Consider the following 41126-nt stretch of genomic DNA (forward strand, 5'->3'; position numbering starts at 1 on the left):
TTGAAGCTCTGGACACCTCGTATCATACCAGGGGGGCTCTTTTTTGTGCAAACCTCAAATTTCCTTCATTACAGGAATGCTCCTTGTTCAAAATAAAATCATGTTTTCCGCCGATCAATGTTATAATTACCTATTATGAAGCAAACGATTTACGGAGGAGGAAACTGCTGCAATGGATTTAACACCAGGAACCGTTGCCGAACTTACGGTGGTGCGGGAAGCGCCGTTCGGTTATTTTTTATCTAACGGGACAGAAGACGTGCTCCTGCATCACCGGGATATTACGGAACCCTTTGATCCGGAAGCGGTGCAAACCGTCTTTCTATATCAGGACCATCAGGGGAGGTTGGCCGCGACAAACGTGATTCCAGACATCCGGCTGGGGACATCCGGCTGGGCGGAAGTTGCCGGCACCAAAGAAAAACTTGGCGTTTTCGTTTCGATCGGCATTCACAAAGATATGCTTCTTTCTGTTGATGACCTGCCCCCGATCCGCTCGCTCTGGCCGGAAAAAGGCGATCATTTATACATTACCCTTGATCTTGACAAACATGGGCGATTATTCGCAAAATTAGCCGGGGAAAACATAGTCAGGGATTTAGCGAAAAAAGCCGGCAGGGAAATGTGGAACAAAGATGTCACCGGGCATGTGTTCCGGCTGGCAAAAGCGGGTTCGACCATCATCACAGATGACGGCTATATCGGTTTTATCCATGAATCGCAGCGCGACGACGAACCGCGCCTCGGGCAGAAAGTGGAAGGCCGCGTCATTGATGTAAAAGAGGACGGGACGCTGAATATCTCGCTTTTAGGGCGCGCTTATGAAGTATTGGATAAAGATGCGGAAAATATCCTTGCCTATATGGATTCGCGCGGCGGAAAAATGCCGTATTGGGATAAAAGCATGCCGGAAGAGATTCAGGAGCGGTTTGGCATCAGCAAAGCGGCGTTTAAACGTGCGCTCGGCCGTTTGATGAAAAACGGCACCGTCTACCAGCAAGAAGGCTGGACATACCGGAAGGAGGGGAAATAATGGCAGTTCCAAGGTTGAAACGCATTCACCATATTGCCATCATTTGTTCCGATTATGCAAAATCAAAGCATTTTTATGTGGATTGCCTCGGTTTGGAGCCGGTGCGGGAAGTATACAGGAAAGAACGTGATTCCTACAAACTGGATCTTTCGGTCGGCAGCGTATATCAGATCGAACTGTTTTCCTTTCCGGATCCGCCCGCGCGCCCGACATTCCCGGAAGCTGCGGGCTTGCGGCATCTTGCATTTGAAACGGACGATGTAGAAGCGGATAAAAAGCGGCTTGAAGAAATGGGCATTCAAGTAGAAGAAATCCGCATTGACCCGCTTACAGAGAAAAAATTCACCTTTTTCCAGGATCCCGACGGCCTTCCGATCGAATTGTATGAAATCTGACGGCGCGGCTGCAGGAGCGGTATGCTATAATGAAAAGGACTGAAAATGCTTTGTTCATATTTGAGCAAAGGATTGCCTTTCAAGGAGGAAAATTTGTATGACCGAGCCTTTATTTCTTGAACCGGTTTTTAAAGAAAGAATTTGGGGAGGCACCGCGCTGAGGGACCGGTTCGGTTACCGCATCCCGTCTGACCATACAGGGGAGTGCTGGGCCATTTCCGGCCATCCGAACGGCCCGTCAACTGTAAAAAACGGCGAATTTGCCGGCAAAACGCTGATGGAACTGTGGGAAGAAAGGCGTGACGTATTCGGCGGAATGTCTGGAAAAGGATTCCCGCTCCTGACAAAAATCCTCGATGCAAATGCAGATTTATCGGTCCAGGTTCATCCGGACGATGCATACGCCAATGAACACGAAAATGGAGAACTCGGCAAAACGGAATGCTGGTACATCATTGACTGCAAAAAAGGCGCACAGCTCGTTTACGGGCATCATGCCAAAACGAAAGAAGAATTTGTCCGCCTGGTTGAAGAAGGAAAATGGGACAGCCTGCTGCGCAAAGTGCCGATTCACCCGGGGGACTTTTTCTATGTGCCAAGCGGGACGATTCATGCGCTTTGCGAAGGGACACTTGTGCTCGAAACGCAGCAAAGCAGTGATACAACGTACCGCGTTTATGACTACGACCGGACGGATGCTGCCGGCAACAAACGCGAACTGCATTTGCAAAAAGCGATTGATGTTACGATGATACCGCACCGGGATGCCGCAGTCCGCCCCCGTACGGAAGAAAAACCGGGCGTTACCATCACAACGTTTGCGAAGGAAGCCTTTTTCTCTGTATATAAATGGGATGTAGAAGGGACCGCACTTTTTACGCAAAACGAACCGTTCGAACTGGCCAGTGTGCTTGACGGGGAAGGGGCCATGAAAGCCGGCGGAAAAACTTATCCGCTTGAAAAAGGGATGCATTTTTTGCTTCCGTCCGGATTTGGCAATTTTGAACTGGAAGGCCGTCTGACGCTGATCGTATCCCATCCGTAAAATGTCTGTCTATCAAGAATATTGCAGCAAACGGCAGAAAACCGATATAATGAAAAATACATGACAACTGAGTATGGGGGAGACGTTGAAAATGCCAATCAATATACCGAAAGATTTACCTGCCGGAGAGCTGCTGAGACAAGAGAAAATTTTTGTGATGGATGAGGACAGGGCGAGAACGCAGGATATCCGTCCGCTGAATATATTAATCTTAAATTTAATGCCGGAAAAAGAAAAAACGGAGTTGCAGCTGCTGCGCCTCCTCGGCAATACGCCGTTGCAGGTCAACATCACTTTTCTCCGGACGTCGACTTACCAATCCAAAAACGTCAGCAGCTACCATTTAGAACATTTTTACACGGTTTTTGACGAAGTGAAAGGCCGCCGTTTTGACGGGATGATTATTACCGGCGCCCCAGTTGAAAAAATGGACTTCGAAGCGGTGGATTATTGGGACGAGCTGAAGAAAATCATGGATTGGACCAAAACCAATGTCACGTCGACATTACATATTTGCTGGGGTGCGCAGGCTGCATTGTATTACCATTATGGCATTGAGAAGTACGAACTGCCGGAAAAGTGTTTCGGCATTTTCAAACACCGCTTGTTTTTGCCGATGGTTAAGCTGGTCCGCGGATTTGATGAGGTTTTTAACGCGCCCCATTCCCGTTATACGGATGTTGCGCGCGCAGCCATTGAAAACCATCCGGAACTTCAGCTCGTTTCCATATCGGAAGAGGGCGCGCCGTTCATTGTAATGGATGAAAACGGGAAAAATATTATGATCACCGGCCATTTGGAATATGATGCAACAACCCTCGCTGATGAATATGTGCGCGATCAGCAAAAGGGGCTTGGCACCGCCCTCCCGAAAAATTATTTTCCGAATAACGATGCCAATGAGAGGCCGCTCCATACGTGGCGCTCGCACAGCTATTTGCTGTTTTCCAACTGGCTGAACTATTATGTATATCAGGAAACACCGTATCAATGGTAAACAAAGGGCTGTCCCGCAAACAGGGGCGGCTTTTTTTAAAATCCGCAACTGCCCTGCCGGAATCATCTGAAAAACAAAAAAGAGGCAGCCCCGCGTATCAGGACAGCCCCTTTTTCCCTTCCGCTTTCGGAACCGCGAAAGAGAGAAGAAAACAAACAAGTGAAATTACGGCAAGCAGGATGAAAATCGAATGAATGCCTGAAAAAAGCACATGCCGCAGCCATTCGCGCGCTGCTTCCGAAAATCGGCCCGCGCTTTCCGGATTGATCAGCCTGTTCAGCGAATTCGTCGTAAACCCGCCCGGATTGCCTTTCGCAAGTTCCCCGGCAATCTTTGCATTAAAATACGTACCGAATACAGCGGAACCGGCCGACTGCCCCAGATTCCGGAAAAATGTATTCGATGCCGTCGCCGCCCCGCGCAATGACCAGTCCACCGCCGACTGCACCGAAACGAGCGAGATCGTCATGACAATCCCAAATCCGAATCCGGAAATGGCGGAGAAAACGTAAAAACTCCATTCCTGCGTTCCCAATGAAAACAGGCTGAGCCAGACTGTGCTTCCCAAAATGAAGGCCATTCCCGTTAAAAACGCCAAACGGTCCCCGTATTTGAGCTGAAGCCTTCCGCCGGCAAAAGAGCCGAGCATCCACAGGACGGGGCTCGGTGCCAGCATGAGCCCGGATAGCGTTGCGCCATGCCCTTCAAGCCCTTGGATCCACATCGGAATATAAACGTTAATCCCCATCAGAACGGCACTGCCCAAAAAACAAACCAGATTTGAAACCGAAATGGCCCGGATGTGGAACAACGAAAGCGGCATTAATGGATCCGGATGCCGGTATTCAATCAAAATGAATAAACCAAGGAGAATGACACTGCCTGCTAACAATCCCAAGATCACCGGGTTTCCCCAGTCGTTTGTATCCCCGCCTTTTTGCAGGGCGTAAAGCAATGCGAGCATCCCGGCGGAAAAGGTGGCAGCCCCCCATACATCAATCGCATTTTCCGTTTTTTCCACCCGCTCATGTAAAAACAGGATGACCATCAAAACGGAAATCGAGCCAAACGGGAGATTGATGAAAAAGATCCAGTGCCAGGTGAGCTCGTCGACAAAGAAACCGCCGAAAAGAGGCCCGATGACACCGGCAATGCCCCATGCCGCTCCCATAAACCCGAGCATTTTCGCCCGTTTTTCATGCGGATAAATATCGGCAACGATGGTATTCGTAACCGGCATGATCGCCCCGGCCCCGATTCCCTGAATGGCACGGAACACAATCAGTTGCCCCATCGAACCGGCGAGACCGCACAATGTCGAACCGGCAAGGAAAACAATGGTGCCGGCCGTAAAAATTTTTTTGCGGCCGTACAAATCCGCAAGCTTCCCAAAAATTGGAACCGTTACCGCGGAAGTGAGCAAGTAAATGGCAAATACCCAGTTCATCACGCCGATCCCTTTCAGATCGCTTACAATCCGCGGCATCGCGGTGCTGACAATGGTTCCCTCAATGGCTGTTAAAAAGGTGGCCACAAACAAAGCAATCGTGACCGCCTTGATATTGGTTTGCTTCATAAAAAATCCTCCATGATTTGTTCGTTCTGCACTTTTTCTAGTATATCTCAACTTACCGCGGAAAAATAGATTTACAGACAATCAGGAAAGAACCTGTATAAAAAGAAATCCTTTCTCCATAATAAAGATTGACAACTGAAACACAATAAATGATAATTGGTATAGACAACTATATAAATTTTAAAAAAGAGGTGTTTTCCGTTGGCGGAAAAAGTGCTGATTCACAGCAATCTTTATACAGGAAATGAACATATTGCAGACGGATTTATCCGGTTTACAGATAAAATCATTGAAACCGGCAAAATGGCAGATTACCGGCCGAAAGCAGGAGAAGAAGTGATCGACGGGAAAGGGATGACAGCCATCCCGGGCATGATTGATGTCCATATCCACGGCGGTTATGGCATTGATGCGATGGATGCCGATCCGGAGGCGCTCGTTACATTAAGCCAAAAATTGCGGAAGGAAGGTGTAACTTCCTTTTTCGCAACAACGATGACCCAGGATTACGGAAAAATCGAAGCCGCCTTGCGTGCCGTGAAAGCGGCAAAAGAAAAAGGGGGCACAACGATCGAAGGGATTCATCTCGAAGGGCCGTTTGTTTCAAAAAAAAGAGCGGGGGCCCAGCCGCTTGAATATATCAAGGCGCCGGATACGGAACTGTTTTTAAGATGGGTTGAAGCTTCCGGGAATCTTATTAAGCTCGTCACCTACGCCCCAGAAAATGAAGGTGCACGGGAATTTGAAAATGTGATGATTGAACGCGGCATCGTGCCTTCCATGGGCCATTCAGATGCCGTCCGTGCTGAACTGTTACAAAGCAAGGCAACCCATGCGACCCATCTTTATAATGCCATGCGCGGCCTGCACCACCGCGAGCCCGGCGTTGCAGGGCATGCGTTGCTGTCACCTTATGTACAAGTGGAACTGATTGCTGACGGCCTCCATGTGCACCCGGATATGGTGAAGTTCACGTATGAAATAAAGGGGCCGGAAAAAATCTCCGTCATTACCGATGCGATGCGGGCGAAAGGATTGCCGGACGGGGAGTCGGAGCTCGGCGGCCAGAAAGTGCTGGTGAAAAACGGGGAAGCCCGGCTTGAAAATGGTGCGCTTGCCGGCAGCATCTTAAAGATGGACGATGCGTTCCGCAACATCATGAAATTTACCGGCTGCTCCATTTCGGAAGCGGTACAGATGACTTCCGTGAACCAGGCGCGCGAGTTCGGCCTCACGCAAAAAGGAAGCCTGGCAGCTGGTAAAGATGCCGATTTCGTACTGCTGGATGAACAATGGCAAGTCAAAACAACATACCATCTTGGAGAGCAGGGATAACGCGCATAAACTGTTGCCAACCACAGGCGTGCGGGTTCGGTCCCGGCTAAAACTGGAAAGATGCCGATTTTGTCCCGCTGGATGCACCATGGCACGTTAAACTAACGTATCATTTTGGAAAGCGGGATAACACGCAACCTGCTGTGGACCATGCGTGTAAGAAATGTGTCTGATGGCCAGGAAAGACAGATTAAAAAACGATGATCTTGGAAAGCGGGGATAAAAATGAACGTGGAAATTTTTAAAACAAGCGATGAAGCAGCAAAATACGCCTATGAACTGATCGAAAAAGGGATCCGGGAAGGGCAAATCCGCACGCTCGGGCTTGCGACAGGGGGCACGCCGCTGAAACTGTATGCGTACATGCGGAATGCCGGACTGGACGTTTCAAATGTCACCACCGTCAATCTTGATGAATATGTGGGCCTCAAAGATACAGATGAACACAGCTACCACTATTACATGGAAAAAGAACTGTTTTCGCATATGAATTTTAAACAATCGTATCTGCCTGATGGAACGGCAGAAGACCTCGAAGAAGAATGCGCGCGGTATGAAAGAATTTTAAAATTGCATCCGGTCGACCTGCAAGTGCTCGGCATCGGTAAAAATGGGCACATCGGCTTTAATGAACCGGGCACTTCCTTCCATTCCAGAACGCATATTGTCGAACTGACCGAATCGACGCGGGAAGCAAACCGGCGCTTTTTCGAAAGAGAAGAAGATGTGCCGGACCGCGCCCTTTCGATGGGGATTGCTTCGATTATGGACGCGAAAAAAATCGTTCTGCTGGCATTCGGCAAAAGCAAAGCTGAAGCAGTCCGCAGCATGATCAAAGGGCCGGTGGACGAAGCCTGCCCGGCATCCGTTCTGCAAATGCATCCGGATGTCGTTGTCGTTGCTGATGCAGATGCCGCTTCTTTGCTGGAGGATGCCGGAAAGCGCCATGATTGACAAAACCTCCCCGATCCCGATTTACTTTCAAATTCAGGAAGAAATCCGGAAGAAAATTAGGGAGAGGGAATGGAAAACAGGTGAAGCCATTCCGTCTGAACGGGTACTAAGCGAACTTTTTGAAGTGAGCAGAATGACAGTCCGCCAGGCGGTACAAGGTTTGGTGGATGAAGGCATTTTAATGAGAAAACGGGGAAGCGGCACGTTTGTCAGCGAACATAAGGTGGAGCAGCCTTTGGAAGGGCGGATGAGTTTTACGCGGCTGATGGAAGAGCGCGGGATGAAAGCTTCGAATAAAATCGTGGCGTTTCTGGAAAGGGAAGCCTCCGTGCAGGAAATGGAGGCACTCGCGCTGGAAGAGCCGGAACACGTTCTCCATATCGAGCGGCTCCGTTACGGGGATGAGATCCCGATTGTATTCGAATCGATCATCACCCCGGCAAGGATTTCGGCAGGGCTTACGGAAGAGAAATTAAACCGTTCTTTCTACCAGTTTCTCGAACGCGAAAAGGGATTGCGGCTCGGAAAAGGGGTCCAGACAATTGAAGCCGTTGCGGCGAGCGCACGGCTGGCAAAACTGTTAAAAGTGGCCCCAGGTTCGCCGGTGCTGTCCATTGAACGCGTAACTTCGCTTTCGGATGGCACGCCGTTTGAATATGTCAAAGCGCAATACGCCGGCAGCCGCTTTAAATTTTATATGTAGGAAGGGTCAAACAGGTCATGCCGGGGCAAGCCGGTACAGATGCAAAAAAAACCGCGGAATCTTCCGCGGTTTTTTAGTTCAATTTATAGAACGGCAAATTAATACAAACGTTTATAGCTGTCAAAATGGGATTTCCAGTAATTGTAGCTGACAGAAGAAACTGACACGCCATCGGAATTCGCGGCGATAAACCGGCCGCCGCCGAGATAGATACCAACATGCGTGATCGCGCTCGGATTGGTTCCGTACGTGCCTTCAAAGAAGACAAGATCTCCCGGTTTCGGGCTGCTCACATAGTAAGAACGGTTATAAAGGCCTGCTGCAGTCGTACGGGAAATATCGTACCCGGCTTTTTTATATACATAACAGATAAAGCCGCTGCAGTCAAATCCGGACGGGCTCGTGCCGCCCCAAACATACGGTGTGCCGATTAAGCTGTTCGCAATGCTGATCAAAGACGATACAGAATGGCTACTGCCTGAAGTGGTATCGCCCGCTGTGACCGATGTGGAAGAACCGGACGGGCTGCCGGTTACTTTCAGCTTCTGGCCGGCATAAATCAAGTCGGAGCTCAGATTGTTCAAAGATTTGAGCTTGCTGACGGCGATCCCGTACTGTTTGCTGATGCCGGATAACGTGTCTCCGCTTTTAACCGTGTATGTAGCTGTAGCCGTGGAGCCGGAACTGCCTGAATTTGCAGTACCTGCCGTTCCCGATGTGGAAGAACCGGACGGGCTGCTGCCGGTTACTTTCAGCTTCTGGCCGGCAAAAATCAAATCGGAACTCAAATTGTTCAAAGATTTGAGCTTGCTGACGGATGTCCCAAACTGTTTGCTGATGCCGGATAATGTGTCTCCGCTTTTTACTGTGTATGTAGTCGTGGAACTCGAACTGCCAGCTGGACGCGGACTGCTGCTTGGACTGCTGCTTGAACTGGACGGGGTATCGGAACCTGCCCCTTTGGAAATGGCTAATACGTCACCGGGATAGATCAGCGATGAAGAGAGTTTGTTCCAGCTTATTAAGTTTGAAACCGATATGCCGTGGTTTAAGGCAATCGCGCTTAATGTATCCCCCGATTTGACCGTGTACGTTTTGGCAGAAGAGGATGGGGCCGAAACAGAACGGGCCGAAGCTTTTGCCTGGAACGCCGAAACGTTCAGCACCTGGTTCGGGTAAATCGTGTCGGATGCCAAATGGTTGGTTGATTTCAATGCACCGACGGACGTATTATACTTCTTTGCAATTTTCCAGAGGGAATCCCCTTTTTTGACTTTATATGTCTGGGCAAATGCCTGCGATGTAAACGAAGTGGCCAGAATGGTTGTAGCGGCAACAGAAAAGATTGTTTTCTTTCTCACACTCGTGTAACCTCCATTTATATTTTTATCTCTCTATTTATCATTCTATCAAAATTTTTTCACAATGGTACCCCATTTCGGCATTTTATAGGAAAAGATTGCACTTTTTTCCAATGAAAGCGGCGCAAAACAGCGAAATGGAGCAGATGGTGCTACTGGGAATGGATGGATTTACCATTTTGGTCAAACAGCGGGGCCGCTGGTCAAAATGCCTATCCCTCACGCGGGGCTCCCCTGTAAAACCCGGGCGGCCGTTTTCCGCATTTGCCGGAAAAGGAAAAACCGGCAATTGTTTGCGTTTTTCCTTTTCCGGCAAAACCCGCGGCTGTATGCGCATGCGCAAAATGTAAAACCCGGAAAACGGTGCAAACAAATTTACCCTGGAAGCGGCCGTACACGCATGCGCGGAAAGGAAAACCAGGACCGGGATATGTTCTGCTTGTCCGGAAAAACGGCAGGCCGTCTGCTAAATGATTTGATCGGCAAACTTTTTCTGCATTTTTTCGGTTTTTGCCCGGAACTGCTCCGCCTGGACAGCCGCTTCGTTGAGCGTTTCTGCGATCGTATGGTGGTCATTCGTTAAGCTTTCAATCGTGGCTGACATTTCTTCCAGGCTGGCAGAGGTTTCTTGAATGATGGCCGCGAGTTCGCTTGATGCGCCTTCCACGCCATGCGCCTTTTCGGTCACTTTTTTGGATAACGTATCGAATTCTTTAAACTTCTCAACCTGCCCGTTTAAAGTTTTTAATAGTTTACGGAAATAGGTCGTTACATTTTGGCTTGATTCCGCTGTCGTCAAAATTTGCGTGCTGCTTAATTCCAGCTTATCCCGTGCCGCCGCGTTGCTTTGATTCAAATCAGCCAAATTATGGTTAATTTTTTCGGTTGTCTCGTGTGTCGTTTCCGCAAGGCGCCGGATTTCATCGGCAACAATCGAAAACCCGCGGCCCGCTTCCCCGGCGCGTGCCGCTTCAATCGAAGCATTCAGCGCAAGCAGGTTCGTCTGTTCCGTAATTTGTTTGATGCTGTCGGTAAACGTATTCGTTTCTTCCACTTTTTGCGTTAACACTGTAAATGTGTTGTTCAACTCCATTATCGTATCTACCACATCACTGATTTCAAGCGTTAAATTTTCCACCGCCTTTTCCCCGGCTTTTGCCGTTTCCTGTGCTTCAAGTGATTCGTTTGTCAGTTCACCGGACATTTGTGTTAAAAATTCCATCGATTGCACCGTATCCCCGGCGTGTCCGGCAATTTGCGCAATCTGCTCACTTTGGGTTACACTGCCTTTAGAGATTTCATGAACGGCGGATTTCATTTCGTTCTGGGCGTGCAAATTGGTCTGGATATTGTCGTTCACATTGGAAACGCGGTCAATGATTGCTGCCATTTCCTGCCGGTAAGCCGCGCCTTGGTCTTCCATGGTTTGAATCGTTTTCTTTATGGATAAAAGAAAAGAATCCATCAAATTTTGATGCAGGTAGATCATGGCGTATAATAAAATTGCGGTTAAAATATAGCAGAGCACAGCGGTCGGGACCAGGTTGTGAATGAGGCCCGCATCGGCGGCCGGCAGCCAGTAGCTGGCAAGAAATCCGGCAATGCCAAGGCCGGCTCCGATAAAGAAAAGGACATTTTCAAACTGCAATGCCGCATAAGCAAGCAGAAAGAAAAACAAAATATTTACGGAGAAGCTGTTTTGGACAAAAAGGATGGCATATATTCTGAACAAATAAGAAATGATGACGCTCGCATAAGAAAACAGGCGGAATTTTTTCATGGCGCGCCCGAGTGCAAAATACAGGGCCAGAAGAACAACAATTTCCACTCCGTACAGGACAGCCATTCCGGCCTCTTGTTTGTACAGATAGGCTGCAAAAATGACGAGCAGGGCAACAAGCAAGGTAATAAACATCAGAAGGCTTTTTTTGCGCATGTTGTCTGCTTTTAACTGTGTAATGGTGTCCACGTTCTTACCTCCAAATCTAGTTCTTCTTATCTAATACAAATGTAACACAAAAACCGGCAAACTTCTCCATTTTTTTCTCAAAAGTTGGAAGCTTGCCGGTATCAGGGAGGAGATTTTTTGAGGAAATATGTATTCGTAGTTGCTTTGCTGCTGGGGGTTTTTGCGGCCCTTGCCGGTTGCGAAAAAACGCCGACACCGAATGAACGCCTTGCAGATTATGTAAAAGCGTGGGAGCAGGAAAAATTTGCGGAAATGTACCAAAGTTATGTATCGGCTTCCACAAAGAAAACGTATGCGAAAAAAGAGGTGGCGGACCGGTACAAAAAAGTGTACGGGGACTTGAATGTTTCAGATTTAAATGTTTCATACAAACCGTTGGATAAAGACGCCTATAAAAACAAAGAGAAAGTTACCGTACCGGTCAAAATTTCGTTCCAAACCTCAGCCGGAAAAGTCGCCTACAAGGATAAAGTGGCGCTTGTAAAGGAAAAACGGGACAAAAAAGAAAACTGGTATGTTGATTGGAAGCCGGATCTCATTCTCCCGCATTTGGCCAAAGGGGATACGATTAAAGTGTCCGAACAAAACGCTGTCCGCGGGGAAATTTTGGACCGGAACGGAAAAGCATTGGCCCAAAACGGCAGCGTGTACCAAATTGGCGTCATTCCGGAACAATTGAAAGGGGATAAACAAGCGGATATGCAAAAAGCTGCCGACCTGCTTGGCATGCCAGCAGATGAAATCAAACAAAAACTGGACGAGGACTGGGTGCAGCCTCATTTGTTTGTCCCATTAAAAAAAGTCCCAATGGAGAAGAAGGATCTCGTAAAAAAAGTCACATCCATCCCGGGCTTTTCTTCGCAAACGGTTGATGCCCGCGTTTATCCTTACGGGAAAGCCGCTGCGCATTTAACCGGCTATATCGGTGCCATCACTGGCGAAGAACTGAAAAAGCTGGAAAAGAAAGGCTATACTGCTGAGAGTGTAATCGGCAAGCGCGGGCTCGAACAGTTGTATGACCAAAAGCTCCGCGGCCGGGCAGGTGAAAAGATTTACATTGAGAAGCAGGACGGAAGCACCTACACCGTTGCTGAACAAAAAGTAAAAAACGGCGAAAATATCAAAGTCACAATCGATGCCGAATTGCAAAAGAAAATTTACAATCAAATGAAGGGGGATGCCGGCACGGCCGCGGCCATCCAGCCGAAAACGGGTGATGTGCTTGCCCTTGTAAGCACGCCTGCTTTTGACCCGAATGATTTTATTTCAGGCATGTCTTCTTCCACTTACACGAAGCTTGAAAAAGATCCGGGTAAGCCGCTCATTAACCGGTTTGCCCTTACGTATGCGCCGGGTTCAACGATCAAGCCGGTCACAGCTGCCATTGCGCTTGATACCGGGACTACAACAGCCGCGGCAACAAAAACGATTACAGGGACTTCATGGCAAAAGAGCGCTGACTGGGGCAGCTATAAAGTGACCCGCGTCCACGCCAACAACAGCCCGGAAAACATGGAAAAAGCGCTAGTGTTATCCGATAATATCTTTTTCGCCCAAACCGCGCTTGATATCGGGGCGGACAAATTTGCAAAAGGCCTGAAGGGTTTCGGATTCGGGGAAGACATTCCGTTTGCGTATCCGTTAAAGGCATCGCAAATTTCGTCCACCGGCAAGTTCAGCAGCGACATCCAGCTTGCGGACACAGGTTACGGCCAGGGGCAGATGCAAATGAATATTCTCCATCTCGCCATCAGCTACACGCCGTTTTTAAATAGCGGCGATGAGCTGAAGCCAAATTTGCTTGCGGGTGAAAAAACAAAAGTTTGGAAACATGCTGTCAGCAGCAAAACTAGCGGGGAGATTTCCGGCATGCTCCGCCAGGTTGTTGCGGATCCGTCCGGCACGGCGCACGCTGCCAATATCTCCGGGGCGCAGCTTGCGGGAAAAACGGGCACCGCTGAACTGAAAAAGAGCCAAAAAGACCAAAACGGCAAAGAAAACGGCTTTTTCGTCGTATATGACGAGAAAAACCCGAATATGCTTGTTGCGATGCTGATTGAAGATGTTAAACACCGCGGCGGCAGCGGGCTTGTCGTGAATAAAGCCGTAAATCTGTTTCGATAAGTAAAATTTGCAACGGCCATCCGGCCATCCCCCTGCAGAAAACGGTAAAGCTCAATTCCGGCACAAAAAGCAGTATTCCGGGGAGCGGCACGGATGCCCGTGTGGCCGCTAAAAAGGCCTGTTTTTAGATGCCGGCCGCTTCGCTTAAACAACGCGATTCTTGTTCCAAGGGCATCCTGACGCTAAAATGGCCAGGGATGCCCTTTTTTGCAGTTTTTTGGGCACGGCAAAAAACCGCTGGCGGCCATCCCACTGCGAAAAAAAGCATGAAAAATAGTAGATTCGCTCAAATGATAGTGGATAAATTGTCGGAGAACAATTATAATGATTACAGTGAATTTCGGGTAAATATTTTTTTAAGCTTATGTTAAGAAAGTTAAGGTATGATGTTTTCGAGAAGAAGTGAAACGGTTATCATGCTCAGGCATCGGTGGCGCGTTCACGACCACTTCAATCCTTATTGGTTATGATCAACCAAAGGAGGCAGCACATTGATATTCCTGACCTTGTTTATATGCTTTATGCTCACAATACTCCTGACGCCGCTGATCAAAAAACTGGCGATCCGGATCGGGGCAGTTGACAAGCCGAACCAGCGGAAAGTCCATATGAAAGTCATGCCCCGTTTAGGCGGCCTCGCCATTTATATCAGTTTTATCGCCGGCGTGCTGTTGCTTCAGCCGGACAACCCGCATTCGCTGCCTATTTTGCTCGGCAGCTTGATTATTGTTTTAACGGGCATCATTGATGATATAAGAGAGCTGTCGCCGCGCGTCAAACTCATGGGCCAGCTGGCAGCCGCACTGGTTGTCGTTTTAAGCGGCATTCATGTCGAATTCATCAATCTTCCTTTCGGCGGACAGCTGGAATTTGGGATTTTCAGCATCCCGCTGACGATTTTGTGGATTGTCGGCGTCACGAATGCCATCAACTTAATTGACGGATTGGATGGGCTGGCTGCGGGGGTTTCCTCGATTGCACTGCTGACGATTTCCGGCATGGCGATCATTATGGGGGACGCCTATGTGACGGTGCTCGGCCTGATTTTGATGGCCAGTACGATTGCGTTCTTATTTTATAATTTTTATCCGGCAAAGATTTTTATGGGCGATACCGGCGCGCTTTTTCTCGGCTACATGATTTCCGTGCTGTCATTGCTCGGCTTTAAAAATGTAACTTTTATTTCCTTGATTATTCCGGCGCTTATTCTCGGTGTGCCGATTTCGGATACCTTCTTTGCGATTATCCGCCGGCTTGTCCATAAGCAGCCTTTATCGGCCCCGGATAAGTCGCATTTGCACCATTGCCTGCTGCGCCTCGGCTTTTCACACCGCCAAGTCGTGCTGATTATTTATGCGATTGCTGCCATGTTCAGCCTCGCCGCCTTTATCTTCTCGATGGCGACGCTTTGGGGCTCGCTCATTTTTATCGGTGTGATCCTGATTACAATTGAAATTTTCGTTGAAAGCATCGGCCTGGTCGGAAAAGATTATAAGCCGCTGTTAAATTTTATAAAAAACCGGTCATAGCCGTCCGGATCCACCGGGGCCGTTCCCGCAATAAATAATCCGGGGCGGTACCTGCACACAACCGCAACTGGCAGTTTCGGGTTTGCGGTTTTGGCAGCCCCTGGTCATTGTAACGATGATGACGTTCCGGCCGGCTGAAAACCTGTTTTGCAAGTCCCAAATTTTACGTCAATCTGGCTGAGATTTCAGTATCTCCCGCCACGGCCGGTTGTGTCCGGCTCAGCGCTTGTTCAGCCGTTTGCGGTATAAAAAAGCAGAAAGCCGGATGACGGGCTTTCCGCTTCTGCTTTTTCCAATTTGTGCGTTTCTCTTTACCGGGCAACATCCGTTTCCAAATAAAGTTTTTCTCCCTCGGCCACATCCGCCTGCCCGTTCGTTAAATCTGAAATCCACGTTTCAAAAGCATGCTGTTCCCCTTCTTTTACATAAATATCCAGCTCCACCTGCCCGAGGTACCGGATTTCTTTTATTTCATAAGGGGAATGGTGCAGCGCATTCTCGACTTTTCCGAGCCACGTATAATCCAGTTTGACATGGAAAGTGGCGGTAAGCGTCCTTTTGACGATGCCGCATGCGTTGATGCCTTCTGAAGCTGCTTTGCTGTACGCACGGATCAACCCGCCGGCTCCGAGTTTAATCCCGCCGAAATAGCGCGTCACCACGACTGCCGTATCCTTCAAATCCTTCTTTTTCAGCACTTCCAGCATTGGAACGCCCGCTGTGCCGGCCGGTTCGCCGTCATCCGATGCTTTCTGAATGAGATTCTGCTCACCGATCATATAAGCGGAACAGTTGTGATTAGCGTCCCGGTGCTTCTTTTTCACAGAAGCGATAAAACTGAGCGCCTCCTCTTCCGATTCCGCCCGCTTCACATGGGCGATAAACCGTGATTTCTGGATATCTATTTCATGCACAGCCTCGCCTTTGACTGTATAATATTCTTTTAACATTGCAACCTTCCTTTAGCAAAACCTGTTTTTCTCTCATTATAACATGCTTTTGTATGATATAATTTCAGTATATAAGAATATGTTGAAACTGCCGTATATCGGGTCGTGTTTTCCTACGAAAGTACCTGGGAAAATAGTCCTGATATACGGTTATACTTTATTTTCTGATCGTTTACCGGCGGTTTTCGCGCTAAAATAACATTAACCGCGTGTGTGCTGTGGCTTGCCCTGCTTTCGGATAAGCCTTTATTATACCTTTTGGGGGAAGTAAGATGACTTTTAAAACATTCGACTCCAAAGCATTGGATGCGATCCTAGAGAAAATGGTTGCAACAGTTGAAGAAAGCAAACACGAAATTTTTGAAATCGGAGAAAGATGCCGCCAGGATTACGATGCGCTCATCAATGAGCTTGAGGAAGTCAAAGCAACAGTGGCTAAAGTCATTGAGCAGACAGACGAGCTGGAAACGAAGTCCAAATTTGCAAGGCGGCGCCTGGCGGAAGTAAGCCAGCATTTCCGGGACTTTTCCGAAAAGCAGGTGCGCGAAGCTTATGAGAAGGCACATACGATCCAAATCCAGCTGTCCATGAACCGGCAGCGCGAACTTCAGCTGCGTGAAAGAAGAAATGAACTGGAACGCAGGCTGTATTCATTAAAGGATACGATTGATCGGGCCAACCATCTCGTCTCGCAAACAACGGTCGTGTTAAATTATTTAACAAGCGACTTGCAAAATATCAGTGAGGCGATTGAAGATGCAAAGCATAAACAGGAATTCGGTTTGCGTGTCATTGAAGCGCAGGAGGAAGAGCGGAAACGTATTTCCCGGGAGATTCACGACGGTCCCGCACAAATGCTGGCCAACATGCTGCTCCGTTCCGACCTGGTGGAAAAAATTTATCATGAAAATGGCATGGAGGAAGCCATTGCTGAAATGCGCACGTTAAAAGAACTGGTGCGCGATTCATTGAAAGAAGTGCGGCGCATTATTTACGATTTGCGGCCGATGGCATTAGACGATCTCGGGCTGATTCCGACGCTAAAAAAATATTTGTCTACGATTGAAAACTATAAAGGGAGCCCGGTTATTACATACAGGCATCTCGGGGAAGAACGAAGGCTTCCGACCAATTATGAAATCGCGCTTTTCCGCCTCATCCAGGAATCTGTCCAAAATGCGTTAAAGCATGCGAAGGCAACAGAAATCCAGGTGAAGTCGGAGCTGAGGAAAAACAGTTTTATCGCGACAGTCAAAGACAACGGCACCGGTTTTGATGTCCGCAGCATTCGCGAAGGGGCTTTTGGCATTGTCGGCATGAGGGAACGAGTCAGCCTTTTAAATGGTGAAATTTCCATCCATTCAAAAAGAGGAGCGGGAACATTGGTGATTATCCAAATCCCGATGCAATTAGACTTGGAAAAGGAGAAAAGGTGACCATGACGGTAAAAATTGCGATTATTGACGACCACCAGTTGTTCCGGGAGGGCGTCAAGCGAATTTTGGAATTTGAAAAAACATTTGAAGTGGTAGCCGAGGGGGAAGACGGCGAGGAGGCGCTCGGCATTATTGAAAAATACCATCCGGATGTTGTCCTGATGGATATCAATATGCCGCACCAAAACGGGGTAGAGGCAACAAGAAAGCTGATCGAGGCCTACCCGGAAACAAAAATTATTATTCTTTCCATTCACGATGATGAATCGTATGTCACTCACGCATTAAAATCGGGCGCAACCGGTTATTTGCTAAAAGAAATGGATTCCGATGCGCTGATTGAAGCCGTGAAGGTGGTTGCTGAAGGCGGCAGTTACCTGCATCCGAAAATTACCCATAATCTCGTGGAAGAGTTCCGCAAATTGTCGAACCGCTATACACCGGGCGGCGCCTATCAGCAGCCGCCGGCAGTTGTCCCGCCGCTGCATTTGCTCACGCCGCGCGAGTGCGAGGTGCTGCAGCTGCTCGCGGACGGAAAAAGCAACCGGGCGATTGGAGATGCTTTATACATAAGTGAAAAAACAGTGAAAAACCATGTAAGCAATATTTTGCAAAAATTAAAAGTAAAAGACCGTACCCAGGCGGTGGTAACCGCCATTAAAAACGGGTGGGTTGAAGTCCGCTAAAACAAGGCCTTGGCCGTACACTTATGTATGTCAAGGCCTTGAATGGCGCACAAAAAGGATCTCCGGTTCGCGTCCGCGCGCCGGAGATCCTTTTTTTAACTATACACCTGTATGCCACCTTCATTTTCCGGTGTTTCATTGTAAAAGGGCAAAAAGCGTTCGTCCGTACGCTTTTTGCCCTCTTTGAAGAAAAATGGCGGCATAATGCAAATGCTATTTTGCTTTTCCGCTGCCCCGCCCGGCATTTTATACAGGTGTTGCTTTCTGCGTTTTTCCTGCTTTAATTTTTAACTGGGTCAGCTGGCGTTCTGCCATCTTTCCAATGCCCGAGTTCACTGTGCCGGTACCCGTATCCGAAATAAATGGCAAGCCCGATGATGAACCATATGAGAAAGCCAATCCAGGTCACTTTCGACAGGTGGACCATTAAATAACCGCAGGCGGCCACTGCCAGTACCGGAATAACCGGGACGAACGGGGTTTTAAAACTGCGCGGGATGTCCGGCCGTGTTTTTCTGAGCACAATAACGCTGATCGAGACAACAATAAAAGCAAACAAAGTGCCGATATTGGTCAATTCTGCAAGCTGGTTCAGCGGAACAACGGCTGAGAAAACCGTTGCCATCAGCCATGTCAAAATGATGCTTCTTGTCGGCGTTTTTGTTTTTTCCGTCAGTTTCGAGATCGATTTTGGAAGCAGGCCGTCGCGGCTGATCGCAAAGAACAGGCGCGTCTGCCCGTACATCATGACAAAGAGAACGGTTGTAATGCCAAGAATCGCACCGAGTGAAACAAAGCCTGCCACCCAATTTTGATGGACAACACGGAGCGCAAACGCAACCGGATCGCCGACATTCAGCTTGGCATACGGAATCATCCCGGTCAGCACTGCGGATACAGCGACATAAAGGACAATGCAAATCGCTAGGGAAGAAATAATCCCGATCGGCATATCCCGTTGCGGGTTGCGAACCTCTTCTGCCGCAGATGAAACGGCATCAAATCCGATGTAAGCGAGGAATGCGGTTGCCGCCCCTTTAATGATGCCGCTAAAGCCATAAGGCATGAAAGGCGTCCAGTTCTCCGGTTTGACATAAAAAATCCCGACGGCGAGGAACAATAAAATGACGCCGATTTTGATGCAGACCATGACATTATTGATTTTGCTCGATTCCTTCACGCCGGTCAACAACACAGCAGACAGGAAGAAAACGACCACAACAGCCATCAGGTCGATATACGAACCCTTGGCCGGATTATAGGCGCCGCTTAAAGCCTGTGGCAAATGGATGCCGAATCCGCGCACCAGATCCTGGAAATAGGCGGACCAGCCGCTCGCTACAACTGAACAGGCCAGGCCGTATTCCAGAATTAAGTCCCATCCAAGCACCCAGGCAAACAACTCGCCAAACGTTGCATAACTGTAAGTGTATGCACTTCCCGAAGCAGGGATCATAGAGGCGAATTCAGCGTAACATAAAGCTGTTAACGCACAGGCAATCCCTGAAAAAATAAAGGACAGAATAATAGCCGGGCCTGCCGCCTGCGCAGCAACGATACCGGTCAAAACAAAAATGCCTGTTCCGATGACTGCCCCTACGCCAAGCATGGTCAAATCAAAGGGGCCAAGGGCTTTTTGCAGGCTCTTTTTTCCGCGGGCCTGCTTAAGCATGTAATCCATTGATTTTTTCCTGAATAATTCCATCTCGAAAATCTCCTTCTATTTGCAGCCAACCCAGTGATGAAGATGTGATCCAATAATTTTGCCAACGGAGAATTTTCAAATATTTTAAATCTGATTGTTACATCTTTTTATCTCTGAGTTGCATGCACCATTTGAGTTACCTTAGACATTCTACAAAATATGACATGATTTGTAAAGGACAGATAAAACAGAAAATTAAGTTTTGAGAAAGGCGAAAACACGAACATTTTATAGAAAAAATTCATTTTTCCATAAAAGAAAGCGCCATCAAGTGAATGATTGCATGCTGGACCATACGAATTCTTCCTTTTTTGGCTTCCAGGCATGGTATTATTTACAATTTTGTATAATTTTCGTCATTTTGTAAGGGAAAATATTTTTGCAGTGAAGAGAATCTCCGGCATGAATGAAAAATATGTTGCGCACTTGCAGAAAAACTGAAAGGAAAATTTAGAAAAAGCGCCAGCCACAAAACAGATTTCCATATTGCGCAGAAAGAAGACGGCTGACAAACGGTTCCTGATTCTATAAAATAAAAATAGTAAAGCGGAAGGGAGATGGAAAAATGAGGACGGCCATTGTGACCGACAGTACCGCTTATATTCCAAAAGAAGTACGCGAAAAATACTCGATTTACATGATTCCATTGAATGTGATTTTCGGGAAGGAAGAATACCGCGAAGAAATTGACATTACAGCAGAGGCGTTTTTTGAAAAAATGCGCACGGCGGACGAGCTCCCGACATCCTCGCAGCCGTCAATCGGCCAGTTTGTCGAACTGTTTGAACAGCTTAAAAAAGACTACGATGCCGCAATCAGCATCCACTTGTCCAAAAAAATCAGCGGGACATACCAGGGTGCCGTGGCCGCTTCCGGGATGGTGGAAGGGATCAAAGTTTACCCTTACAATTCCGGATGGAGCTGCATGGCACAGGGATTTTACGCGATTGATGCGGCGAAAATGGCGCTTGCCGGAAAAGAACCGGAAGACATCCTCGCCCGCCTCGATGAATTAAAAGCATCCACGAAAGCCTACTTCATGGTCGATGATCTCACCCACCTTCAGCGCGGCGGAAGGCTGTCCGGATCGCAGGCCGTTATTGGCAGCCTATTAAAAATCAAGCCGCTTTTAACTTTTGTCGACGATGAAATTGTCCTGTTTGAAAAAATCCGCACCCAGAAAAAAGCGCTCAACCGGATTTTTGACCTGCTCGGCGAGGATGCCGCCAAAGGCTTGCCGCTGAAATGCTCCATTATCCATGCTAACCGGGAAGAACAGGCGCTTGAAATCAAAGATGAACTGGAAAAACGGTTTCCAAACGTCGATTTTTCGGTCAGCTACTTCGGCCCGGTCATCGCCACCCACCTTGGCGAAGGCGCGATCGGCGTTGCCTGGATGCTGAAATAAGAGCCAGGCTGTTCCAAATCGCTGGAACAGCCCGGCAAGATGGGATCGTCCGGGATAAACCTGGCATAACAGGCCCGGGGACAAGCCTTGAAACCTGCCGGACAGCCAATACCTTTTGAGGATTTTAGCGATTAAGCGTATCCTTCCCGGGACAAGACCTTAACCCCGCCGGCCAATCCGCGATTGAATAAGCAGTTGTAATCCATGCATCCGTACAGGCTTTTTCCCGAATCCGTTTGGAACCGGGCCGCCCCATTTGCCTACCTCCCCCGCAATTGACAAAGGAGTGATCACTTTGCCTTCTGTTTTCTCCGAACAGCTTCAACGCCACCTCGCAGGGAGGATCCTGCTCGAACCGGAAATCCCTTTTTCGCCGGAACTAGTCGAACAGCACTTAAAACAAGGCTGGATCCGCGCCGAGCCTGCGATTCAGGGCGAATTCCCGCACTGTGTCTGCTTGCGCTGCGGCAACCGCGCGCCGCATCTTTTTGCCGAATTCCCTTGCGCCCACTGCGGGAAAACGAGCATCTATTGCCGGAACTGCCTGATGATGGGGCGGGTTACCGCATGCAAGCCGCTTTTCACATGGGCAGGCCCTGCGCCCGCATTCCACCCGCCCCGGCACCCGCTCCATTGGGAAGGGACCCTCTCTGAAGGGCAGCAGGCCGCATCCGAAGCGGTCAAAATAGCCATTCTCCAAAAAAATGAGCTCTTGGTTTGGGCGGTTTGCGGAGCAGGTAAAACAGAGGTCCTTTTTAACGGGATTGAAGCGGCGCTTGCAAACGGCGAACGCGTCTGCATCGCGACACCAAGGACAGATGTCGTCCTTGAACTTGCCCCCCGCTTCCGCCGCGTTTTCCCGGATATTCTGATTGCCGCGCTCTACGGCGGCAGCCCTGACCGCCATAAATGGGCGCAGCTCGTGATCTCCACTACCCACCAGCTGTACCGCTTCGCATCTGCTTTCGATGCCGTAATTGTGGATGAGGTGGACGCTTTTCCGTATACTTTCGATGAAACGCTGCAGCGCGCCGTCCAAAAAGCGGCAAAAGATAGGTGCGCCCGCATTTATCTTACCGCAACGCCGGGTGAAACATGGCAACTTGAATGCAAGGCAGGCAAGCGCCCGTTTGTCACGATCCCGGCCCGTTACCACCGCAAGCCCCTCCCCGTTCCTATATTCAAATGGGCAGGCAACTGGCGGAGAAAGTTTGAAAAAGGACAGCTCCCGGTTCCAGTTGAAGCATGGGTAAAAAAGAGACTTGAAACCGGAAAACAGGCGCTTCTTTTTCTCCCGAACATTCGCCTCATGAAAAAAGCAGAACCGGTTTTTAAACAACTGCATCCGTCGATTGAATCGGTGCACGCAGAAGACCCGGAACGGAAAGAAAAAGTGGAAAAGATGCGCGCCCGCGAAACGCCGCTTTTGCTGACGACGACCATTCTTGAACGCGGCGTCACGTTCCCGGACATTGATGTCTGTGTCGTCGGGGCGGAAGATGCCATTTTTACGGAAGCCGCCCTCGTCCAGATCGCGGGCCGGGCTGGGAGAAGCGCCGATTTCCCAAATGGGGATGTTACGTTCTTCCATTATGGAAAATCAAATGCGATGGTGAAAGCACAGCGCCATATTCTCTCCATGAATGAAGAAGCGGGAAAGCGGGGGTTGCTCGATGCATGAATATTGCCTGTTCTGCCACCAGCCGCTTACCCGTAAACTGTCCTGGCACAATCTGATTTTTCCGCAGCCCGGGCCGCTTCTTTGCGAAGACTGCCGCGCGCAGCTTGAAAAAATTGCACCGCCCGTCTGCCCGAAATGTTCCCGGCCCCTTGCCAGGCTGGATGCTTCTTATCGGGAGGGGGATCTGTGCCTTGACTGCGCCAGATGGGAACAAGACCCAGAATGGGCGGGCGTGCTGGATGAAAACATTTCGTCTTATACGTACAACGATTTTTGCAAAGACATTTTTACCCGTTTCAAATTTCGCGGAGATTATGCGCTCGCCGCCATTTTTGCGGACGGCATCAAAGAGGCCCTCAAGTCCCGCGCATTTGACTGCATCGTGCCGGTCCCGCTCAGCCCGGAGCGCCTTTCCGAGCGGCTTTTTAACCAGGCGGAGGCGCTCGCCCGTGCCGCCGGGTTCGAAACGGCAAACATTCTTCACCGCGTCCATGCTGAAAAACAATCGAAAAAAACACGGGCTGGCCGCATCCATCAGGCCCAAACTTTTTATATGGAAAAAGACATTTCAATCGAAGGCCGTTCCGTTTTACTGGTGGATGATATTTATACGACGGGTTCGACCGTCCGCCATGCAGCAAAAGTGTTGCGTGAAGCGGGCGCCCGGAAAATTGTATCGTTAACCGCGGCAAGAAGTTAAACTCAACGGGATTTCTGCCGATATAAAAGATAGAAGACAATGTGCCGGAAAAAGGAGGCGGGCCGAATGGCGGAGTTGGCAAACTGCCCGAATTGCGGAAAATTATATGTTAAAAATCCCGTCCGCGATGTGTGCGAAGACTGCTATCGCGAGGAAGAGGCCGCATTTGAACGGGTTTTTCAATTCTTGCGGAAACGCGAAAACCGTGCGGCAACGATCGAGACAATCGTTGAAAAAAACCATGTTCCGGAAAAGCTGGTTTTCAAATGGGTGCGGAACGGCCGGCTTTTGATTGCGCATTTTCCAAATCTGGCATATCCTTGCGACCGTTGCGGCAAATTGATCCAGTCCGGAAAGTTATGCGAAGAATGTGCAAAAACGATTGCAAAAGGTCTCGAACGTTTTGAAAAAGAAAAGAAACGGCAGAAAGAAATAAGAAAAAAGACTTATCACATCAAGTAAACATTGCGCAGCTTTATCCGATATAATAAACATAATGGAACGGAGACCGTTTGAAAAAGGGGTGAGCTGAATGAAAATCAATCCGGTCAATACTTCAGGAATCAATCCGTATCAGCAGCAGACAAAGCGGGATGTGCGGCAAACCGCCTCCAGCACCCGGAAAACGGATAAAGTGGAAATTTCTTCAGAAGCCAAACAGCTGCAAAAAACGTCCCGACTTGAGCAGGAACGGAGCCGGAAAATTGAGGCTTTAAAACAACAGGTACAGCACGGAACCTATCAGCCGGATGCGGAAAAAACCGCTGAAGGCATATTGAAATATTTTACAGGCAAGTAAGGAGTGGCGTAAATGTCTGCGGAAAAATTGATCCTATGCCTTGAAAAATTGCAGAAGCTCCATGAAAGCCTGTTCGTCCTTGGCGCCGAAAAAACCGAAGCGCTGAAAAAGCAGGATATCGGACAACTGCAAAAGATCGTCCGGGATGAACAGGCCCATATCCGTGCAATCGGCGCACTTGAACAGGAACGGGAAACGCTGGCAAAGGCGCTTACCGGCGGCAACGGGACACTGTCGGACTGCATCGCGGCGGCGACCGGGGAAGCACGGTCCCGGCTGGAAACGTTGAGGGGAAGCCTGATTGGCATCACAAGGAAGCTGAAAGAGCAAAATGAGCTGAACCAGATGCTCCTTTATCATTCCCTTCAATTTACCCAATTCATGCTGGATCTGATTTATCCGAAAAATGAACCCGCCACATACGGGCCGCCGTCCGGGCAAAAAGCGACGGCCGCCATGCCACGGTTTGACTCAAGGGCCTGAAACAATACGGAGGAGGAGCAAGGTGTCCACTTTCTTTGGATTAGAAACAGCAAAGCGGGCTTTAACGGCCCAACAGAATGCCCTGTACACCGTCGGGCAGAACGTGGCTAATGCCAATACCGACGGCTACACAAGGCAGCGGGTAAACTTGCAGGCGACAGACCCCTACCCCGCTGCTTCGATGAACCGCCCGGCCATCGCCGGACAGCTCGGGACAGGGGTGGAAGCGGGCGAAGTGCAGCGGATCCGCGACAAGTATCTCGATGTCCAATACCGGGAAAACAACAGTGCAGCCGGTTACTGGTCCGCCAAATCAGATGCATTAAGCAAAATGGAAGCCGTCATGGACGAAACCAGTACGGACAGCAGTTTGGCCAACACAATGGAAGCATTTTGGGAATCCCTGCAGGACTTAAGCACGAACCCGGAAGACGTATCTGCCCGATCGGTTGTTTTGGAACGCGGGCAGACGCTGACGGATACGTTCCACTATTTAAACAGCACGCTTTCCCAGTACAAAACGGATGTTGGCAGCGAAATCAGCGTATCGGTCAACGATATCAATTCCACTTTAAAACAGATCAGCGACTTAAACCAACAGATCGCTGTCCTGGAGCCGAACGGTTATTTGCCAAACGACTTGTATGACAAGCGGGACAGCCTTGTTGATAAGTTGTCCAATTATTTGAACGTAACCGTCGAAGTCCAAAAAAGCGGTGGAAATGCAAAAGCAAATGCGGACGGCATTTACAACATTAAAATGGCTGCTGCGGACGGCACAAGCGTATACCTTGTCCAAGGTTCAAATTACAATGCAGTCGAAGTGCAAGGGGGCACCGACAGCAACAGCGACGGCATCCTCGACGGGCCGCCGGCAAACGGGGAGATAGCCGGCATCACAATCGGCGGAAAAAATTTTGCGATCGCGGATGCAACCGGCACGGTCACATTCCCGCAAGGCAAACTTTTGGGGCTGATTGAAAGCTACGGTTACCAGTATACCGGCGCAAACGGCACAGTGGAAGCAGGGGCTTATCCGGGTTTGCTCGACAGCCTGGACAAACTCGCCTACACGTTCGGAAACGTATTTAATGCTGTCCACGAAAAAGGGACAGACCTCAACGGGAACGCCGGGACTGCCTTTTTTACGTTCGGCGCCTTAACGGGCTACAAAGGGGCCGCGGGCCAAATTGCCGTCAACAGCAGCCTTACATACAACAAAATCGCCGCCTCTTCAAACGGCGATTCCGGCGACGGGCTGAATGCCATTAACCTTTCAAATGTGGATACCTTTCATTTAAGCAGCCAAAATGTGCAGCTTGAAGGGATCAGTGGCGGGCTTAACATCGCGGCACTCGGCCTGCCGCTTGCATCCGGCACCATCACCAGCAATTACGAAGGCATCATCGGAAAACTCGGGGTGGATGCCGAACAGGCAGGCAATATGCAGAAAAATACCGGTTCCCTTTTGGACTCGGTCGATATGAACCGGAAGTCCGTCAGCTCGGTATCGCTTGATGAGGAGTTAACCAATATGATCAAATACCAACAAGCCTATAATGCTGCAGCAAAGATGATCACCATGACAGACGAAATGCTCGATAAAATCATCAACGGCATGGGCGTTGTAGGCAGATAGGCAGGTGAAAAACGATGCGTGTAACCCAGTCGATGCTCGCCAATAATTTTTTGAACAATTTAAACACAAGCTACAGTAAACTCGCAAAATACCAGGAACAGCTGTCTTCCGGCAAAAAGATCAACAAACTCTCGGATGATCCGCTGTCCGCGATGAAAGGCATTTCCTACCGGAGAACCGTCGCCCAGGTGAAACAATACGAAGACAACTTCGCGGAAGCCAGCACCTGGATTGAATCGACAAATGACGCCCTTGATGAAGCCAACCAGGTGCTGCAGCGGGTCCGGGAACTGACAGTGGAAGGGGCAACGGACACGCAGACTCCGACTGACCGGCAGTCGATCGCCGATGAAGTGGAACAGCTCCGCGACCAGCTTGTCAATATTGCCAACACGAAAGTCAAGGACAAATATATTTTTAACGGCACAAGTACGACGGAGAAACCGATCAGTGGCGATATCAGCACGTTTGACGGCTCAACCAGCCTCGGCATTCACACCAATCCGGTAAAAATTGAACTGTCAAAAGGCATTTATCTGCAAGTCAATGCGAACGGAGCGAATGCTTTTTCCGATGATCTATTTAAAGACTTGAACCATTTAATCAGCGATTTAAAATCCGGTACATCGGCAAGCGGCTTTGGCAGCTATTTGGACAAAATTGACGGCCATATTGACAACGTGCTGAGCGAACTGTCGCAGGCCGGGGCGCGGAGCAACCGCCTTGATTTGATGAAAGACCGCGTCACCCAGCAGGAAATAACGGCAACGAAGATCATGGCCGGCAACGAAGATGTGGATGTCGACAAGGCGTACACGGACTTTTCCGTTGCATCCGGCGCCTATATTGCTGCGTTAAAAGTCGGCGCACAAGTGATCCAGCCGACATTGCTCGACTTTTTGAAATAATACGGGGACACCAACCTGCTTTGCCGGGTGGTGCCGTTTTTTTTATCTTTATAAATTTCAAACCGGGCGGGGCAGGACCGGAACGACGGTTAGGAGCAGGAAAATGCTGGCGCTGCAAGATTTTTAGAAAGCGCAAAACAATATGCCCATCGAAAGGAGAGAAGGCGGTTTTCCCCGGCAGCCAAAGCCGGGGACCCCTCGCAAAACATGATGAAGCTTCAAACAAAATACCACGGCAAAGTGGAAATAGAGGATGCAGATATATGGCTTTTTGAAGGCGGGATTCCGGGATTTCCGGATGAGAAATCCTTTGTGTTGCTGCCACTTTTGGACGACGGTATTTATATGGTCCTCCAGTCAACGGCGTCCCCCTATGTCGCTTTTGTCGTCACAAGCCCGTTTTTGTTTTTCCGGGATTATGCATTTAACATTGACGATGCCACGCTTGAACAGCTGTCGATTGAAAAAGAGGAAGATGTGCGGGTTTATGCCATTTTGACGGTCCGTGATCCGTTTTCGGAAACAACAGCCAATTTGCAGGCGCCGCTTATTATGAACGAAAAGAACCATAAGGGGAAACAACTGATTTTAAACGACCGGCATTACCACACAAGGCATCCGCTCTTTGCGGACGGGTCGGGCAAGGAAAAGGGGTGAGAAGATGCTGATTTTATCGCGGAAAAAAGGCGAGTCAATCCAAATCGGCGATGACATTGAAATCACCATCGCCGCGATCCACGGCGACCAGGTCAAAATCGGCATCAACGCCCCGAAACATGTTGAAATTCACCGGAAAGAAGTGTATTTGGAGATACAGAAAGAAAACGCGAACGCCGCAAAAAATATCGAAGGCCTGCTCCATCTGCTTGCCCAATCCAAGAAAGGCAGCGGGGGCGCGTGATATGGGCAGTTAAAAAAAGTCCGGGGACACATTGGTTAGCGGTACTTTTTTGATTTTCAATACGGTGCCGGGCTTTTTTGGAGGGAATCTGGCTTGAAAAACGGGTGGGCAAATTTTAGTGCAGGCATGCTCGTGCGGAAGCGGGGAAAAATATAAGAAATGCTGCGGGCGGCAGGCAGCAACAGGCCCCAGTATATTTTTGAACCTGTTACTGCACACAACGGGAAATCCTCCCCAAGACAACAGTATCCGCACTTCCCAGTCCCTCAAAAACCAATCCGCACGAAAAAATTTCTTTAAAACTATTAAATCAAATGTTTCCCCATCCGATATAAAGAGTGAGCGGGGGAACAGGGCGGCCGACCTCGAACCCCGTTAAAAAATTCCGCCCACAAGGATGTGGGTGCACAACATTCAAGGAGGAAACATAGATGATTATCAATCACAACATTGCAGCGTTGAACACGTTGAACCACTTAAATGCTGCAACCAACGCGCAATCAAAAGCCATGCAAAAACTGTCTTCAGGGCTTCGTATTAACAGTGCTGCAGATGATGCAGCAGGTCTAGCAATTTCTGAAAAAATGCGTGGACAAATTCGTGGGTTGGATCAAGCAGGGAAAAATGCTCAAGATTCAATCTCTATGATTCAAACTGCTGAAGGTGCGTTAAATGAAACTCATGATATTCTTCAACGTATGCGTGAATTAGCTGTGCAAGCTGGTAACGATACGAATACTACAGATGACCGTGCTGAAATCCAAAAGGAAATGAACCAATTAACATCTGAAATTAACCGTATCGGTAACACAACAGAGTTTAATACTCAAAAGCTATTAAATGGTACAGCTGGTCATGTTACTCCTGCTACTACTACACCAGCGAAGGTAACTGGATCGGCAGTAGACTTTACTTCACCAGTAGATTTAAGTTCTGATAAAGAAGCTAAATTTGATATTAAGGTTGGTTCAGGTAAAGCTGTATCGGTAACAGTTGGGGGGAGTAGTACTTCCGCAAGCAATATCGATAATCTAGTAAGTGCAGTAAGTGATGCATTAAGTAAGGCTAGCGTATCAGGAGTCAAAGTTGGTAAAGATGGTAACAAATTAACACTTACTGCTGAGAATGCTACTGACGCTATTACAATTAGTAATGTTAGCGGTACTGGTATTGGTTTGACAGCTGGTACAACTAACCCAACTGCTACATCTGCTACATCTTCATTTATTACTCAAATTGGTGCTAATAAGGACCAAACAATGACACTTGAATTTTCAGATATGCGTGCAGCAGCTCTTGGTATTACAGGTATAGGTAGTGGATTTACTAGTTCTGCAACAGTAACCGACGGAACAAACAATAACCTTGCCGAAAATGCTTTAGATGTAAGTAATGCAGAAAATGCTGGTAATGCAGTAACTGTAATTCAAAATGCAATTGATAGAGTATCTGCTGAACGTTCTAAACTTGGTGCTTATCAAAACCGTTTGGAACATACAATCAACAACCTAAGCACATCTTCAGAAAACTTAACTTCTGCTGAATCACGTATTCGTGACGTTGATTATGCTTTAGCTGCGTAAGCAGTGACAAGCACAGTCGTCCTAACTGGCAACGGTTAGAGATTATCACCGGGTGAATTGCTGGAAAACCCTGAGAGCTTTTCTTGCCACAACGAAGCTGGAAACGGCAGGCGTGAGGGTTTGAAAAAAGAAAAGATTGGGCAATCAGCAGCCGAGCTCCTGTCTCGAAAGAGTGGAGAAGGTTCAACGACTAGGATAGACCGCCTAAAGCAAATGCTATGGCGATGAAATCCGTAGGTGAGGTAATGCCGTTCAACATTGCCAATCCGAAGTGCCCGGCTCCTTCAGAAAGCTGGAGGATGAAGATATAGTCTTGTCATTTGTGAAAGCAAATGTTCGCACGATGGCGAAAGAAATGTCTGAACAAACGAAGCAATCGATCCTTGCCCAAGCAGCACAAGCGATGCTGGCTCAAGCCAACCAGCAGCCACAGCAAGTATTGCAATTGTTGCGTTAATTTTAGGTTTAGCCAAGGAGGCCTTTTCCAGGGCCTCCTTTTTATATTTGATATTCCATTTCCGGCACTTTTGACCGGCGGAGCAGATTCCGATGTTAGAATGAAGAAACTGGACATTCACTTGGAGCCCGCATTTGGAATTCCATACATTTGATTTGGACAAAGTTCAGGTCAACGTGGGAACAATATAGACGAAGGATAAAAGCGATACCGCCGGCAGCCTATCAGCCTATCCGTGGCTGATGATGCTTTCTGCTGCAGATTACCGGAAAAAGACGATTGGCACGGACATTTTGCAGGAACTGGAGAAATGGGCGATGAATGAGCAGGAAGTATTCACGAAATCAAAGAGTGGGAAAGAGGGAGAGGCTTAAAGAATAGAAGAAAAAAGAAATCCGAAATGGTGATCACCTATGACAAAGGCCGGAAGAAAAAATAGAAATGAGAGGAAAGGATTGGGTCGAACATGCTTTCCTCTTTTTATGGCCACGTGAAAAAGACGCTTTGCCATTTGCTGAAATAACGAATGGGAATCCGCCAAATTTTAAACCATTGAACACAACGGAGCAAGAAGTACTTGCCAATCCACTTTCTATTGACGGCTGAAGGAGAGTTTTTTATGAAGGAATTCCAGTAAGGTTAAAAGAATAAGTAGATGTAGCATGATTACAAAAAGGGGGTAATTATTTTGAATATTGTTGATCTTGTTCAATCGCAGGTCATTGCTTCAGTGAAAAAAGAAGAGGATATTGAAAAAGCAGCTTTGAGCCGGGCTAATATTGTATTTCTCTTAACAGGGGATTTGCTGAATACATCAGAGTATCTTGAACAGTTAAGAAAGGCCGGAAAGCATATTTTTATACATATGGACTTTATTGAAGGGTTGTCCAATGCAAGGAGTGCTGTCAAATTTATCGCTCAAAAATGGAAGCCAACCGGGATTATTACCACTAAACATTCTTTAATTAAATATGCAAAAGATGAAAAACTGATGACCATTCAGCGGATCTTTCTAATTGATAAATCTGCTGTCCAGAAGGGAATTGACACGAGTAAAACCTGTAGTCCTGACGCCATTGAAGTGCTCCCTGGTCTGATGCCCAACATAATTGACCAGCTGACAAGAAAGGTAAAATTTCCGATTATTGCCGGTGGTTTAATTGAATCAAAAGAGAATATTTTGCAAGGATTAGAGGCAGGTGCACTGGCCATTTCAACAGGGGATCCTTCACTTTGGAATTTTGATATTTAATTTGATAAAAAAGAAACGGCCTTTTGTGCCGTTTCTTTTTTCACCCGCTGATTTCCGACCGTTTGATTTCGTTCATTTGGATAATTTCACTGTAAAGAAAAGCAATGCTCGTTTTTTCTCTGACTTTTATTTTTAACTCAAGCTGGTATGCTGCATGATCCAGATCTTTAATATGGGTTTGGATGATTTTCATATCTTGTTTTTCTAAGGAACGAATGACCTTTTGTATATCACGACTCTCCTGTAAGATAAGATTGAGAGAAATCTCTTTTGCGTACAGTTTTTCAAAACCAATTTTTTTCATCAATCCCGGAATGATTTCCACGCTAATGATTAGCAGTACGACCCCTGCAATTGCTTCCATATAAAAGCCTGCACCGGTGGCAATTCCAATACCGGCTGCCCCCCAAACCATGGCAGCCGTTGTTAAACCGGAAATGGTATCATCTTCTTTCCGTAATATTACACCCGCCCCAAGAAATCCGATTCCGGAAACAATCTGGGCAGCGAGCCTTAAAGGATCCATTTGAATACGGACAAAATCGGATTGAGGAAACGAATAAGCAGACTGGATGGAAACAATTGTCAATAAACAGCTGACAATTGAAATTACAAGACTTGTTTTTAATCCGAGCGGTTTTCTTTTTATTTCCCGTTCAAGTCCAATTGCCAATCCAAGTATGGAAGACATGACGAGTTTTAGGAGCATTTCAATGTCAAACTGAAAAAAATCAATCATGCAAAGCACCTCGTTTTTCTGCTTCACAGTTAATAATCTCGGATATTTGCATCATTTCTTTTACACTTTCGAGAGTGTACTCAGGTTGTATCCCTGTTGTTTTGATCGTTTGCTGCGTGCTGATCCCTGTTAAAACCAAAATGGTATGTAAGCCGTAAACATTTCCCATATGAATGTCGGTTTCGAGACGGTCACCAACAATATAGCATTGTTCAGGCTTCAGCTTTAATATATGGTTAACAATAAGATCTGCCGCAAATCTCGAGGGCTTTCCCATAATATGGTCAATTTTGATGCCGGTCACGCCTTCAAATGCTCCAATTAATGCACCGCAGTCCGGAACCGGTCCTTCTGCAGTAGGACATGTGCGGTCAGGATTGGTGGCAATGATCAAAGCATGATTCTTTCGCCATGCCATGTATGCCTGCTTCAGTTTTTCATAAGTAAACTGGCGATCCCACCCCAGGACAATATAGTTTGCAAGATTAGCATCTTCTGTAATTAAAATTCCTTCTTTTTCTAATTCATCATACAAAGCTTTTTCTCCGATCACGTAGGCAAGCTCTAATGGATTCATTTTTTCCTTTAAAAATCTTGCAGTCACATAGTTTGAATTGATAATATCTTCAATTGAAGTACGAATCCCAAGCTGGTTCAATTTTTTTACGTAATCAGTTCTGGTGGCAATGGATTTATTGGTAAAAAATACAACATGGTGTCCCCGATTCCGCAAGTAGTCAATCGTTTCGGCACTCCCTTTTATCAATTGGTTATCGAGATAAATGGTTCCGTCCAAATCAAAAATAAATCCCTTTTTCAATTGCCTTCCCTCCCAATAAAAGAAAAATCCCCCAGTTTAATAAACCTTGGAGAGGTTTATTATCAGCTGGGGGTCTCTAAAGTCTCTGCCCATGTTATTTTTGCTTTTCTCTAAACTTTGCCATATTATTTGCTATATTTTTTAGAGTATATTGATAAGGATTAATTTCGAATACAACTGGCCCTGTAAACTGATACTTTGTCAAAATATCAATCAGTTTTTCTGTATAATGGTTCCCTTCCCCCGGCAGCAAATGCAAATCCGCTTTTCCGTCATTTTCTGATACATGTATCTCTCCCAACAATTCACCAAGCTGTTTTACAGTCTCTTCCAGTTCATTTCCCATGATCGCCAGGTGTCCCGTGTCCAGGCATGCCTTCAAATTACAGGCTTGAAGCAGGCCGGTCCACTCTTCTAAGCTAGAAGCAACATGGTGGCAGTAATTTAACCGGTCAGGGATTAGATTTTCAAGCAACAACACGATCCCCCGCTTTTGTGCCGCTTCATTTAATTTCATGAGCCGGCTTTGAACACGACACAGCGTTTCATCACGTTCTTCAGAGGACCAGGCATAGCCACCGTGCAAAACGGCATGGCTGCCTCCGTATCCCGCTAAAATATCCATCCATTCATTTAATACATGAAACGCCCTTTCATAGATAATCGTGTCCGGCGTGGCAATGTTCAAATCATGGAATGGAAGATGAATGCTCGTTCTTAAGCCAGTTTGCCGGGCATATTCAAAGGTTTCTTTTGCCCGTAAATGCTCTGCCCAAATTTCAACGCCGTCAAAGCCGGCCTTTTGAAGTATTTTAAAATCATCCAGCGTGCTCTCCTGCCCGATTGACCATATACTAAGCCAAGTTTCCATTTTTACCTCCTGCTTCAGCATTTTTTTCATCAAATTCCTGATTAATAAGTTCGAGGTTTTTCCCTTTTGTTTCCGGTGCTAAAATAGCCGAGATAAGAAGTCCCAGCAATCCGGCGGCGGCAAAAAACCAGAGGGCTTTGCTGTTACCCCATGCCACAACAAGGTTTGGGAATACCAAAATGCCCATGATTGAACCAATCCGGCTGACGGCAGTTGCCAATCCGGAAGCGCTTGCACGAATGCCGGTTGGAAATAACTCAGTTGGATATACAAAATTAAGAATGCCGCCACCCATGTTGGCAAATAGTACGGCAAAACTGAATAAGATGACAAGAAAAGCCATTGTCGGAGAAGGGTTCAGTGCTAAAATGATTAATGCAATGGATAAGCCGGTAAAAGAAGTAATGATCAACGGCCTTCTGCCAATTCTTTCAACCAAATTCATCCCGATAATTGCTCCGATTAATCCCAACAAACTAACCGTTCCGGAACCAATATATACCATCATTTGCGATCCGTGAGTAAATGGTTTTAGAATGGTCGGTGTATACATGGAAATTCCGTAATAGGCAACGGCATAGCAAAACCAGAATCCGCAAACAAAGAAAGTGCGACGGAAAAGTACTTTCGTGAAAAGGCTGCTAATCTTTTGTTTTGGCTTCATATTTGGCTGAATTTTGACTTTCTGTCCGGTAATTTTCAGCATGATTTCTTCTGCTTCTTTTTCACGCCCCCTTGCAGTAAGCCATCGTGGTGATTCCGGAAGCGTTACACGGAAAAAGAAGACAATGAGAGCAAAAATGGCGCCAGTAAGTAACATGTAACGCCACGCATTTTCGCCGAGCGGGACAAGCAGTATGCCAACCAGATAGGCAACAACCGCTCCGACAAACCACATGGCGCCGAGTGATGTACTGTGCCTTCCCCGGCTTTGCGTCGCACTGAATTCGGATACAAGCGTAGCGGAAATCGGATAGTCTGCCCCGATCCCTATACCAAGTAAAAATCTGAAGAGGGCCAGTTGCCAAGGTGCCTGGGCAAACGCCGTAAGTGTCGCAAAAACGACAAATGCCAACAAATCAACCACGTACATGGCTTTCCGTCCATACTTATCTGTTAAATTTCCCAGCCAGATTGCTCCGATAAAAGAGCCAATGACAGCTGAGGAAGTAATCAGTCCCTGCATGCCCGGCCCGAATTCCCAGTGATCAAGGATCAGCGGCATGGCAACAGCAATTACCGTTAAATCAAAGCCATCCAAAAAAGTACCGCCGGCAGACAAAAGTGTGACTTTCCTTTGGAAGCGCTTTAACTGTGGCGAGTCTAAATGCTCAAAACTCATTTTTCTCTCCCTTTCTTTTCCGTATAATCCTGCCGAAAAATAAAAGCCATAGCCAAAAAAACATTTGTCATGTTTTTGGCTATGGCTTCTCATCGTCTCCAGCCATAGAGATTATACGTTTTTTGTTGTTAAATTATTTATACAAGATTTAGGCTAGGCTGTCAATACAAAAAACAAAATTTTTTATCAGTTCAGATTTTACTCCTCCTTCTTTTCCTTCCTGTCCATTGTCCCGTCCGTCAGTGTTTTGTCAGCCAGCTTCTTCGTTTTCTTCTTTTCATTTTCTTCTTCATTCTTCAACTGTTTATCGGACATGGTTTCACTTCCTTTTTTCCGTTAGTATACCCCGGGGGTCGGAAGCTGAAACATCGGCCCGTTTTGTTTATAACGAGTGGACAAAGGGTATGCAGACAAAAAAAGCGAATGGAGTTGGAAGGATGGAGAATGACAGAAAACAGGGCAATCATTTAAGCCGGTCGCTGAAAAACCGGCATATTCAGTTTTTGGCATTAGGCGGCGTCATCGGCGTTGGGCTGTTTTACGGCGCTTCGCAGGCAGTGAAAATGGCGGGACCGGGTGTTTTGGCGGCGTATATTGCGGCCGGCCTGGTTGTCGCCATTGTCATGCGAGCGCTCGGGGAAATGACGGTTGAAAAACCGGTTGCCGGATCATTCAGCAAGTATGCGCATGATTTGTTCGGCGAGCGGATGGGCTTTGTTTCAGGCGGCATGTGGTGGTTTTTATGGGTGGCGACTGTGATGTCGGAGCTTGCCGCGATCGGAAAGCTGGTCCAGTTTTGGTTTCCGCATTTTCCGGCCTGGATTCCAGGATTTTTGGCACTCATTTTATTCACAGTTTCTAATTTACTGGCTGTAAAAATTTTTGGCGAGATTGAGTTTGTGTTTGCGATTTTAAAAGTCTTTGCAATTCTCGCCTTTATGGTTTTCGGTGCGCTGATGATTTTTACCGGTTTATTTAATGGTGGAAAAATCGTTGGCTTTTCGAACCTTTGGGCGCACGGCGGGTTTTTCCCGGCCGGGTGGTTCGGCGTTTTCCAGGCGGTTGCGATTGTGATTCAGGGATACGCCGGCATTGAAACGCTCGCCGTGGAGGCAGGCGAATCGGACAACCCGCGCCAGTCGATGCCGAAAGCATTCAGAAGTGTTACATACCGGATTTCCTTTTTCTATATCGGATCCATTTTGATCATGCTGTGCGCGTATCCGTGGACGCAACTGGCCGGGCATGACGGCAGCCCGTATGTTCTTCTTTTCTCGCAAGTCGGCATTCCGGTTGCGGCGGCGTTGATGAACCTGATCATTATTTTCTCCGGGCTCTCATCGTGCAATACCGGCGTTTACGGTGGCAGCCGGCAGCTTTACAGTATGGCGAATGAAGGATTGCTCCCGCGTTCCCTCAACAAACTCAACAAACAGCGGATTCCGTACGCCGGCGTGTTTGCAACTGCTGTGGCCATGTCGGTTGGGACCATCATGACGTATATTGCGCCGGATACTGTCTATGTTTGGATTACGAGTGCTTCCGCTTTTTCGGCTATTTTTATCTGGGCACTGATCCTCGTGCTGGAGATTGTGAACCGGGCCGCATCCAAAGACAAAGGCGCAAGTTTTCATTACAAAATGCCGTTCTGGCCGGTTTTGCCGATTGCCGGGCTGGCCATGCTTCTTTTGGCTTTTATCGCAATTGCCATTTCACCGTTAACGCGTATCTCCGTTTTCGCCGGGGTTCTCTGGCTCGTCTTTCTGCTTGTATACTACCAAATCGCAGTTGCCCCGAAAGTGCGCGCGAAGAACACGCCACTCAGGGAAGCGCCTGTGAAAGATTACTAAGCTCTGCAGTGAACTGCTCCGCATGGAACCGGAGCAGTTTTTCGTGTTTCGATATTTGGTCCTGGAAGATTGCGGCTGCTCTGCGTTTTTCCTGCCGCGAAATGCCCGGGTTCTTCGCAATGTTTGCGCGTTTTCCCTCTGCAAATTTTCGCTCTGGATGTGCTGCTATAGAATGCCAAAAAATCTTTTTCAGGATGTTCCTGCTTTGGGAAAAAACAGATTTTTCCTGTCACCTGGTGAAATGCCGGAGAAAAATGATCACAACAGATTCCGTTTTAAAAATGTTCACTTTTTGACATGCCGCCATTTTGCAGGAATTCCGACAAAAATGTCGAAATCTTACGGAGAGGGCATTGCCCATATTGGGAGGGATTGCAATGAATCGGGAAGAATACGAAACGGTTTTATCCGTACACCGTGTACCTGTCTCATCATTACGTTCGGAATGCAACCCGGACGAGTTTCCGTTTGAAACGACAGATGATTTAGAAACGCTGCCGAATGAAATGATCGGGCAACAGCGGGCGGAACAGGCGATGGATTTCGGTTTGTCTGTCGAGCAGTCCGGTTACAATTTATTCGTCGTCGGGCCGTCCGGGACGGGCAGAATGACGTATACGCAACATAGTGTCGAAAAGCTCGCATCCGGACGGCCGGTGCCGGATGATTGGTGCTATGTCAACAATTTTGAAAATCCGGACCGGCCGCTTGTCATCAATTTGCCGGCTGGAAGCGGCCTCCGTTTTCAGCGCAAGATGGAAACCCTTTTGATTGATATTGAACGGGAACTCCGCGCCACTTTTTCAAATGAAGAAACGGAAAAGAAGAAGCGGAATATCATTGACGCGTCGCAAAACCAGGTCGAGGCACTTTGGAGAGAAACGGAAATGTTCGCGTCCGGGCTGAATTTTAAATTGGAGCGGACCCCGGCCGGCATTCAAACCATTCCGCTTTTTTTCGGCCGGCCGATGGAAAAAGAAGAATACGAGCGGCTTTCCGATGCCAACAAAGAAAAATTGAAAGAACGGGAAAAACAGCTTGAGGAAAAAATCAATGAAACGGTGTACCAGATCCGGAAGATTGAAGAACAGCTCCGGAAAAATCTCGACCGTTTTCATAAAGAGACAGCTGCTTTTACCATTGAAGGCCTGTTCCAGCCGCTAAAAGAAGCTTACCGCGATTTTCCAAAAGTCCTCCGCTATCTCGAGGAATACAACCATGATATTGTCGAGCATTTTTCGTTGTTTTTAACCGACCAGGAAGAAGGAAACGCCGTCGTCCAGGCGCTGACCGGCAGCAAAGAGCAGCAGCTCCAGCGCTATGCCGTCAATCTCCTTGTCAGCCATAAAAACGGCCAGGGCGCGCCTGTCATCTATGAAACGAACCCGACATACCAAAACTTATTCGGGAAAATCGAGTACCGCGGCGCGTTCGGCAGCTGGACGACCAATTTCACGCTCGTTAAACCGGGCGCAATCCATATGGCGAACGGGGGCTATTTAATTTTGCAGGCTGCCGAACTGCTGTCGCAGCCGTATGCATGGACCCTTTTAAAACGCGCGTTGCAAACGGGGGAAATCCAGATTGAAGACCCGTTTGCTGAAAGAGGCGCTTTCCCGACGAGCGGCCTTAAGCCTGAGCCTGTCCCGCTCAATATCAAAGTGATCATTATCGGGTCTTACTATTTATACGATTTGTTATCAAGCGTGGATGAAGATTTCCATAAGCTGTTTAAAGTGAAAGTCGAGTTTGACACGGTGATGAAGCGGGATGCGGAAAACCGCAGGAAAATGGCTTATTTTATCAAAAATTATGCAGATCGGAAAAACCTTCTCCCGTTCCACCGGCGCGCCGTTGCGAAAGTCATTGACCACAGTGCGCGCCTTGCCGGGGAACAGGAGAAACTGACTGCGCGCTTCCAGGAACTGACAAAAATTCTCGTCGAATCAGGTTACTGCGCGAAAAAAGAAGGAAGCGCCTGCGTAGACAGCCATCATATCCGCAAAGCGCTGGAAGAGCAGGCAAACCGGACGAACCATATTTCCGAACAATACCGCGAAATGATCCATAACGGGACGATTATGGTGGATACGGACGGCGAACGGGTAGGCCAAATTAACGGCCTGGCTGTGATGGGGACAAGGGATGCGACATTCGGCATTCCGACAAAAATCACGGCGCAAACGTTTGTCGGAAAAAGCGGCATTATGAACATTGAACGGGAAACTTCTTTAAGCGGGCAGATTCATAATAAAGGGCTGCTCATTTTAACCGGGTTTTTATCCGGCATGTTTGCCAAAAACAAGCCGATCCCGCTTTCGGCGAGCCTCACGTTTGAACAGACCTATTCGCTTATTGACGGTGACAGCGCCTCCAGTACCGAATTGTATGTGCTTCTTTCATCGCTTGCCGGCATGCCGATCAAACAGGGGATTGCCGTTACCGGTTCAGTGAACCAGTGGGGCGAGATCCAGCCGATCGGCGGTGTAAATGAAAAAATAGAAGGCTTTTTCGCCATCTGCAAAGACCGCGGGCTGACAGGGTGCCAGGGCGTCATTATTCCGCAGCAAAACGTTTGCAATTTGATGCTGCATGATGAAGTCGTGGATGCCGTGAAAGCCGGCCAATTCCACATATGGGCCGTCCGCCATATTTCGGAAGGGATTGAAATTTTAACCGGCGAAAACGCGGGAGCAGAACGCACTTCCGGCGGCCACTTCCCGGACGGCACCATTTTTGCAAAAGTGGAAGCCCGTTTTCAAAAAATGTATGAATCTGTAAAAGAAACGAAACAATAATGTAATCTGGCGGGCAAAGAGAGCCCGCCTTTATTATAATTTTTCGGCAAGAACTAGTCTGAAAGGATCATTTCCGTTTTACGCTCTATAATGGTTCCTTCCTTTGCAGTTATAATAATAAAGCAGGCAAATGTGAAAAATTTTCATCATCCCGTTTTTCATCGTTTCAAATCCGTATTGCATAAAGGGGGAAGGGGGCGCTGCTGTGGCAATGCAAAAAAGATACAGAGCGTGCAGCCCGGCATCTGCATCGTCGTGTAGAAAGGATTTGAGTTTGAAATTGAGCAAAACATCAAGTGGAGATTTAAAAAAAATTCCGTTGAGTGAGAATCAGATCAGAGGAATTCTCCACTCTTTCATGCATTCGTTTGAATCAATTGAAGTGCAGACAAGCAAAGACAGGTACCGGGAATTGACAATCGAGCAGGCAATCGATTTGCTTGTCCGCAATATGAGCAGGGAAAGTATACTCGATTTTATCCACCAGCTTAACATCATCCGCGAGCGCCGTTCGAGCGTGCTGGCTTATGTGAAATACATTTTGACAGCATTAGTCGTGCGCCTGGAACAAAGCGGAAAAAGGGATATCAATCGTTATAACTAAACTGGAGATGGCTGCCTTTTCCCCGGCTCCGGTAACTGCTGTAACGTAACCGTTATCGCGGCAGGGAAGCTCCATTTTTGAATGTGCAAAGAAAGCTTTGAATGGAAAACATTTTTCCATTCCGGTTTATCGTAAGGGAAAGGTGTATAGGTTTTAACGGCTTTCTGAAAGAAGTCTCCCATCCTCAAGGAATGTGAAGGTGCGAATAGCACCAATGAGTAGGTGGGAGATGAATTTCGGTTGGCTTTAGCCAAAGTTATTTTTCCAATCCTTTTCTCAACAATTCTAAGATTGCGGCTGTTCTAGTTGGAATCCCATTTTCTTTTTGATATTGCTCCAATTTTTCTAATATCGTCTTAGGCATACGCATTTCTACACGTTCTTTCTCTTCTCTCATGATTATCCAGCTCTGAGGAGTAAAAATTTTTCGTGATAATTTAACTATCCCCCCCAAAAATGCGGCTAAATATGTAATAATTTAAATAATTAGAGC

General features: G+C 47.7%; 40 protein-coding genes. 30 read left to right on the top strand and 10 right to left on the bottom strand.

Features of this window, described 5'->3' with window-relative positions; all coding sequences use genetic code 11:
* Positions 1-172: 172 nt before the first annotated feature.
* The 4 genes from IC21_RS00760 (at position 173) to metA (ending at position 3470) form a co-directional block, all read left to right on the top strand.
* Positions 173-1033 carry a CvfB family protein gene (locus tag IC21_RS00760; protein WP_029142740.1) on the top strand — a complete coding sequence of 287 codons (861 nt, stop codon included), beginning with the start codon at positions 173-175 and terminating at the stop codon, positions 1031-1033.
* Complete coding sequence (gloA2, locus tag IC21_RS00765) at positions 1033-1428, top strand: SMU1112c/YaeR family gloxylase I-like metalloprotein (RefSeq protein ID WP_029142739.1); 396 nt, start codon at positions 1033-1035, stop codon at positions 1426-1428. Before IC21_RS00760 ends, gloA2 begins: the two co-directional genes overlap by 1 nt.
* Before the next feature lie 97 nt (positions 1429-1525).
* Entirely contained in the window at positions 1526-2473 is a 948-nt protein-coding gene (manA, locus tag IC21_RS00770) for a mannose-6-phosphate isomerase, class I (protein ID WP_029142738.1), read from the top strand.
* 91 nt (positions 2474-2564) lie between these two features.
* The gene (metA, locus tag IC21_RS00775; protein WP_019721663.1) at positions 2565-3470 is read left to right on the top strand and encodes a homoserine O-acetyltransferase MetA; all 906 of its coding nucleotides are present in this window, start codon (positions 2565-2567) and stop codon (positions 3468-3470) included.
* A 97-nt stretch (positions 3471-3567) separates the two neighbouring features.
* Here metA and IC21_RS00780 read toward each other — a convergent pair whose 3' ends face one another.
* Positions 3568-5046 (bottom strand): MDR family MFS transporter, encoded by a 1479-nt coding sequence (locus IC21_RS00780; RefSeq protein WP_029142737.1) that lies wholly within the window; start codon positions 5044-5046, stop codon positions 3568-3570.
* 201 nt (positions 5047-5247) lie between these two features.
* On the opposite strand from IC21_RS00780, the gene nagA reads away from it, so the two are divergent.
* From nagA to IC21_RS00795, 3 genes are all read left to right on the top strand, one after another.
* Positions 5248-6381, top strand: a complete 1134-nt coding sequence (nagA, locus tag IC21_RS00785; protein WP_029142736.1) for an N-acetylglucosamine-6-phosphate deacetylase — start codon at positions 5248-5250, stop codon at positions 6379-6381.
* Between the two features lie 225 nt (positions 6382-6606).
* Positions 6607-7335, top strand: a complete 729-nt coding sequence (nagB, locus tag IC21_RS00790) for a glucosamine-6-phosphate deaminase (RefSeq protein ID WP_029142735.1) — start codon at positions 6607-6609, stop codon at positions 7333-7335.
* Positions 7328-8038 carry a GntR family transcriptional regulator gene (locus IC21_RS00795; RefSeq protein ID WP_013858594.1) on the top strand — a complete coding sequence of 237 codons (711 nt, stop codon included), beginning with the start codon at positions 7328-7330 and terminating at the stop codon, positions 8036-8038. The genes nagB and IC21_RS00795 overlap by 8 nt, the downstream gene beginning before the upstream one ends.
* A gap of 98 nt (positions 8039-8136) precedes the next feature.
* Here the strand turns inward: IC21_RS00795 and IC21_RS00800 are convergent, their stop codons facing one another.
* Both IC21_RS00800 and IC21_RS00810 read right to left on the bottom strand, forming a co-directional pair.
* Positions 8137-9399, bottom strand: coding sequence for a C40 family peptidase (locus IC21_RS00800; RefSeq protein WP_029142734.1), 1263 nt, complete (start codon positions 9397-9399; stop codon positions 8137-8139).
* 466 nt (positions 9400-9865) lie between these two features.
* Positions 9866-11368: a methyl-accepting chemotaxis protein gene (locus IC21_RS00810; protein WP_029142732.1), complete on the bottom strand. Its 1503-nt coding sequence runs from the start codon at positions 11366-11368 to the stop codon at positions 9866-9868.
* A 117-nt stretch (positions 11369-11485) separates the two neighbouring features.
* Between IC21_RS00810 and IC21_RS00815 the strand changes: the two genes are divergently transcribed.
* The gene (locus IC21_RS00815) at positions 11486-13492 is read left to right on the top strand and encodes a penicillin-binding transpeptidase domain-containing protein (RefSeq protein ID WP_029142731.1); all 2007 of its coding nucleotides are present in this window, start codon (positions 11486-11488) and stop codon (positions 13490-13492) included.
* Positions 13493-13983: 491 nt separating this feature from the next.
* Complete coding sequence (locus tag IC21_RS00820) at positions 13984-15021, top strand: glycosyltransferase family 4 protein (protein ID WP_013858600.1); 1038 nt, start codon at positions 13984-13986, stop codon at positions 15019-15021.
* 311 nt (positions 15022-15332) lie between these two features.
* On the opposite strand, the gene IC21_RS00825 is transcribed toward IC21_RS00820, so the two are convergent.
* Positions 15333-15971 (bottom strand): YigZ family protein, encoded by a 639-nt coding sequence (locus tag IC21_RS00825; RefSeq protein ID WP_013858601.1) that lies wholly within the window; start codon positions 15969-15971, stop codon positions 15333-15335.
* A 272-nt stretch (positions 15972-16243) separates the two neighbouring features.
* Between IC21_RS00825 and IC21_RS00830 the strand changes: the two genes are divergently transcribed.
* A complete protein-coding gene (locus IC21_RS00830) occupies positions 16244-17407 on the top strand; it encodes a sensor histidine kinase (RefSeq protein WP_029143125.1) in 1164 nt (387 codons plus the stop codon).
* A 2-nt stretch (positions 17408-17409) separates the two neighbouring features.
* Positions 17410-18093 carry a response regulator gene (locus IC21_RS00835; protein ID WP_013858603.1) on the top strand — a complete coding sequence of 228 codons (684 nt, stop codon included), beginning with the start codon at positions 17410-17412 and terminating at the stop codon, positions 18091-18093.
* 280 nt (positions 18094-18373) lie between these two features.
* On the opposite strand, the gene bcaP is transcribed toward IC21_RS00835, so the two are convergent.
* Entirely contained in the window at positions 18374-19798 is a 1425-nt protein-coding gene (gene bcaP / locus IC21_RS00845; RefSeq protein ID WP_035180264.1) for a branched-chain amino acid transporter BcaP, read from the bottom strand.
* Between the two features lie 565 nt (positions 19799-20363).
* Between bcaP and IC21_RS00850 the strand changes: the two genes are divergently transcribed.
* From IC21_RS00850 to IC21_RS00910, 16 genes are all read left to right on the top strand, one after another.
* A complete protein-coding gene (locus tag IC21_RS00850; protein WP_017553672.1) occupies positions 20364-21206 on the top strand; it encodes a DegV family protein in 843 nt (280 codons plus the stop codon).
* Positions 21207-21501: 295 nt separating this feature from the next.
* Positions 21502-22887: an ATP-dependent helicase ComFA gene (locus IC21_RS00855; protein ID WP_029142532.1), complete on the top strand. Its 1386-nt coding sequence runs from the start codon at positions 21502-21504 to the stop codon at positions 22885-22887.
* Positions 22880-23587, top strand: a complete 708-nt coding sequence (locus IC21_RS00860) for a ComF family protein (protein WP_029142533.1) — start codon at positions 22880-22882, stop codon at positions 23585-23587. Before IC21_RS00855 ends, IC21_RS00860 begins: the two co-directional genes overlap by 8 nt.
* A gap of 66 nt (positions 23588-23653) precedes the next feature.
* A complete protein-coding gene (locus IC21_RS00865; protein ID WP_029142534.1) occupies positions 23654-24049 on the top strand; it encodes a TIGR03826 family flagellar region protein in 396 nt (131 codons plus the stop codon).
* A 70-nt stretch (positions 24050-24119) separates the two neighbouring features.
* A complete protein-coding gene (flgM, locus tag IC21_RS00870; protein ID WP_013858611.1) occupies positions 24120-24386 on the top strand; it encodes a flagellar biosynthesis anti-sigma factor FlgM in 267 nt (88 codons plus the stop codon).
* Between the two features lie 12 nt (positions 24387-24398).
* Positions 24399-24869, top strand: coding sequence for a flagellar protein FlgN (locus IC21_RS00875; RefSeq protein WP_029142535.1), 471 nt, complete (start codon positions 24399-24401; stop codon positions 24867-24869).
* Between the two features lie 22 nt (positions 24870-24891).
* Positions 24892-26508, top strand: coding sequence for a flagellar hook-associated protein FlgK (gene flgK, locus IC21_RS00880; RefSeq protein ID WP_029142536.1), 1617 nt, complete (start codon positions 24892-24894; stop codon positions 26506-26508).
* A gap of 14 nt (positions 26509-26522) precedes the next feature.
* On the top strand, positions 26523-27416 hold the full coding sequence (gene flgL / locus IC21_RS00885; protein ID WP_029142537.1) for a flagellar hook-associated protein FlgL: 894 nt from the start codon (positions 26523-26525) through the stop codon (positions 27414-27416).
* Between the two features lie 207 nt (positions 27417-27623).
* Entirely contained in the window at positions 27624-28073 is a 450-nt protein-coding gene (gene fliW, locus IC21_RS00890; protein WP_017553664.1) for a flagellar assembly protein FliW, read from the top strand.
* A 4-nt stretch (positions 28074-28077) separates the two neighbouring features.
* On the top strand, positions 28078-28317 hold the full coding sequence (gene csrA / locus IC21_RS00895) for a carbon storage regulator CsrA (RefSeq protein WP_029142539.1): 240 nt from the start codon (positions 28078-28080) through the stop codon (positions 28315-28317).
* A 118-nt stretch (positions 28318-28435) separates the two neighbouring features.
* Positions 28436-28696 carry an SEC-C metal-binding domain-containing protein gene (locus IC21_RS17625; protein WP_073193844.1) on the top strand — a complete coding sequence of 87 codons (261 nt, stop codon included), beginning with the start codon at positions 28436-28438 and terminating at the stop codon, positions 28694-28696.
* A gap of 52 nt (positions 28697-28748) precedes the next feature.
* A complete protein-coding gene (locus IC21_RS00900; RefSeq protein ID WP_029142540.1) occupies positions 28749-29900 on the top strand; it encodes a flagellin N-terminal helical domain-containing protein in 1152 nt (383 codons plus the stop codon).
* 322 nt (positions 29901-30222) lie between these two features.
* A complete protein-coding gene (locus IC21_RS00905) occupies positions 30223-30357 on the top strand; it encodes a flagellin (protein WP_073193845.1) in 135 nt (44 codons plus the stop codon).
* Positions 30358-30602: 245 nt separating this feature from the next.
* Positions 30603-30731: a hypothetical protein gene (locus IC21_RS17505; protein ID WP_257677564.1), complete on the top strand. Its 129-nt coding sequence runs from the start codon at positions 30603-30605 to the stop codon at positions 30729-30731.
* A gap of 67 nt (positions 30732-30798) precedes the next feature.
* Positions 30799-30963 carry a hypothetical protein gene (locus IC21_RS16605; protein ID WP_155116779.1) on the top strand — a complete coding sequence of 55 codons (165 nt, stop codon included), beginning with the start codon at positions 30799-30801 and terminating at the stop codon, positions 30961-30963.
* 82 nt (positions 30964-31045) lie between these two features.
* A complete protein-coding gene (locus IC21_RS00910) occupies positions 31046-31609 on the top strand; it encodes a glycerol-3-phosphate responsive antiterminator (protein WP_013858659.1) in 564 nt (187 codons plus the stop codon).
* Between the two features lie 40 nt (positions 31610-31649).
* Here the strand turns inward: IC21_RS00910 and IC21_RS00915 are convergent, their stop codons facing one another.
* The 4 genes from IC21_RS00915 to IC21_RS00930 form a co-directional block, all read right to left on the bottom strand.
* Positions 31650-32348, bottom strand: a complete 699-nt coding sequence (locus tag IC21_RS00915) for an MgtC/SapB family protein (protein WP_029713842.1) — start codon at positions 32346-32348, stop codon at positions 31650-31652.
* Complete coding sequence (locus tag IC21_RS00920; RefSeq protein ID WP_029142542.1) at positions 32341-33168, bottom strand: HAD-IIA family hydrolase; 828 nt, start codon at positions 33166-33168, stop codon at positions 32341-32343. Before IC21_RS00920 ends, IC21_RS00915 begins: the two co-directional genes overlap by 8 nt.
* Before the next feature lie 94 nt (positions 33169-33262).
* Positions 33263-34039, bottom strand: a complete 777-nt coding sequence (locus tag IC21_RS00925; RefSeq protein ID WP_029142543.1) for a sugar phosphate isomerase/epimerase family protein — start codon at positions 34037-34039, stop codon at positions 33263-33265.
* Positions 34023-35381, bottom strand: a complete 1359-nt coding sequence (locus tag IC21_RS00930; RefSeq protein WP_029142544.1) for an MFS transporter — start codon at positions 35379-35381, stop codon at positions 34023-34025. The genes IC21_RS00925 and IC21_RS00930 overlap by 17 nt, the downstream gene beginning before the upstream one ends.
* A gap of 437 nt (positions 35382-35818) precedes the next feature.
* On the opposite strand from IC21_RS00930, the gene IC21_RS00935 reads away from it, so the two are divergent.
* The 3 genes from IC21_RS00935 to IC21_RS00945 all read left to right on the top strand — a co-directional run bounded on the left by IC21_RS00935 (position 35819) and on the right by IC21_RS00945 (position 40633).
* Complete coding sequence (locus IC21_RS00935; protein ID WP_029142545.1) at positions 35819-37231, top strand: amino acid permease; 1413 nt, start codon at positions 35819-35821, stop codon at positions 37229-37231.
* A 377-nt stretch (positions 37232-37608) separates the two neighbouring features.
* A complete protein-coding gene (locus IC21_RS00940) occupies positions 37609-40029 on the top strand; it encodes a Lon protease family protein (protein WP_029142546.1) in 2421 nt (806 codons plus the stop codon).
* Positions 40030-40387: 358 nt separating this feature from the next.
* Positions 40388-40633: a hypothetical protein gene (locus tag IC21_RS00945; RefSeq protein WP_029142547.1), complete on the top strand. Its 246-nt coding sequence runs from the start codon at positions 40388-40390 to the stop codon at positions 40631-40633.
* 256 nt (positions 40634-40889) lie between these two features.
* Here the strand turns inward: IC21_RS00945 and IC21_RS16935 are convergent, their stop codons facing one another.
* Entirely contained in the window at positions 40890-41030 is a 141-nt protein-coding gene (locus IC21_RS16935) for a ribbon-helix-helix domain-containing protein (protein WP_169312333.1), read from the bottom strand.
* Positions 41031-41126: the final 96 nt, after the last annotated feature.

This window comes from Heyndrickxia coagulans DSM 1 = ATCC 7050 (assembly GCF_000290615.1).
Lineage (GTDB): Bacteria > Bacillota > Bacilli > Bacillales > Bacillaceae_C > Weizmannia > Weizmannia coagulans.

Bases quoted from the DNA above. Each gene is read 5' to 3' on its own strand.
- IC21_RS00780 (WP_029142737.1), bottom strand. From the start codon at position 5,046: ATGAAGCAAACCAATATCAAGGCGGTCACGATTGCTTTGTTTGTGGCC.
- IC21_RS00915 (WP_029713842.1), bottom strand. From the start codon at position 32,348: ATGATTGATTTTTTTCAGTTTGACATTGAAATGCTCCTAAAACTCGTC.
- IC21_RS00825 (WP_013858601.1), bottom strand. From the start codon at position 15,971: ATGTTAAAAGAATATTATACAGTCAAAGGCGAGGCTGTGCATGAAATA.
- IC21_RS00875 (WP_029142535.1), top strand. From the start codon at position 24,399: ATGTCTGCGGAAAAATTGATCCTATGCCTTGAAAAATTGCAGAAGCTC.
- IC21_RS00945 (WP_029142547.1), top strand. From the start codon at position 40,388: ATGCATTCGTTTGAATCAATTGAAGTGCAGACAAGCAAAGACAGGTAC.
- flgM (WP_013858611.1), top strand. From the start codon at position 24,120: ATGAAAATCAATCCGGTCAATACTTCAGGAATCAATCCGTATCAGCAG.
- IC21_RS00760 (WP_029142740.1), top strand. From the start codon at position 173: ATGGATTTAACACCAGGAACCGTTGCCGAACTTACGGTGGTGCGGGAA.
- IC21_RS00795 (WP_013858594.1), top strand. From the start codon at position 7,328: ATGATTGACAAAACCTCCCCGATCCCGATTTACTTTCAAATTCAGGAA.
- gloA2 (WP_029142739.1), top strand. From the start codon at position 1,033: ATGGCAGTTCCAAGGTTGAAACGCATTCACCATATTGCCATCATTTGT.
- bcaP (WP_035180264.1), bottom strand. From the start codon at position 19,798: ATGGAATTATTCAGGAAAAAATCAATGGATTACATGCTTAAGCAGGCC.
- nagB (WP_029142735.1), top strand. From the start codon at position 6,607: ATGAACGTGGAAATTTTTAAAACAAGCGATGAAGCAGCAAAATACGCC.
- manA (WP_029142738.1), top strand. From the start codon at position 1,526: ATGACCGAGCCTTTATTTCTTGAACCGGTTTTTAAAGAAAGAATTTGG.
- IC21_RS00925 (WP_029142543.1), bottom strand. From the start codon at position 34,039: ATGGAAACTTGGCTTAGTATATGGTCAATCGGGCAGGAGAGCACGCTG.
- IC21_RS00930 (WP_029142544.1), bottom strand. From the start codon at position 35,381: ATGAGTTTTGAGCATTTAGACTCGCCACAGTTAAAGCGCTTCCAAAGG.
- IC21_RS00940 (WP_029142546.1), top strand. From the start codon at position 37,609: ATGAATCGGGAAGAATACGAAACGGTTTTATCCGTACACCGTGTACCT.
- IC21_RS16935 (WP_169312333.1), bottom strand. From the start codon at position 41,030: ATGAGAGAAGAGAAAGAACGTGTAGAAATGCGTATGCCTAAGACGATA.
- fliW (WP_017553664.1), top strand. From the start codon at position 27,624: ATGATGAAGCTTCAAACAAAATACCACGGCAAAGTGGAAATAGAGGAT.
- metA (WP_019721663.1), top strand. From the start codon at position 2,565: ATGCCAATCAATATACCGAAAGATTTACCTGCCGGAGAGCTGCTGAGA.
- IC21_RS00835 (WP_013858603.1), top strand. From the start codon at position 17,410: ATGACGGTAAAAATTGCGATTATTGACGACCACCAGTTGTTCCGGGAG.
- IC21_RS00935 (WP_029142545.1), top strand. From the start codon at position 35,819: ATGGAGAATGACAGAAAACAGGGCAATCATTTAAGCCGGTCGCTGAAA.
- flgL (WP_029142537.1), top strand. From the start codon at position 26,523: ATGCGTGTAACCCAGTCGATGCTCGCCAATAATTTTTTGAACAATTTA.
- IC21_RS16605 (WP_155116779.1), top strand. From the start codon at position 30,799: ATGAGAGGAAAGGATTGGGTCGAACATGCTTTCCTCTTTTTATGGCCA.
- IC21_RS00865 (WP_029142534.1), top strand. From the start codon at position 23,654: ATGGCGGAGTTGGCAAACTGCCCGAATTGCGGAAAATTATATGTTAAA.
- IC21_RS00900 (WP_029142540.1), top strand. From the start codon at position 28,749: ATGATTATCAATCACAACATTGCAGCGTTGAACACGTTGAACCACTTA.
- csrA (WP_029142539.1), top strand. From the start codon at position 28,078: ATGCTGATTTTATCGCGGAAAAAAGGCGAGTCAATCCAAATCGGCGAT.
- IC21_RS00850 (WP_017553672.1), top strand. From the start codon at position 20,364: ATGAGGACGGCCATTGTGACCGACAGTACCGCTTATATTCCAAAAGAA.
- IC21_RS00830 (WP_029143125.1), top strand. From the start codon at position 16,244: ATGACTTTTAAAACATTCGACTCCAAAGCATTGGATGCGATCCTAGAG.
- IC21_RS17505 (WP_257677564.1), top strand. From the start codon at position 30,603: ATGCTTTCTGCTGCAGATTACCGGAAAAAGACGATTGGCACGGACATT.
- IC21_RS00860 (WP_029142533.1), top strand. From the start codon at position 22,880: ATGCATGAATATTGCCTGTTCTGCCACCAGCCGCTTACCCGTAAACTG.